47 protein-coding genes (1 of these 47 only partly in view) are annotated in these 42847 nt (G+C 38.7%); 16 read left to right on the plus strand and 31 right to left on the minus strand.

Annotated features, from left to right (window positions below; all coding sequences use genetic code 11):
- The 3 genes from treC to PZE06_RS03775 form a co-directional block, all read right to left on the minus strand.
- A protein-coding gene (treC, locus tag PZE06_RS03765) for an alpha,alpha-phosphotrehalase (protein WP_275791629.1) crosses the window boundary here: on the minus strand, window positions 1-1559 show its 5' portion. 160 nt of this gene lie to the left of the window's left edge; only the first 1559 of its 1719 coding nucleotides appear in the window; its start codon is at window positions 1557-1559; its stop codon lies off the left edge, out of view.
- Between the two features lie 125 nt (window positions 1560-1684).
- A complete protein-coding gene (gene treP, locus PZE06_RS03770; RefSeq protein ID WP_150915246.1) occupies window positions 1685-3112 on the minus strand; it encodes a PTS system trehalose-specific EIIBC component in 1428 nt (475 codons plus the stop codon).
- Between the two features lie 133 nt (window positions 3113-3245).
- Window positions 3246-4031, minus strand: coding sequence for an SDR family oxidoreductase (locus PZE06_RS03775; protein ID WP_225310646.1), 786 nt, complete (start codon window positions 4029-4031; stop codon window positions 3246-3248).
- A gap of 141 nt (window positions 4032-4172) precedes the next feature.
- On the opposite strand from PZE06_RS03775, the gene PZE06_RS03780 reads away from it, so the two are divergent.
- Window positions 4173-4643 carry a hypothetical protein gene (locus PZE06_RS03780; RefSeq protein WP_150915245.1) on the plus strand — a complete coding sequence of 157 codons (471 nt, stop codon included), beginning with the start codon at window positions 4173-4175 and terminating at the stop codon, window positions 4641-4643.
- A complete protein-coding gene (locus tag PZE06_RS03785) occupies window positions 4636-5148 on the plus strand; it encodes a hypothetical protein (protein ID WP_150915244.1) in 513 nt (170 codons plus the stop codon). Before PZE06_RS03780 ends, PZE06_RS03785 begins: the two co-directional genes overlap by 8 nt.
- A 545-nt stretch (window positions 5149-5693) precedes the next feature.
- Here the strand turns inward: PZE06_RS03785 and PZE06_RS03790 are convergent.
- Complete coding sequence (locus tag PZE06_RS03790) at window positions 5694-5876, minus strand: hypothetical protein (protein ID WP_150915243.1); 183 nt, start codon at window positions 5874-5876, stop codon at window positions 5694-5696.
- A 193-nt stretch (window positions 5877-6069) separates the two neighbouring features.
- Here PZE06_RS03790 and PZE06_RS03795 point away from each other — a divergent pair, with 193 nt between their 5' ends.
- From PZE06_RS03795 to PZE06_RS03810, 4 genes are all read left to right on the plus strand, one after another.
- Window positions 6070-6978, plus strand: coding sequence for an NERD domain-containing protein (locus tag PZE06_RS03795; RefSeq protein WP_191963184.1), 909 nt, complete (start codon window positions 6070-6072; stop codon window positions 6976-6978).
- 199 nt (window positions 6979-7177) lie between these two features.
- Window positions 7178-7570, plus strand: coding sequence for a winged helix-turn-helix domain-containing protein (locus PZE06_RS03800; RefSeq protein WP_150915242.1), 393 nt, complete (start codon window positions 7178-7180; stop codon window positions 7568-7570).
- Between the two features lie 230 nt (window positions 7571-7800).
- Window positions 7801-8559 carry a hypothetical protein gene (locus PZE06_RS03805; protein WP_150915241.1) on the plus strand — a complete coding sequence of 253 codons (759 nt, stop codon included), beginning with the start codon at window positions 7801-7803 and terminating at the stop codon, window positions 8557-8559.
- A 20-nt stretch (window positions 8560-8579) separates the two neighbouring features.
- Window positions 8580-9044 (plus strand): hypothetical protein, encoded by a 465-nt coding sequence (locus PZE06_RS03810; RefSeq protein ID WP_150915240.1) that lies wholly within the window; start codon window positions 8580-8582, stop codon window positions 9042-9044.
- Window positions 9045-9050: 6 nt separating this feature from the next.
- On the opposite strand, the gene PZE06_RS03815 is transcribed toward PZE06_RS03810, so the two are convergent.
- Window positions 9051-9956, minus strand: a complete 906-nt coding sequence (locus tag PZE06_RS03815) for a helix-turn-helix transcriptional regulator (RefSeq protein ID WP_150915239.1) — start codon at window positions 9954-9956, stop codon at window positions 9051-9053.
- 76 nt (window positions 9957-10032) lie between these two features.
- Here PZE06_RS03815 and PZE06_RS03820 point away from each other — a divergent pair, with 76 nt between their 5' ends.
- Window positions 10033-10488 (plus strand): VOC family protein, encoded by a 456-nt coding sequence (locus PZE06_RS03820; RefSeq protein WP_150915238.1) that lies wholly within the window; start codon window positions 10033-10035, stop codon window positions 10486-10488.
- Window positions 10489-10682: 194 nt separating this feature from the next.
- Here the strand turns inward: PZE06_RS03820 and rpmG are convergent, their stop codons facing one another.
- Window positions 10683-10832 (minus strand): 50S ribosomal protein L33, encoded by a 150-nt coding sequence (gene rpmG, locus PZE06_RS03825; RefSeq protein ID WP_095312352.1) that lies wholly within the window; start codon window positions 10830-10832, stop codon window positions 10683-10685.
- A gap of 16 nt (window positions 10833-10848) precedes the next feature.
- Complete coding sequence (locus PZE06_RS03830) at window positions 10849-12033, minus strand: GTP-binding protein (protein WP_150915237.1); 1185 nt, start codon at window positions 12031-12033, stop codon at window positions 10849-10851.
- A 317-nt stretch (window positions 12034-12350) separates the two neighbouring features.
- Here PZE06_RS03830 and PZE06_RS03835 point away from each other — a divergent pair, with 317 nt between their 5' ends.
- Complete coding sequence (locus PZE06_RS03835; RefSeq protein ID WP_095312348.1) at window positions 12351-13067, plus strand: 3-ketoacyl-ACP reductase; 717 nt, start codon at window positions 12351-12353, stop codon at window positions 13065-13067.
- A gap of 78 nt (window positions 13068-13145) precedes the next feature.
- Here the strand turns inward: PZE06_RS03835 and ytvI are convergent, their stop codons facing one another.
- The 7 genes from ytvI to PZE06_RS03870 form a co-directional block, all read right to left on the minus strand.
- The gene (gene ytvI / locus PZE06_RS03840; RefSeq protein WP_225310645.1) at window positions 13146-14225 is read right to left on the minus strand and encodes a sporulation integral membrane protein YtvI; all 1080 of its coding nucleotides are present in this window, start codon (window positions 14223-14225) and stop codon (window positions 13146-13148) included.
- Between the two features lie 616 nt (window positions 14226-14841).
- Entirely contained in the window at window positions 14842-16131 is a 1290-nt protein-coding gene (locus PZE06_RS03845) for an NCS2 family permease (RefSeq protein WP_150915236.1), read from the minus strand.
- Window positions 16132-16327: 196 nt separating this feature from the next.
- A complete protein-coding gene (locus tag PZE06_RS03850) occupies window positions 16328-16822 on the minus strand; it encodes a PTS sugar transporter subunit IIA (RefSeq protein WP_150915235.1) in 495 nt (164 codons plus the stop codon).
- 41 nt (window positions 16823-16863) lie between these two features.
- Window positions 16864-17316, minus strand: coding sequence for a hypothetical protein (locus PZE06_RS03855; protein ID WP_150915234.1), 453 nt, complete (start codon window positions 17314-17316; stop codon window positions 16864-16866).
- Window positions 17317-17393: 77 nt separating this feature from the next.
- Window positions 17394-17726, minus strand: coding sequence for a zinc ribbon domain-containing protein YjdM (locus PZE06_RS03860; protein WP_150915233.1), 333 nt, complete (start codon window positions 17724-17726; stop codon window positions 17394-17396).
- Between the two features lie 106 nt (window positions 17727-17832).
- Window positions 17833-19149, minus strand: coding sequence for a sensor histidine kinase (locus PZE06_RS03865; protein WP_150915232.1), 1317 nt, complete (start codon window positions 19147-19149; stop codon window positions 17833-17835).
- A gap of 1 nt (window position 19150) precedes the next feature.
- Complete coding sequence (locus PZE06_RS03870; RefSeq protein ID WP_150915231.1) at window positions 19151-19831, minus strand: response regulator transcription factor; 681 nt, start codon at window positions 19829-19831, stop codon at window positions 19151-19153.
- 176 nt (window positions 19832-20007) lie between these two features.
- Between PZE06_RS03870 and PZE06_RS03875 the strand changes: the two genes are divergently transcribed.
- From PZE06_RS03875 to PZE06_RS03885, 3 genes are read left to right on the plus strand one after another with little or no spacing between them, the layout of a single operon-like run.
- On the plus strand, window positions 20008-21012 hold the full coding sequence (locus PZE06_RS03875; RefSeq protein ID WP_191963183.1) for a DJ-1/PfpI family protein: 1005 nt from the start codon (window positions 20008-20010) through the stop codon (window positions 21010-21012).
- A 13-nt stretch (window positions 21013-21025) separates the two neighbouring features.
- Window positions 21026-21460, plus strand: coding sequence for a hypothetical protein (locus PZE06_RS03880; RefSeq protein ID WP_150915230.1), 435 nt, complete (start codon window positions 21026-21028; stop codon window positions 21458-21460).
- A gap of 21 nt (window positions 21461-21481) precedes the next feature.
- Window positions 21482-22096, plus strand: coding sequence for a DUF2306 domain-containing protein (locus tag PZE06_RS03885; protein WP_150915229.1), 615 nt, complete (start codon window positions 21482-21484; stop codon window positions 22094-22096).
- A 185-nt stretch (window positions 22097-22281) separates the two neighbouring features.
- Here PZE06_RS03885 and PZE06_RS03890 read toward each other — a convergent pair whose 3' ends face one another.
- Together PZE06_RS03890 and sda are read right to left on the minus strand one after the other, a co-directional pair.
- Window positions 22282-22410: a hypothetical protein gene (locus PZE06_RS03890; protein ID WP_263641555.1), complete on the minus strand. Its 129-nt coding sequence runs from the start codon at window positions 22408-22410 to the stop codon at window positions 22282-22284.
- Between the two features lie 227 nt (window positions 22411-22637).
- A complete protein-coding gene (gene sda, locus PZE06_RS03895) occupies window positions 22638-22784 on the minus strand; it encodes a sporulation histidine kinase inhibitor Sda (RefSeq protein WP_150915228.1) in 147 nt (48 codons plus the stop codon).
- 181 nt (window positions 22785-22965) lie between these two features.
- On the opposite strand from sda, the gene PZE06_RS03900 reads away from it, so the two are divergent.
- Entirely contained in the window at window positions 22966-23205 is a 240-nt protein-coding gene (locus PZE06_RS03900) for a helix-turn-helix domain-containing protein (protein ID WP_095312314.1), read from the plus strand.
- A gap of 76 nt (window positions 23206-23281) precedes the next feature.
- On the opposite strand, the gene PZE06_RS03905 is transcribed toward PZE06_RS03900, so the two are convergent.
- From PZE06_RS03905 to PZE06_RS03935, 7 genes are all read right to left on the minus strand, one after another.
- Window positions 23282-24067, minus strand: coding sequence for an HAD-IIA family hydrolase (locus PZE06_RS03905; protein WP_150915227.1), 786 nt, complete (start codon window positions 24065-24067; stop codon window positions 23282-23284).
- A gap of 18 nt (window positions 24068-24085) precedes the next feature.
- On the minus strand, window positions 24086-24883 hold the full coding sequence (locus PZE06_RS03910) for a sugar phosphate isomerase/epimerase family protein (protein WP_150915226.1): 798 nt from the start codon (window positions 24881-24883) through the stop codon (window positions 24086-24088).
- Window positions 24876-26006, minus strand: a complete 1131-nt coding sequence (locus tag PZE06_RS03915; RefSeq protein ID WP_150915225.1) for an ABC transporter ATP-binding protein — start codon at window positions 26004-26006, stop codon at window positions 24876-24878. The genes PZE06_RS03910 and PZE06_RS03915 overlap by 8 nt, the downstream gene beginning before the upstream one ends.
- A gap of 12 nt (window positions 26007-26018) precedes the next feature.
- Window positions 26019-26843: a carbohydrate ABC transporter permease gene (locus PZE06_RS03920; RefSeq protein WP_150915224.1), complete on the minus strand. Its 825-nt coding sequence runs from the start codon at window positions 26841-26843 to the stop codon at window positions 26019-26021.
- Window positions 26833-27741, minus strand: a complete 909-nt coding sequence (locus tag PZE06_RS03925) for a carbohydrate ABC transporter permease (protein WP_150915223.1) — start codon at window positions 27739-27741, stop codon at window positions 26833-26835. The genes PZE06_RS03920 and PZE06_RS03925 overlap by 11 nt, the downstream gene beginning before the upstream one ends.
- 64 nt (window positions 27742-27805) lie before the next feature.
- Window positions 27806-29107 (minus strand): ABC transporter substrate-binding protein, encoded by a 1302-nt coding sequence (locus PZE06_RS03930; protein WP_150915222.1) that lies wholly within the window; start codon window positions 29105-29107, stop codon window positions 27806-27808.
- Window positions 29108-29341: 234 nt separating this feature from the next.
- On the minus strand, window positions 29342-30010 hold the full coding sequence (locus tag PZE06_RS03935; protein ID WP_225310774.1) for a glycerol-3-phosphate responsive antiterminator: 669 nt from the start codon (window positions 30008-30010) through the stop codon (window positions 29342-29344).
- Window positions 30011-30189: 179 nt separating this feature from the next.
- Between PZE06_RS03935 and PZE06_RS03940 the strand changes: the two genes are divergently transcribed.
- Window positions 30190-31620, plus strand: coding sequence for a carbon starvation CstA family protein (locus PZE06_RS03940; protein ID WP_150915221.1), 1431 nt, complete (start codon window positions 30190-30192; stop codon window positions 31618-31620).
- Between the two features lie 84 nt (window positions 31621-31704).
- Here PZE06_RS03940 and PZE06_RS03945 read toward each other — a convergent pair whose 3' ends face one another.
- The 4 genes from PZE06_RS03945 to PZE06_RS03960 all read right to left on the minus strand — a co-directional run bounded on the left by PZE06_RS03945 (window position 31705) and on the right by PZE06_RS03960 (window position 34934).
- Window positions 31705-32436: an ABC transporter permease gene (locus tag PZE06_RS03945; RefSeq protein ID WP_150915220.1), complete on the minus strand. Its 732-nt coding sequence runs from the start codon at window positions 32434-32436 to the stop codon at window positions 31705-31707.
- On the minus strand, window positions 32433-33368 hold the full coding sequence (locus PZE06_RS03950; RefSeq protein ID WP_150915219.1) for an ABC transporter ATP-binding protein: 936 nt from the start codon (window positions 33366-33368) through the stop codon (window positions 32433-32435). Before PZE06_RS03950 ends, PZE06_RS03945 begins: the two co-directional genes overlap by 4 nt.
- Window positions 33358-34110 (minus strand): MerR family transcriptional regulator, encoded by a 753-nt coding sequence (locus PZE06_RS03955; RefSeq protein ID WP_150915218.1) that lies wholly within the window; start codon window positions 34108-34110, stop codon window positions 33358-33360. The genes PZE06_RS03950 and PZE06_RS03955 overlap by 11 nt, the downstream gene beginning before the upstream one ends.
- Before the next feature lie 218 nt (window positions 34111-34328).
- On the minus strand, window positions 34329-34934 hold the full coding sequence (locus PZE06_RS03960) for a LysE/ArgO family amino acid transporter (protein WP_150915217.1): 606 nt from the start codon (window positions 34932-34934) through the stop codon (window positions 34329-34331).
- 125 nt (window positions 34935-35059) lie between these two features.
- On the opposite strand from PZE06_RS03960, the gene pdxR reads away from it, so the two are divergent.
- Window positions 35060-36520, plus strand: coding sequence for a MocR-like pyridoxine biosynthesis transcription factor PdxR (gene pdxR, locus PZE06_RS03965; protein ID WP_150915216.1), 1461 nt, complete (start codon window positions 35060-35062; stop codon window positions 36518-36520).
- A gap of 92 nt (window positions 36521-36612) precedes the next feature.
- Here the strand turns inward: pdxR and PZE06_RS03970 are convergent, their stop codons facing one another.
- Genes PZE06_RS03970 through PZE06_RS03980 form a run of 3 tightly spaced genes read right to left on the minus strand, consistent with a single transcriptional unit; the run spans window position 36613 to window position 38540 of the window.
- Window positions 36613-37101, minus strand: a complete 489-nt coding sequence (locus PZE06_RS03970; RefSeq protein WP_150915215.1) for a methylated-DNA--[protein]-cysteine S-methyltransferase — start codon at window positions 37099-37101, stop codon at window positions 36613-36615.
- Window positions 37094-38002 carry a DNA-3-methyladenine glycosylase family protein gene (locus PZE06_RS03975; RefSeq protein WP_150915214.1) on the minus strand — a complete coding sequence of 303 codons (909 nt, stop codon included), beginning with the start codon at window positions 38000-38002 and terminating at the stop codon, window positions 37094-37096. The genes PZE06_RS03970 and PZE06_RS03975 overlap by 8 nt, the downstream gene beginning before the upstream one ends.
- A complete protein-coding gene (locus PZE06_RS03980) occupies window positions 37986-38540 on the minus strand; it encodes an Ada metal-binding domain-containing protein (RefSeq protein WP_191963190.1) in 555 nt (184 codons plus the stop codon). The genes PZE06_RS03975 and PZE06_RS03980 overlap by 17 nt, the downstream gene beginning before the upstream one ends.
- An 832-nt stretch (window positions 38541-39372) precedes the next feature.
- Here PZE06_RS03980 and PZE06_RS03985 point away from each other — a divergent pair.
- The gene (locus PZE06_RS03985) at window positions 39373-39783 is read left to right on the plus strand and encodes a hypothetical protein (RefSeq protein ID WP_095312269.1); all 411 of its coding nucleotides are present in this window, start codon (window positions 39373-39375) and stop codon (window positions 39781-39783) included.
- Between the two features lie 91 nt (window positions 39784-39874).
- Here the strand turns inward: PZE06_RS03985 and yeiL are convergent, their stop codons facing one another.
- Window positions 39875-40546 carry a transcriptional regulator YeiL gene (gene yeiL, locus PZE06_RS03990; protein WP_150915212.1) on the minus strand — a complete coding sequence of 224 codons (672 nt, stop codon included), beginning with the start codon at window positions 40544-40546 and terminating at the stop codon, window positions 39875-39877.
- A gap of 80 nt (window positions 40547-40626) precedes the next feature.
- Here yeiL and PZE06_RS03995 point away from each other — a divergent pair, with 80 nt between their 5' ends.
- Entirely contained in the window at window positions 40627-41799 is a 1173-nt protein-coding gene (locus PZE06_RS03995; protein WP_150915211.1) for an MFS transporter, read from the plus strand.
- The last annotated feature ends 1048 nt before the right edge of the window (window positions 41800-42847 follow it).

The raw sequence follows: 42847 nt of genomic DNA on the forward strand, positions 1-42847 counted from the left end.
TTGTTTACCACCAATAATTTTTCCGCAGCATTTTCCCGTATATAAGCAAAAATAGCATCATGCTCCGGTAAAATCAATTGATAATTGCCATCTGTCACAATATCATAATCTTTTCTTAGTTGGATTAATTTTTGATAATGATAGAAAATCGAATTATCGTCCGCTAAAGCATTTTTCGCATTGATCTCCTTGTAGTTGGCTGCCGTCCCTATCCACGGAGTGCCAGTTGTAAATCCAGCATATTCACTGTCATCCCATTGAACAGGCGTTCTTGAATTATCCCGGGACTTTTGTTTAAGAATATCATAAATCTCTTGTTCCGATTTTTCGCCAGCCTTTAAAATTTGAAACATGTTTAATGATTCAATATCGCGATAATCGTCAATCTTATCAAAATTTGGATTGGTCATTCCAAATTCTTCTCCTTGATAAATATAAGGAGTCCCTTGCATCATATGCATGGTTGTCGCCAGCATTTTTGCTGATTCACGATGATACTCCCCGTCATTGCCGAAGCGGGAAACGATTCTCGGTTGATCATGGTTGCACCAGAATAAGGCGTTCCAACCGCCTCCTTTATGCATTTCCACTTGCCATTCGGAGAGAATTTGCTTTAGCTTTAAAAAATCAAAATCAGCTTTTGTCCACTTTTCTCCATTCGGATAATCAACCTTCAGGTGATGGAAACTAAAGACCATGTCCAGTTCTTGACGCTCTGGATTTGTATACTTAATGCAATTTTCAATTGAGGTCGAAGACATTTCCCCGACCGTCATCATATCATATTTTGAAAATACCTCTTTATTCATTTCATGAAGATACTCATGAATTTTCGGTCCATCTGTGTAAAACTTTCGCCCATCTCCAGGTAGTTCATCGTTTAAAAATTGCTGATCCTTTGAAATGAGGTTAATCACATCCAAGCGGAAGCCATCAACCCCCTTATCAAGCCAGTACTTCATCATCTCGTAGACGGCACTTCGGACTTTATTATTTTCCCAATTCAAATCCGCTTGTGTTACATCAAACAAATGAAGATAATACTGGCCAGTTTGCTCATCATATTGCCACGCATTACCTCCAAACTTTGACTCCCAGTTTGTCGGAGGCTCCCCATCTTTACCATCCTTCCAAATATAAAAGTCGCGATATTCGTTCTCCTTGGAAGAACGGGATTCAACAAACCATTGATGCTCAGTAGATGTATGATTGACGACAATATCCATAATAATTTTAATATCGCGTTTATGCGCCTCTTCTAAAAGCTGCTCAAAATCCTCCATCGTTCCATACGGCTCATATATATTAAAGTAATCGCGAATATCGTAGCCATTATCATTTTGCGGTGAATCATAAATCGGAGTAATCCACACAACATCGACACCGAGGTTGGCTAGATAATCCAATTTATGTATTATTCCTTGTATATCACCGACACCATTGCCGGTCGTATCACAAAAACTTTTTGGATAAATTTGATAAACAACTGCTTTTTTCCACCAAGGTTGAGTCAACCTACTCACCTGCCCTTTACCTTTTTTATTTGGTTTTGAGATCATTTAGCTTATCTCAAATCAAGATGATTTTTTCTAGCGGTTATCCCAACAGCAAAGAGCTCCATTTCCACACATTTAATTTACCTGAATAGTAAAAGAGGAACAAGTGAATGTCCCTCTCCCTTATTTTATTTGCGATTAAAAGAAATTTTGCCTACATTAGCTCTTGCAAAGATAATGGTTAGAATGAATGGAATCACAATCGCTACAACCATCGCAATCGCAAATGTAGCCATATGCTGAGGTTGAATTGAAAGAATTCCTGGCAATCCGCCTACACCAATGGAGTTCGCCATTACATTGCTTCCTACTGAAATTACAGCCGCAACTGCTGAGCCAATCATCGCTGCTAAGAATGGGAAGCCATATTTCAAGTTAATCCCGAACATCGCCGGCTCCGTTACCCCAAGATAACAAGAGATTGTCGCTGGAATCGAAACTTGCTTTTCTTCTTCATTCTTGCGATTGATGTAAATCATTGCTAAAACAGCAGATCCTTGGGCAATGTTTGATAAGGCAATCATTGGCCAAAGATTTGTACCGTGGAACTCGCTCATCAATTGAAGATCAATGGCATTTGTCATATGGTGCAATCCTGTAATAACTAGCGGTGCATAGGCAAAGCCAAATACCGCTGCAAATAACCAACCAAATGCGGAAGTCAAACCAGAATAGACAATATCAGAAATAAAAGCTCCGATTTGCCACCCGATTGGTCCAAGAACAGTATGAGCAATTAATACAGTTGGAACTAATGCAAAGAATGGAACAACAATCATAGAAACTGCATTCGGTACAATTTTTCTTAATTGCAATTCAAGATATGAAAGAAGCAAGCCAGCAAAAATTGCCGGTATAACTTGAGCCTGATAACCAATCATATCAATTTGAGCAAATCCAAAATCCCAGAATGGAATTTCCGTTGCGTCTGCAACCCCGTAAGCATTTAAAAGTTGCGGTGACACGAGCGTAATTCCGAGGACAATACCGAGGATTGGAGTAGCTCCCATTTTCCTTGCTACAGCCCACGTAATACCCACAGGTAGGAAGTGGAAAATTGCTTCCCCGATAAGCCATAAAAAGGCATGCGTTCCAGCCCAAAATTGAGAAATCTCAACTAATGTCTTCGTTCCATCCTCAAACATTTTAATGTCACCGATTACATTTCGGAAACCAAGGATAAGACCCCCAACAACAATTGCTGGAATAAGTGGTGTGAAGATGTCTGCAAGATGAGCAATCATTCTTTGCAGGAAGTTCATATTTTGCTTAGCTGCTTCCTTTGCTTCATCTTTTGATGTATCACTTACTCCCGCTATTTTCGTAAATTCATTATAAAAAGATGAGACTTCATTCCCAACGATTACTTGAAACTGTCCCGCCTGTGTAAACGTTCCTTTCACAAGGCTAATGGCTTCTATCTTTTCAACATTTGCTTTTTTCGGATCTTTTAAGACAAAACGCATTCTTGTCGCACAATGTGTTACAACAGAAATATTATCGCTGCCGCCGATATGCTCAAGTAGCTCTTGTGCCGGTTGAGTGTATTTACTCATGTCTTTCCCCCACTCTCAAAAATTTATTTGGACAACTTGTATATACATGTTATATGATTGCGTTTTCATCGTAACTTGTATATACATGTTTTGTCAACTACTTTTTTAAAATTTGTGATTGCGAGCTTTCTACTTATAAAAGGGACTCCGCACCATCAATATAAATTTCACTCCCGGTTATATGACTCGATTGGCTCGAAGCGAGAAATAAGACCAGATCGGCAACCTGTTCAGGCCTTCCTGAGCGATGCTCAAGCGGCTGATTTCCCTCCGGATATTGAATAGGAATCTCCACCTTTTTTAAATTGTCTTCTTCTTTCCACGTATTTTCATTAATATTGGTTTCTATCGCACCTGGACAGATCATATTGACTCTGATTTGGTACTCTGCCAATTCAAGAGCAGCCATTTTCCCAAATCCCATTTGTCCGATTTTAGAGGTGCTGTAGGCAGACATCCCTATATTCCTATAAACGCGGTTTCCATTAATTGAACTTGTAATAATGATGCTTCCACCGGCTGATTTCATATGAGGGACTGCATATTTTACCGTAAAAAAAGTACTTGTTAAATTATTAGAGAGTGTAAGTTCCCATTCCTTTGGCTCCAAATCCTCTATCGGCGTTACTACCCCATTTATTCCAGCATTAGCAAAAACAATATCTACTCTTCCCCAACGGTGCATCATTTCTTTATAAGCATTCTCCACTTCCTTAGGAGAAGAAACATTTACCTCTAGAACGAGAGCGTCGCTTCCCAATTGTTCTATTTGGCTTTTTACTTCTTCTATGTTCTCCTTATGTAAATCGACTAAAGCAATTTTTGCTCCGTTCTCAGCTAACTTGAGCGCTGCCGCTCTCCCAATCCCAGAACCTGCCCCAGTAATAAAAGCAACCTGACCTTGAAGTAGTTTTTCCACGCAAGTTCCTCCTTTTACTTTGATACTTTTACTATCTCCATTCCTGTTCATTTTAAAAATTTGTTGCATTTTTTCGTTCAATAAAAGCGAACCTACGTGTAAATACTAAAATGAAATACTTAATCAAAGGTGTGTTGAAATTTGCTTACTTATTTATTTTTTCTTGTGTTTTGCTTATTCTTATTGTTCTTTAATAAACTCAATGCCCTTCCCTTAACAAAGCTAATCCCGATATGGCTTTTTCTCCTTCTTATTTCAGGCTTAATGATTAATGCGATTTTTACGAATCTCGAACTAATCGAAAAGCCTATGACTGTCGATCATTTTATTGCCTTTCATATTTTTCAAAAGTTGCTTTTGCCCGGTGTAATGATATTGCTGATGAGTCTATATAGCTTTTTAACATCTCCTCTCAAATGGGCTACAACCATTTTAGGAGCCCTAATTTTTATGCTCTTTGAGAAAATCGTCGAGCTAACTGGAATTATCGAATATAAGCATTGGAATATCGGCTTTTCCGCTCTTTTTTGGTTTACATTCACATTGCTTTCAATTGCTTTCTTTGCTTTCTTGAACTCAAAACGATGGAACGGAGATGGCCAACATGTTTAAGGCTCCCTCTAACTTTGATCACAATGAATGGTTTATATTAGTAAGCATGCTATTGTTACTCATTGCTTTCATTAAAATGCCTAAGAGCATGCCGAAAGATTTGACGCTGTCCATTTTTCTGTTCTTTGCTGTTATTGATCTTAATGCTGACGTTCTAATGGCAGCTAGCTATCCCTTTGATTTCTACACCATTACAGATTCTCCAAAGCTCGAAATATTCGACGTGTTGGTCTATATCGTAAACTATTCCATCTACGGCTACTTTTTTGCCTGGATTTTATCGAAATGGAAAATGGGGGCGGGTGTTTTTGGACTATTTATTATCTGTTGGAGCGGACTCACTACATTAATTGAGTGGACTTCGGTTAAATTTCGTGTATTTACTTATATCAACGGCTGGACGACAGCCTATTCTTCCCTCTGCTATTTATTTATTTTCTTTTTCAGCGCTGCGGTCATCAAGTCGCTCTTCTATATTTGGGACTATGATGCTAGGGCCGACTAGTTTCCCTTCTGATTTCCTCGTCGACATTGACTAAAGAGCCCGTTACTGGGGCCCGGAAACAACAGACATCGAAGTGGGAGGGCGATAGTTGCTTTATTGTTCCTTGACAGCAGCGGCTTTTATCAAGACTCCTCTCTTGTATTTGCACGATTCGGACTTTTATTCCTTACTCTCGCTTCCTTCACGGCTAATACGACTGCGATTCGGACTTTCTTTTCTTACTCTCACTTGCTTCACGTCCAATACGACTGCGATTCGGACTTTCTTTTCTTACTCTCGCTTCCTTCACGTCCAATACGACTGCGATTCGGACTTTCTTTCCTAATTCTCGCTTCCTTCACGTCCAATACGACTGCGATTCGGACTTTGATTCCTTACTCTCGCTTCCTTCACGTCCAATACGACTGCGATTCGGACTTTCTTTTCTAGCTCTCGCTTCCTTCACGTCCAATACGACTGCGATTCGGACTTTCTTTCCTAATTCTCACTTGCTTCACGTCCAATACGACTGCGATTCGGACTTTGATTCCTTACTCTCGCTTCCTTCACGTCCAATACGACTGCGATTCGGACTTTCTTTTCTTACTCTCGCTTCCTTCACGTCCAATACGACTGCGATTCGGACTTTCTTTCCTAATTCTCGCTTCCTTCACGTCCAATACGACTGCGATTCGGACTTTGATTCCATAGCCCTCTGCAAGTCCAATACGAACCCATTCGAACTCCAAATCCTAAACCCTCTGTGCTTCCAGTCGAAATTAAGCTTCATTCCAACTCAAGCAAGGAAATTGCTCGACTCTATTAGTCAACACACAATTCATTAAATCCCACTAGAGTTAACAAAATATTCCTAAAATCGTCTCCCATAGTTGCCAAACTTTTATAAACTAGAATGTAGAAAAATACGAAAGGATGTGGCTTATGCTACTTAAAGAACGAACGGAATCAGAGGAATTATTGATTCTGAGGTATTTACACAGGCGGATGGAGTTGAGCAAGAATGAGAAGCGTCACTATTTTAATCTCGAAAAAGGTTTTGAGGGTGAAAAGAAATTTGACTCATTACTCGATGATTTACAAGAGGAACGATATATTATTAATGATTTATTGCTTGAAGTTCACAATTCTTATTTCCAAATTGATACACTGATTATTTCACAGAGTACAATCTATCTTATCGACATTAAAAACTATGAAGGTGACTTTTATTTAAACTCGGACAAGCTTTATTCTGTCATCTCTGATAATGAATATAAAAACCCGATTGATCAATTAAGACGATGCACCACTCTCCTGCGGCAACTACTTCAAACCATTGACCAGCCTTTTCCCATTGAGTCGTATTTAATTTTTATCAATCCTGAATTCACCTTATATCAAGCCCAAGTGGACTCTCCCATTATTTTTCCAACGCAAATTACCCGTTTTTTAAAAGAACTAAATCATCCTCGTTCAAGATTGAACGAAAAGCATAAAAAATTGGCTGAAACTTTACTCTCTCTTCATCACAATAAAAATCCATTTCTAACTTTGCCAAAATTCCAGTTTGAACAATTGCAAAAAGGAATATATTGTAGTTATTGCCACTCCTTTTTAATCTCTTTATATCACCGTCATTTGGAATGCAAAAATTGTGGTCAAAAAGAAAAATTGGAATCCGCCATTTTAAGACAGACGCATGAATATATCTTGCTATTTCCAGACAAAAAACTCACTACACACAACATTTACGATTGGTGTAAAGCTGACATAAACAAACGGACAATTCGCCGCGTATTAGCAAAATATTTTACTAGGCACAGAAAAACAAATGGCGTCTATTATAAATAAACAATACCTTCTCCAAACTGCCCGCATGAGTCTTCACCTTGTCCAATGCTCATCTCAAGGCTTCGCACTAATCTACAATTTTATCTACTCTCCATCCCTTTTCTTTAACCACTAGCTCTAAAAGTTCATACGAATGACAATTTATGGTCTTTGCTCATGAAGAGGTCAGTGGTAGATTTATAGAGAAGGAGGAGTGGAAATGAATGATAAACAATCTCTCAAAGTAAAATCCAAAATTTGGATCGAACTTAACAACGAAGTGATTTTTGGACTTGGCCGCATTCGATTGTTTCGTGAAATTGAACGCACTGGTTCAATGAGTCAGGCTGCCGCTTTGTTAGGAATGTCATATCGAGCAGCTTGGGGAAAAGTAACGGCCACAGAAGAAAGATTAGCTATGCAGTTAGTGGAGCGTCAGCAAGGAAATAGGAAAAAGGGAACTACTTTAACTCCTGCTGGGAAAGAGTTACTCCTTCAATACGAAATTTTTCAGAAAAAAGCTCAAGAAGCCGTAGATAACTTGTTTGAAGACCATCTTGGTGGACTGTTAAACCACCTTAAGCAGCATACTAATACGGAAAAAAAGATGTAGGGATGCAAAAACAGTTGTTTCCCTACATCTTTTTCATTTTTCTGTCCCAAAACTCAACGAAAGGAAGAAGATAACAAAGGTATGAAGCACAAAGGCACTACTTAGTCTACTAATCATCCTTATTAAGCCAATGCTTCACTACCCATTAAAAAGGAAAACAATCTAATACGCATGAAATTTTACAGTTTATCCCATACTATGGTTAAAACTGGATAGAGAAGGTTTTATATATGGCAGCTCAGAATCGACATTCTCTTGCAAAAGTTACTATGTTTGGAGTATCTCAATTAAAACAGCAAAATCCGTATATGGTTGCCTGGTGGTCTGCTGTATTTCCAGGTTTTGGCCATTACTTGCTTTGCCAATATTTAAGAGGCACCTTTTTAACTTTAGCCGAGGTGATCCTTAATACATTGGCCCATATTAATGAAGCCATGGTCTATTCCTTCTGTGGTCAATTTGAACTTGCCAAAGTAGTAATCGAACCTAAATGGGCCTTTGGGTACTTGACCATTTATTTAATAGCAATCGCGGATAGCTATCGTTCAGCAATATATCAAAATAAGCTCCATCATCTTGCTGTTTTGGAATACAAAGGCAATCGTACATTGCATATTTCCCCAGTAGAAATTCAATACATCGAAAAGAAAAATCCAATCATTGGCGCTTTATACTCTTTCTTCTTGCCTGGGTTAGGCCAGTTATACAATCATCGTTTTGGACTAGCCTTCTATGCCATGTTTTGGTGGTGGATTTATGCATCGCTTTCTAACTTGCATCATTCCCTTTGTTTGCTCTTACAGGGTCATATTGAAGAATCGATTGCTATACTTCATCCCCATTGGCTTCTCTTTATGCCATCCGTGTTATTCGGCTCTATTTACTTCTCATATCGAACAAGCATTGAACACAACAAGCTTTTTCAAATAGAGCAGCGCTATTTTTTAGCAAATAAATACCAACAGGCTAGACTGCGACTATTTACGTAATCAGGTAGGTGCTTATTTTCATGTTGATCATCGGTCTATTTAAACAATCAATTGAGTTAGAGCAAGCACTTGCTGAACTGGAAAAAATCATATCAAGAAAACGTATACTGATTGTGTTTATGGACTCAGGTGAAAACAAAAATGATCTAAATAGTCCCCACGCTTTTGAAGTAGGGATTTCATTTGGGACTGCAGGCGCTGTAATTGGAGCTTCCAGCGGATTTGTCTTAACTCTAGGCCCCATTCTCTGGGGACTCTTCGGAACCGTCATTGGCTTTGCATTCGGATTACTTGCTTATTCTCTCGTTAAAAATAGAAAAAATAGAAAGAAACAAGCAGATAGAATGGATGAGGCGACCATTATTCTACAATGTGAAACAGAGCAAACGAGAAAAATAATTGAACTCTTACAAAAATATCAGGCCCTTTCGATTGGACAATTAGAACAGCCACGAGAAATGGAAAAAGAAAATAGCCATTCCTGATCCTTTTTATTTGTACAGCTTCACTGTTTCTTCCAAAAAACTTAAATATTTTGCGATAAAACTTTTTGGCTGCAATATTTTAATTTTATTTCCAAATCCAGCTAAAAACTGGTAGGCATATGGACTGTCAGGCAGTTCAATGGTCGTTATATAGCTTCTCTTATCCACTTTTGTAACTGTATTTTTTCCATATCTCTCGATGAATTGCTCTCTTACAGCAACATCGAGCAACAGTTGTACACTCACCAAGCTTTGCCGCTTACTGTCCTTTTCTTCTTTTGCCTTTGCAGTTGATCTTGGGACGAAAACGCCATCTTTTTTGAGATTTAAAATCCTCGTCAATTTAAATGTTCGATAGTCTTCACGTTCTAAACTATAAGCAAATAAGTACCAATGCATCTCGCTTAAATGAATTTTATACGGTTCTACAGCTCTACTTGTTGTGTTTCCATTTTGATCCACATAATCAAATTTTAATAACCAATGTTTCTCAATCGCTTGAGTAATAAAAGCAAGTTCTTCTTTGATTTCCTTTCGCCCTGGCCACTCGTAAAAAGTTAAATCAAGTTTTGGAGAGATTTTGACGTTAGTCATTCCTGCGATTTTTTGAATCGTTGCTTGAATTTCATTATTCGTGATTAACTGCTCAAACCCACCTAAAGCTACGAGTATATTTTCAATATCTTTGTGGTTTAATAATCGTTTATCGAACTTATATTCTTCCATAAGCGCATATCCCCCTCCAGTACCATATTCGGCATAAATGGGGATGTTGGCATAACTTAATGCCTCCATATCACGCTGAATCGTTCGCTTCGACACATTAAAAAGATGACTGAACTCTGATGCCGAAACCACTTCCTTCTGTAACAAGATCATCACGATCGAGATAAGTCTCTCAATTTTTTTCATATTATCCTCCCATATACGACATACATATGTCGCCTATCTCCTATTATACTTCAATCATGAAAGGAGGAAATACACGATGAACACTATAGCGTATCTACAATTTGATGGGAAGGCAGCAGAGGCTCTAACCTTTTACGAACAGGCACTACAAGTAACAAGCAGCAAAAAAGTGAGATTTGGTGCTTTTGGTCAAGATCCAAACTTTCCATTATCAGAAGAAGAACAAAACATGATTATGGAAGCTCGAATTGAGTTTTCAGGGAATATCTTAATGCTCTCTGATGTACTGCCTTCTATGCAAGCCGTGACCGGTGAGGTGCAAAAAGGAAATAACGTTTTAATTAGTATTATTGATGCTGAACCTGAAATGAATCAACACTATTTCGAAAATCTCTCCATAGATGGTACAGTGCTCATGCCGTTATCTTCAACACCGTGGTCAGCAAGTTTTGGTTTGTTAGTGGATAAATTCGGTATAACGTGGAAATTTAATAGTGATGCAAGTAAATTTTTAAATAGCTTCGTTAATTAAATTAGTAGAATGACCAGATAGATTGTTAAAAACCATCTTGAAATATTCTACCTTTTCGAATCATCATGAATACGCTGCCCAAAGAGCAAATGGAAAAGGCATAGCCTCTTAAGCCCACTACGCTATGCCTTTTCATCTCTATAGGGAAACTAGATCAGTCTTTGATACGTTTCCTAAATCTCGTGATTATGCTCTTATTTCGTTTCTCGATGCAAAGTATGTTTTTTTAATCTTGGCGAATATTTCATGAGTTCAATCCGATCAGGGTTATTTCTTTTGTTCTTCGTGGTAATGTAATTGCGATCTCCTGTTTCTGTGCATGCTAAAGTAATTTTGACTCTCATTTTTCTTCCTCCTTTATTAGTTAGCGATTGTGAATGCTGGAAGTGGATCGTCCAAATCGCTCCAATTCATGTTCATTTCTTCGTCAGTTAACAAGCAATCATCTAATGTCGATTCAATTTCTCTTTGGTTCATATCGATCCCGATCATGACGAGTTCGATGATCCGATCTCCAAATTTTTCATCCCATCTTTCCAATAGCTCAGGCTCCTCCTTGAGCATTTGTTCTCTTTCCGATTCAGAATAAGCCGCAATCCATTCACCTGCTCCCTGAATCATAATAGAAGGACCTGCTTGTGAAAGTAAGCCTGTTATATGATTGCGAGTGGCTAGCCAGAAAAAGCCCTTTGCCCGTACAATATCCTCTGGCCACTGTTCGAGCCATTTCATCCATCTTTCCGGATGAAAAGGTCTTTTTCTGCGATAAACGAAGGAAGAAATTCCATACTCTTCTGTCTCTGGAACATGTTCCTCATTCAATTCTTTTATCCAGCCTGCTCCTTGACTTGCTTCCTCAAAATCAAATAGATTAGTATCTAAAATTTCATGTAAAGGCACCTGTGCTTGAATACTTTCCACTATTTTTGCGCCTGGATTTAATTTTTGAAGGACAGCTTTCAATTCTTGAACATCCTCTTTATCGACTAAATCAATTTTATTTAAAAGAAGCACATTAGCAAATTCAATTTGATCGATTAATAAATCAACGACTTCGCGCGTGTCCAGTTCATCGTTGGCTTGATTTCGCTCAAGCAAAGTTTCCCCTGAAGCAAAATCATGCCAAAAACGATTCGCGTCGACAACCGTTACCATTGTATCCAACTTACATAATTCACTTAAATTGATCCCTAAGTTCTCATCAATATAAGTAAAGGTTTGAGCAACAGGAATTGGCTCTGAAATTCCAGAAGACTCGATTACAATGTAGTTAATATCACCTTGCTTCACAAGTTTTTCCACTTCAATGATCAAATCTTCCCTTAATGTACAGCAAATACAACCATTTTGAAGCTCCACTAACTTTTCATCGGTTCTAGAAAATCCTCCTTGCTTGATCATCGAGGCATCTATATTTACTTCACTCATATCATTGACGATAACGGCAATTTTTTTATTATCTCGATTAGCCAAAATATGATTTAGCAACGTTGTTTTTCCAGATCCTAAGTATCCGCTTAATACTGTTACTGGTATTTTTCCCATACTTTATTAGCACTCCTTTAGTTAATTCGTAATTATTACGATTTAAAATATAATGATAGCTCCTCCTTTTTACTTACTAAATCGTGAACATAAGTTTTCATAAAATGAGGGACAAAGCCAGATAGCAATCGTATTTAAATCGTAAAGATTACGATTTAAATAATAATACACCGATCTGTAAAGATCAAGTTTTTTCAATATATAGAGCGAATTAAAAAACTTATCACGACGCTGAGGTAAAAATTTTGCATTTTCATCCTCCTTCGTTTTTAATTACAAATGTAATGTTTTAAAAATCTTTGATAAGGGATGATGATATGATCTCACTAAAAGGAAAAACAGCTATCATTACCGGTGCAGGCAGAGGTATTGGACATGCAGTCGCCGTAGCATTAGCAAAAGAAGGTGTTAACTTAGGATTAATAGGCTTGACAATGTCCAATCTTGAGAAGGTTGCTGCCGAGCTTGAAACCTATGATATCAATATTTCCGCAGCAACAGCAGATGTTGCAGACCTTGAAGCGGTTAGCCATGCAGTTGAACATATCAAATCAGATCTTGGTCCCATTGATATCCTCATTAACAATGCTGGAACAGCTAAATTCGGAGGCTTCCTAGACTTGACACCAGAAGAATGGGAGAACATTATCCGCGTAAATGTAATGGGTGTCTACAATGTAACAAGAGCCGTTTTACCAGAGATGATCGAAAGAAAATCCGGTGATATCGTCAATATTTCTTCTACGGCTGGTCAAAAAGGTGCTCCTGTAACAAGTGCCTACAGCGCCTCTAAATTTGCTGTTTTAGGATTAAGCGAATCGCTAATGATGGAAGTGAGAAAGCATAATATCCGCGTCACAGCATTAACACCGAGCACCGTGGCCACTGATTTAGCAATTGAAACAAATCTCATTTCTGGAAACACTGAAAATGTGATGCAACCGGAGGATTTAGCTGATCTCCTTGTCGCAGGTTTAAAACTAAACCCAAGAGTATTCATCAAAACAGCAGGCTTATGGTCGACAAATCCGTAAATCATATAATCCCAACGTTAAAAGGGGCGATTCTTTACGAATGCCCCTTTTTTGTTATAAAGTTTGCCCATACATACCTCAAGTTTTTTCCTGTGTTTTCTTTAATGCAAAATCAAACAATCCTGAATCCTTTGCTGAACGGATGGCAATGTAAACAAAAGGGCCCAATATCAATCCCATGACACCAAAAAACACAAAACCGAAGTACATTGTTAGTACCGTTGGCAATGCATTAAGACCTATTGAATCACCCAGCACTTTCGGTTCAATGGCACGCCTTAGGATAAGAAGGATAACAGCAAGAACAATAAGTTGAATACCTGTATTCATATCTCCAATTATGGCAGCCAAGATCCCCCATGGAACAAGGATAAGTGCAGGACCAACGTAAAGTGGAATAATATCAACCACCCAAATTATAATTGACATAATCAGGGCAGCCCGCGGTGAAATAAATAGAAGACTAATATAGGTAATAAGGAAAACCCCAATACTAAGAACAAATTGTGCTTTCCAATACCCTAAAAAGACTTTGTTCATCTGCTGAGAAACAAAACGCAATTTGTCCGATGTCTCTGTTTTAAATAAGTTGTAAAATATGGTGACTAATTTCGGTAGATCTAAACTGATTAAGAAAAAAGTAATCAAATAAACAAGTGTCACAAATAACATATTAGGGATAGACTGTAGCCATATACCAAGAGAATTAATTAATTGTGTAGTAATTTGCGTTACGGTATTAATGAGGGCATCTGACTGTTTTTCTAACTCAATAATAATCAGGTGACCTTGTGGAATTTCTTCAACAAACTGATTAAATCGAACAATTAGATTATTAGTAAATTGTTGTATTTCTACTGCATATTCGGGTATATTAATGGACCACTCATATATGGAGCTTGCAACCTTAGTTAAGATAATGTACAAGCTAGCACCACATATGATAATAAAAGTTGAAAAAACAATTATAACCGGTAGCAATCTTTTTTCTGCCTTTAACTTTTGCTGAAGCCATTTAACAAAAGGCTCAAAAACAATGGCTGTTAAAAGAGCTAATAACACAGGTAAAAATGCAGAAAAATAAATATAAATAAAAACTCCTACTATCAATATAAATACTGTCATTAAAATTCGTTTAATAAGACTTTGTTTTGACAATCGTCAATCTTCCTCCCAATTCCCTTACTAAGCAGGTTAAGTTTTTCTTCCCTTATCCTCATCCTAATCTGTGTACAGACGAATGTAAATTTTAAGAATCCTTACTTACTCTAATTATATTACTATAAAAAGTTTTACTTTAACTAAAGTATTCCTTAACAAATTCAATATATTGATTATTGTGAAAAGAAATACAATTTTGTATATTTTTCATGGTATATTCTCCACAAGCAATGATTGTTTATTGCTTATTGACCTATTGAAGTACTGACTGCCTATTTCCTCAACACAAGGAGCATCAATTTCCTTTAGTTGAAAAATTGCCCATCATTCTTCCATTTCCTTGTCTCCTTCTATTTTCCCATTTTCTATTGCGTTCTTCAACTCTGGAAAGATTTTTTTCATGCTCTCGGAATTACAGGCGAACATGTCCCCTTTTATTGATGGCTGGATTGCGTGAAAATTCATCTTTAATTTGCAAGATATACGAATTCATTGAAGGGTTTTTGAGGTTGATCTGTGGATCTCTCTTTTAATGATCGAAGCTTAAAAAGCAAGTGAAGAATAACGAGGTATTTAGCTTCACTTGCTTTAGTGTTTTGGAATTTTTCAGTCATTAACCAAATATATGAAATACAAAGTTAAAAAGAAATAGGCTAGCAATGACGTATAACGTAACGGAGACTTCTTTTGCTTTTCCAATTGCAATCTTTAAGATCGGATACAAAATAAAGCCAACAGCGATTCCATCTGCAATACTATAAGTGAAAGGAATCATCGCGATAATAAAAATCGCAGGAAAGCTTTCACTCAAATCTCCTAAATTCAGATTACGGATGTTTTGCAGCATTAATCCTCCAATAATAATTAGGATTGGTGCAACGGCACTATTCGGGATCAGCTTAATGACCGGAATAAAAAATGCTGAAAGAAGAAACAAAGCACCTGTTGTCACAGTTGTTAAGCCTGTTCTCCCGCCTGCAGCCATCCCTGCTGTACTTTCAACCGTTGCGACAGTTGGACTTGATCCAAACAAACCAGATAGAAAGACTGATATCGAATTAGCCTGAAATGCACGTGAAAATCGATCTGAACGGTTTATGAAAGAAACATGACCATGCACCAGTCCGATGTTTTCAAAGACGAGCACCATCGTTAAGGAAAAAACAGCAATCCAAAAGCCAAATGACAGGACATTATCAAAGGAAAAAGCTCCAACTACGGCGGTATAATCAGACAGTGAAAAAGTTTCTGATTGCCCCTCTTCAAAATGAATTCCGCCAAATGCCCATGCCGATGCGGTTCCTACAACAACTGTAATTAAGAAGTTCCCAGGAACATTGCGTAAAAACAATACAATCGCAATGAGGAACGTTAACATTGTTGCAAGTACCTGCGGTTCACCCAAATTACCTAATGCGATGATCGAGTTCGTCCCCTTTTCAACAATGCCACCTTTTTCAAGTCCGATGAGCATAAGAAAAAATCCAAGCCCAATCGTAATAGCTTCTTTCAATGGCTGAGGTATAGAGTCACTCAACGTTTTCGAGAACCTCGAGAAGGCCACGATCATAAAAATCATTCCTGATACTAACACGACAGCTAGCGCTTCTTGCCATGACATGCCCATCGATTGGACGATTGTGTAAGAAAATAAAGCATTGACGCCCATTCCAGGAACGAGAAGAATCGGGACATTTCCCCAAAACCCCATTAAGAAACAACCTGCAAAGGAGGTCACAATCGTTGCCATTATCGCTGCTTCCAGCGGAATCCCAGCTTCTGATAGAATAAGTGAATTGACCGCAATAATATAAACGATCGTAAAAAAGCTCACTATCCCCGCTAACAACTCTCGCTTAATCGTTGTCTCATTCTTTTCCAGCTGAAAAAGTCGATTAAACATCTATCATACCTAACTATTCAATTAGCCCTCTCCCTACCCGCTCTCCCTAAAAATTAGGTGAGCCACAAACAGATATTGTAACAGAACTTACTGTTCCTGCCAACACTCACGCTTAAAGCAAAAAAACACTTCAACAGTAAAGGACATCCCATTGTTAAACATACAGCTAACAATGAGATGTCCTGGTTTTTAATTATTATTTACTTACTTCTACGACTAATAATTCATCTTGTCCTGCGCGAACAGATGGTTTATCATTTTTCGTAATCGACTGCATTTGATCTGTATTTGTGATTACAATCGGAATGATATCACTTGCCGCCTTTTCCCTTACTAATTCAGGATCAAAGGTGATTAGCTTGTCGCCTGGTTTTACAGAATCCCCTGTAGCAACATGCGCTTCAAACCCTTCCCCATTCATCCCGACCGTTTCTAGTCCAATATGGATTAAAATTTCAACACCGTTCTTCGTTTGCAGTCCAACAGCATGCTTTGTCGGAAAAACTTGCACAATTTTTCCTTCAATTGGAGAAACCACTGTTCCATTCAAAGGCTTAATCGCTGCACCATCACCCATCATTTTTTGCGAAAACACCGGATCAGGCACGTCTGATAACGGGATAATTTCCCCATCAACTGGTGAATAAATTGTTACTTTCGTTTCTTTTTTACCAAATAATTTTGACAACATAGCATAGAACCACCTTTCTGATAAGTGCTACTAAACGATTGCTATACAAAGAATATGAATCTTAATAAAAGATATCCTGCAAATAGTGATAATGCGAGTAAAGCCAAGGAGACCATTTTCTCAAGGATTGTTAATGGCTGTGGCTCTGAAGCTCGCGGGAGCCTCCTTTTTGCTAATAAAGCAAGGACAAGCATGACAATATTCCCTACGGCAATTTGGGAAACTAGCAAATACGTAAGGAAGCGATCACCTCTTCCTTCTTTAACCCGCTCTCCCTTTGGAATATGCTTAAGGAAATGGCCCCATATCGGATTAATAAAAGCAACCAACATAAGTACACCATAGATAGGCTGTGATTTCAATAACCCTTCAATGGACTGTCCGTTTTCTTGTAAGATCATCAATAAATATATGACGTAAAGAACAGGAATAAGAATCGATAAAACGAGGATTGCTGTATACCATTCATTTGTTCTAGCTTGCTGTAACTCCACTGTTGTCTCGCTCCTTCTTCAAGTGCAACCTTAAGGGCATTTCTAGTAGGAGCACAGTTGCCACTATGCTCCTTATATTAGTTCTTCTTCACAAATTCAGTTTTTAATTTCATTGCACCAAAACCATCAATCTTACAATCAATATCATGATCTCCATCGACTAAACGAATATTTTTTACTTTCGTTCCTTGTTTTAAAACGGATGAACTTCCTTTGATTTTTAAATCTTTTATCACTGTCACCGTGTCCCCATCACGTAATACGTTGCCATTTGCATCCTTGTAAATTTTCTCTTCTTCTACTTCACTGTTTAACGACCATTCATGGGCGCACTCTGGACATACGAGCAAAGCGCCATCCTCATACGTGTACTCTGAACTACATTTTGGACAATTTGGTAAATGGCTCATCAATTCTCCCCCGTTATTAAAATTTTTCACATATGATTACTATAACAAAAAAGCCCTATTATTGGGCTGCACTTTTTACATTCAAGCAAGTGTTAAGGGAAAAGTTTTAATCATTAAGAGGAAGCCAACCTCTTATTATCGCTCCGCCGCTCTCACAATTTGCTGCAACTAAATCCCCGTCATGCTGCCTCATAATTCGTCTAGCAATAGCTAGCCCTAACCCAGTTCCTCCGGTAGCACGGTTTCTTGATGCTTCACCACGATAAAACGGTTCAAACGCGCGTGCCAAATCGTCCGAAGTAAATCCTCCCCCTGTATCTTGAATAGTAAAAATCAAGTTAGCGTTATCTTTTTCGCAGGTAACAATGATTTTCCCATCCATGGGGGAATATCGCACCGCATTTTCTAATAAATTGTTCAGCGCACGTTCTAACAGATGGGCGTCTGCCTTCACAAAGCAAGTCTCTTCCAAATGAGCTAAGTCAAATGAAATAGATTTGTTTTGCGCCTGCAGAGCTACACTATTAATAGCTCTCTGCAAAAGCTGATTAAAATCAAACTCTTTCTTATTCAGCTTTACGTCATGGTACTCAGACTTTGAAAATGCAAACAACTCCTCCACAAGCTGGTCGAGCTGAGCTGATTTTTCCTTACAAACAGCTAGATACTTCGCCCGTTTTTCTGTAGTATCCGCAATTCCGCGCTCGAGGCCATCTAAATAACCTCGCAAGGCAAACAATGGGGTCCGCAAATCATGGGCTAATGCTGCAAGCATAAAACGCCTTTCATCCTCGAACTCCATTTGCTTTTGAAAGGAATCCTTCAACCCCCTTACCATCACATTAAAGCCTTCATGTACCTCCCTAATTTCGGCAATTCGGGACGTTGGCAATTGCACATCTAAATCACCTTCCGCAATTTTCCGTGCACCTTTGCTCATACTTTCTAACGGTTTAAGAATATATTTTCGCAGAAGAACGCCAACAAGCATAAAAGCAGTAAGTAAACCGACAAAAGCTGCGATGATCTGCACGGTTCTTGAATCCGTTTGGGAAATCGCAACCCGGCCTAGAACTTTCCCTTCCTCAAGGATAGAAAATTGTTCTGTTCTTAAAAAAGCTCGTTCTCGTTCCGTTCCTGTATGAAAAACTAATTGACCTGACCCCGACCATATAGAAACGTCCAATTGGGATGCCTCCACCTGCTCACTTAATTGCTCCTGCCATGAGGGCACTGTCCACATATCTACATTTTCTTCAATCATGTCCACGGCTGCTTCGATTTGCTCCAGCTGAGCATCGTCGAATCTGAAAGTAAGTGTACTCGTTACGAGAAAATGAGCAGCGACGTAAAACAGCCACGGAAGAGTGAGGATGAGTGCGAAGCAAAGCACTGTAAATTTTCGAATACGAATTTTTTTCATTTTATTCCCCTTTAAAACGGTAGCCTATTCCCCAAACATTCATTATAAATTGTGGCTCATTCGGATTAGGCTCAATTTTTTCACGAAGACGACTAAGCTGGACGCGGACGGTGTGTTTATCGCCAATTCCCTCCCAAAATCGCTCTAATAATTGCTCATAAGTAAAAACATGCTTAGGACGTTCGGCAAATAATCGCAGCAAATCGTACTCTTTTGGCGTTAAAGAAACAGACTGTCCATCTAGCCATACTTCTCTTGTCGATAAATCCAATGTGAGCCGATCATGATCGATAATTTTTCTTTTAGACTGAGAATGGGAACGCCTCAATACAGCCTTCACTCTCGCGACAATTTCTCCGGGTGAAGCTGTTTTAACAATGTAATCATCTCCTCCAAGCGCTAATCCGCGGATTTTATCCACATCATCGCTGCGAGCACTCAAAAAAAGAATGGGAATATCACTTTCTGCACGAATTTGTCTACAAAGTTCAAACCCATTTTGTCCCGGCATCATAATATCAAGGATAAGTGCGTGAACGATATTTTCCTCTAAAACAACTAATGCTCGATCGCCATCATGAGCAGTTTTTACAGAGAATCCCTCATTTTCCAAAAAGTCTCTCAAAAGTTCCACAATGCTTTTATCATCATCCACTACTAAAATAGTTTGTTTGGCCTCCACGCTTCCACCTTGCTTTCACTACAACTGAAATTCACCTTTAGTTTACCATTTTACCCCTACAGAACAAGTACGGCCGATATGTTGTGATCGTTTTGTGACTCTTTTGTCCATTTATTTGTGACATCTTATCGCTATGCTAATTTATAACAGCCTAACAAAAAATGGAGGTAAAGATTATGAACGTGCAAATTGTCTTATTTGATGGTTTTGATTTACTCGATGCTGTTGCTCCTTTTGAAGTATTCACTGCCGCTGCCATGTACAGCAGTGAAGATATCGTAGTCAAGCTCGTATCAGCGGAAGGAAAAAGACTGGTCACAAGCGGTGTTAATGATGTACAGCTTCAAGCCGTTGATAAACTGAATATACATGATCGAGGTATTATTATCGTCCCAGGAGCCTCTGGTTCTATTCATGGTCATGGCCCTGACGCCATCCCCATAAAATTAAAAGAAGCAGCCGAAACCGCGTTAGGAAGCATGCTCAAAAAAGCAATGGACAGCACGGAAATCCTTCTTTCTACTGTTTGTGGCGGCTCTCTTATTTTAGCCATGGCCGATTTAATAGAAGGCCGCCATGCGGTTACACATCATCTAGGAATGGAACTTTTAAAGGCCACCAATGCCATCGTTGTCAACGCACGGGTTGTAGACGACGGAGATCTGGTTACAAGCGGCGGCGTGACCTCTGGACTCGATCTTGCTCTCTATTTAGTTGAGCGCCAATGGGGACCTCGCATCGCACATGCAGTCGAGCAATTATTCGAATATGAACGCAGAGGAATCGTTTGGAAAAATGATGGAATCACCCCTCAAGAAGTTCATGATGAACATGTGATAGAAGCAGCCAGTCCCCACAATCTCACTTCCATAAAAGATAGCATCGATTTTGTGGGAAAATGGAATGCCACGATTACGACGCCTATTGGCAAGCTAACGGTCCTATTCGATATAAAAAATAGGGATGGTAAACTGTCCGGTACGGGCCAACACGGGGAAGACATCGTTCCCTTGGACGACGTTTCCATAGAAGGAAATATACTAAAATGGGCCATGAAAGTGTCCAAGCCGATGCGCCTTACACTAAAGTTCGCAGTCTCCGTTGAGGGTGATATTATATCTGGTGAGGCGAAAGCAGGTATGCTTCCTTCATCGAAATTAATCGGAACGAGAATTTCATAAAGGTGGTCATTTCATGTATTCAATTCTAGTATTCTTTCATGTAATAAGCGCATTATTTTTAGGTGTATTTCTTGCTTTTCCTTTTATTATGAAGCGTCTCTTCTCCCAGGCGGGCCATGAATTAAAAACTATCATTACGACTTTTTTAACCTTTACCCGCGGTGGCCATTATGCCTTAATCCTCCTCCTCATTACCGGAGGATGGATGACTATGGGCTATTCAACCTATCCTTCCATTGAATGGGTCGTCATTGCCACATTGCTACTTGTCCTCATTGGCGCCATGATTGGTATGATCAACACTCTTTTGAAAAAAATACTTTCATCAGAACAGCCTGAGGTAAATTTAATAAATAATCGCACAAAGCTGAAATGGTATGGGTGGTGTCTCTTTTTATTCATCATAGCAGCAAGCTTCATTATGACAAATCGAGGTTTATTTGCGTAAAGCCCATCGGAGGAATCGTTTATGAAAAAAACTATTAAAATTGCCGTCGTTATCATCCCGATCTTATGGATTTTCCATACTTTATCGAAGAACTTTATCGTTGATCCAAATTTCGAGACGTTTATATCTAGAAAAGAGGAAATATTAACAAACCGAGACTTATGGACATTCATGATACGAATCCATATTCTCCTGGCAGTGCTTTCTCTTCTTACAGGACCATTGGGAGTTCTCAAAAAAATAAGGATAAAGTCGTTGTCCTTCCACCGTTGGAATGGTCGGCTTTACGTCATTTCTATCATCCTTAACTTCATTCCAGGCGTCTACGTTTCATTTTTTGCAACCGGTGGATGGCTAAGCATCCTAGGGTTTCTTATCTTGAATATATTATGGCTCGGTACAACTGTCTTAGGCTATTGGTATATTAAAGGCAGAAAAGTCACCCTTCATCGACAATGGATGCTGCGAAGCTTCTTTCTTTCATTTGCCAATATGACGATCTATATAGTGGTCGCAATTGCACATCATGTCATCCACATTCCTTATGGAACTTCATATACTTTAGCCGTATGGCTATGTTGGCTCCTTAATCTTATCGCCGCAGAGCTTGTTATAAGAAAGAACGTTTTTCATTAACAACTGCTGCTCATTTTTATAGATTCGACAAACGCAGCGAGACCAAAAAAGCAAAATGCCTGCGGAGCCATTGTTGATTCCTGCACAGCTACAACTCAAAGGAGCTGTCCTTCACGTTCAGCTCCTCCCTTTCAGGCAAATTTTCCATTTCCATGACCGGATTTGATTTCAGTCTAATAGCCGTTCTATTCGGACATTTCTCTCGTTTTTCCTGCTCGTTCCAGTCCAAAAGAACCTCGTTTCGTACTTTCTCTTCGTACTCTCTGCTCATCCCGGTTCAATGAGGACACTTCCTCTAAATCCACTCTCTTCACAAACACTTCCTAGAGAGCTCGTTCACCCCCCGCCGTTCCATCTGAAACCAAATAAACCGGTTCGGCAATCTTTCGGTGTTTCTCTCATTAGCCGCATCATGTTCTCTTCAATCCAGTGAACTATCGGTTCCATCACTGAGGAAAAAAGAGACCACCGCCTTAGCGGTGGACAAATTTTCAAATAAAGTTTTTTCTTAATTAACGAGCGCACAGCTCAAATATTGACTTTATTTCTTATTCAAATTTTCCTCAATCATAATGCCTCTTTGAACCATTTCTTTTCTTAAAATTTCTATAAATTCTTGATCGAGCTTTAGCTTTACTGCATGCTGATATGTTTGCATAATGTCCTCATTCTTTAACTCTGTAAACATATTCCCCTCCTAATCTATTATTTTTACAACATAATAATCCGGCGGATGTGGAAGAAAGAATAAATTCATCAAGTTTAATAAACTATATGTACGCTTATGCGTACATGATGTACCTTTATTATATTGTACGCTTAAGTGTACAGTCAACTTATGAATGAAATGAGTGGAAGGGTGGAAAATAGTGAAGAAAGTAGTCGTCCGCGTTAATGATTTGCTCCATAAATACAATATGTCCATCAGCGAACTACATATTCGCACGGGGATTCGCAGAGCAGCCTTGAGTGAGCTCGCTAACGGGAAACGTGAACGGATTCAATTTGAACATATTGAAAAAATTGCGAATACACTTTCCATAGAAGATATTCGAGATATCATCACATTAGTTGAAGTTCCTGGTGACTTTGAAGAATTGGAAAACTAAACAAGCAGTACACTTTATTAAAAAGCATAGTGAAGCGCAATTCACTCGGAATTGCGCTTGTTTAATACGAACAGATCTATTCTTTTAAAAAAAATTGGAGATTTTCTACTATATAATCAGGATAAATTTGTTCCTTCTTTATATCTGCCAATGTGGAGGTACCTGTTAAAACTAAACAGGTTCGGATATCATTCTCTTTTCCAAGCAGAATATCTGTTTCAAGGCGGTCACCGATAATTAGGCAACGATTCGTATTGATCTGCAATTTTTCAAGCACCTTTTCTGCATAAAATGAGGACGGTTTGCCCACAATTTGCTCATTCGACTTCCCAGAAGCCACCTTTATCGCACTGGCAATGGCCATTGTATCTGAAATAAAGCCTCCTGGAACTGGACATGCCGGATCAGGATTGGTCAAAACAAGTTTCGCTCCATTTCTCAATGCATTCATCGCTAAGTTAAGCTTTTGATAGGAAAAGGAGCGATCGAGCCCTACTAAAACATGTGTGGCTTCAAGCGGATTGTTCGTCGTTTTCAATTTGAACAGCTTAAACTCCTCTTCTATGGCTTTTTCGCCAACTATGTAAACAAGTGCATCAGGATCCTGCTCTGTAAAATAAACCGCTGATAAAAAGGTCGCCGTGATCACCTCTTCAAGCTCGGCAGCCACCCCCATTTTTTTTAATCGCCTACAACACTCTGCTCTTGTCAGTGTTGGTGAATTCGTAATAAACATTATTTTTTTATTCGCTTTTCTTAATTGAGAAATTACGTTCTCTACCCCGGGAAGAAGTTCTTCACCAAGATAGATCGTCCCATCTAAATCAAAGCAAAATGCGTCAAATTCATCAATGTTAATCAACCTGCTACTCCACCTTTATTAAAGCAAAACCTCTTTTTGTAAAATTTCTTTTCCCATGCGTAATTTATCTAATGATGTCATCGGGGCATACTCTAAAATTAATTGGCAATCATTCGTTACCTCTCGCATTGCAGAGAAGACTTCTTTCCATTGAATCGTCCCTTTTCCAATAGGCAGATGATCATCGCCTGTGCCATGATTATCATGAATGTGAATAGCAAGTAATCTATCTTTTATATCTCTGATCAACTTTGGTATGTCCCATTGATTTAAGTGGGCATGACCAATATCGATTAAATATCCGGCCGTTTCATCGATTGAATCTAAAAATCTCGTAAACTCTTCTTGAGTAAATAGCGAGCTGCCGTTATAACCAACATTTTCGACGACAATCTTCACATTTAAAGGCTTAGCAATTTGACAAAGGCTTCGAATATATTCCGCTGCTCGAGCTTGTGCTTTCTTTTTATTGAATACTGGCGAAAAACAAAAACCTGGATGGATCACAACATGGTCCGCTTCGATCATACCGGCGAACTCAATCGCCTTTTTATATTCTAAAAATGAAGCTTCTCGAACGGCCTGATTTTCACTTGTTAGATTAATATCCCAAGCAGGGGGATGAATCGTATAACCAACTGGCAATGCCTTTAATTGTGGTGCTAGCTCTAAAAAGAGAGTCTCCATGTCATCCCATTTCTCTCCATCCATTAACAGCTCGATCTTATCTGCACCATTCTCAATTAATCCCTCCACATTTTTAATTATGTCGTTTGTAATTAACGGTAAATCGGAATAACAAATTTCCTTATTCATGAATCAACACCCTTTCTAATGTCGTTTCTTCTTGATCTAGTTCAGCCGGATAACCAATTGAATTCGTCGTTTCGCAATTAAAAAGATGAATATGGTTCATTAAAGGCTTTAAATACACCGTTTCACCTTTAGACCAATATTTACTCTCGCTTAGAGCGATCACTTCATCCCCTTGAAGGTCGACATACACACCGTAGCTATTGCCTTGATTTTCAACATATTTAACAGTACCTTTAAGCGCATTTTTATCGGCCGTTTTATCGATTTCCAGATGTTCCGGTCGAATTCCAAAGGCAATTTTGCTTGTTTTGCTTTGTTCAACTTGCTTGACCCACATCGGTGACAATTGGAAAGACTGATTACCGAACATTATTTTCCCATCCAAATAGATCACTTCTACCACGTTAGTCGGTGGTGAACCAATAAATTTAGCCGTAAAGATATTGGCCGGTCGATGATAAACGTTTTCCGGAGTATCCAGCATTTGCAATTTACCCTCGTTCATTAAGGCAATCCGATCGCCCACTGTCATCGCTTCAATTTGGTCATGGGTAACATAGACAATCGTTTGTCTATATAACTCGTGAATTTTAACCAATTCTTTTCTTGCTGAAACACGTAATTGTGCATCTAAATTCGATAATGGCTCGTCTAATAAAAAATAGTTCGATTTTTTTACAACAGCTCTGGCTAAAGCGACACGTTGTCTTTGCCCGCCTGACAAATCTTTAGGCAACCGGTTTTCATAGCCTTCGAGCTTTAACATTTTTAACGCTGCATCCAAACGATCCTTGATTTCGCTCTTGGGAACTTTTTGAACCCTTAATCCATAAGTAATGTTATCAACGACATTCATATGAAGATATAATGCATAATTCTGAAAGACCATTGCAACATCCCGCTTTCCACTTGGAACGTCATTTACTACTCTGCCATTCATATATAATACTCCAGAAGTAACCTCTTCCAGACCTGCAATCATTCGTAATGTGGTTGACTTCCCACAGCCGGAAGGGCCTAAAAGAATTAATCTTTCCCCTTCCTTTATGGTAAAATCTAAGCCTTTTACCACTTCTGTTTTTCCATATGATTTCCATACATTTACAAAGCGAATTTCCTTCATCTTCATCCCCCGCTATTTTATTCCTGAAGAAGTAAACGTCCCGACAATATATCTTTGAAAAGCCAAATACAATGCTAACGGAATGATCATTGTGATGACGGACACCGCCATCGCTACAGTAAAGTTCGTTCCTCCCTCTGAACTGATATACATTTGCAATGCTAAAGGTAGCGTGAAGTTGTCTGTCGTCTTTAAAATCAACACTGGCCAAACGTATTCATTCCACGAACTAATAAAGAACCAAATCCCTGTTGAAGTTACCGCAGGTTTAATGAGAGGAAGGACAATATCTCTCATAATTTGAACATGACTTAAATTGTCTAGCCGGGCCACCTCGATTAATGACATGGGGATTGTTTTCATCGACTGCCTCATTAAAAAAATCCCGAGTGCATCAGCAAGCTGCGGTAAAATGACTCCCCAGATACTATCCGTTAAACCAATCTTAGAAATAATTAAATAGTTTGGAATCATTGTCACTGTAAATGGGATAAAGATCGTACTAATTAACACAAAGTACAAAACCGTTTTGCCTCTAAATTGAAAATAAACAAAGGCATACGCTGCTAAAAACGATGTAATGACTTTAAAAATTGTGACAACTGCAGCAATGATAAAAGTGTTTACCGTGATCTGAATCGCTGGTAAGCTATCAAAAAAGGTTTGATAGTTTTCTAATGTAGGTTGAATAGGAATGATATTTAAAACGTTATTATAAGCATCCTGTAATGATTTAAATGAGGAGCCCACGGCAAAAATAATCGGGAATATCAAAATAAAAATCGTTGCGATAAAAATGAGATGCCAAGGTATCGACACGAAGCGTTTAATTTTCATAATAGATACCTCTTTCAACAAACTTAATTTCGATGAGTAAAAGAACAAGAAAGATCACCATTGTTAAAATAGACAATGCGGCTGAATGACCTGTGCGATACAGTACGAATGCTTCATGATAAGCATGGTAAATAGCATTTGAACTGGCATAATTCGGGCCGCCTTGGGTAATGACCTTTATCGGTGTAAATACATACTGGAGTCCTTGTACAATCGTAATAATAAACACATAAATCCCTGTTGCACTGCTCATTGGAAGCACGATTTGAAAAAAGATTCTCCATAAAGGCACCTGGTCCAAACGGGCCGCCTCAATTAACTCTCGGGAAATTCCATTGATGGAGGCGTATAGAACGATGAAATTGTAGCCAAATACCTTCCATGAAGTGATCAAGCTTAATACGAATATGACCCAGCCGTCCATCTTGCTCCAAATCGGCATTTCTAGCCCAAACCAGCCTAGAATAATAGCAACTGGCCCTGAAACAGGATTCAAAATCCATGTAAATAAAATCGAGCCTACTACCAATGAAATAAAAGCGGGCATAAACAGAGCCCCTTTATAGAAGCCTTTAAATCGCTTCAAAACCATATCAATAACAAAGGCAAAAACGTATGGGACGACACAATTTAAAACAAGCAAGATAGCAATGTAGATAAATGTGTTGCCAAAAATTTTATAAGACTTCGGATCAGTTAAGATATCTATATAGTTCTGAAAACCGACAAATTCTTTTGTAGGACTGATCATATTCCAATCAAAGAAGCTTAAATAAATCGTGTAAATAAAAGGCCAAAACATAAAGAAAGCAAATATTAGTAGGGACGGAAATAATAAAAAATAAGCTTTCCAATTCTCTTTATTGAATCTTTTGACACCTGCTGTAAGAGCACTCATTTTTCCTATCCTCCAACCTTTCATGATAAAGGAGCCCGAATAGGCCCCCTTACCATAACCTCAATCACTGTAATAATTTGTTGATTTGTTGTTCTGTTGCTTTTAAACCATCTTCAACTGAAATACTTCCCCCTAGAATCTGGTCGCGAACATCGAGCAACAGTTGTTCTGCTTGCAAGCCTGCATCCCCAGGGAATGATGTCCATGGAACAACGCCATCCATCTGTTCAATGGCTGCATTCATCATTTCATTTTCAGCCAAGAAGTCTTTCAATCCGTTTTCTGCTTCGGCAACATCTTTACGCGGTGGCACGTATCCCGTACCCTCAGTCCATTTAGCCACCGATTCTATACTGTAAAGAAACTTCATAAACTCCCAGCCAGCTTTCTTCTGCTCCTCATCCTTTGCCGTAATAGCTAACATCGCACCACCTGCTGGAAGTTTTGGAGATTTCCCTTCCCACGCCGGCGATTTTATCGCTGCCACATCAAATTGAGAGTTCGATTGGACATTTGAGCGCTGTGCAATAGTGGTATATAACATCGCTACATTTCCATCAATAAAGCTTTGAATTCCTTGATCCCATGGCAAGTTTGGTGCTGACTGATCCTCTAATACCATATCAGCCCATAATTGATAAGCCTTTATCCCTTCTTCAGAAGCGAACGTTGCCTTGCCATCTGTGATCATTTTTGCTCCATTACTTTCTAGCAAAGCCTGCGTAGCCCAGTTGTCTGCAGGCTGTTGGATGTATACTCCAAATTTTCCGGTTTGCTCTTTAATCGTTTTGGAGAACTCCTTCACTTCTTCCCACGTCTTTGGACCGTTCTCGTCCAATCCTGCTTCTTTTAAAAGATCCCTGTTGATGTAAAGGACCGGTGTGCTTAATGAATAAGGAATTCCTATTTGTTCACCATCTGGACCCTGTGCTAAAGCTAAAACATTACTCAAGAAATAATCTTCTAAAAACGTTTTGTCCTCCGGGAAATACTGATCAATAATCGCTTGAGGTGATGAATATTCAAAATTGTTGGCAAAGTAATTTAAAAATGACCATCCCACCTGAATGATAGCTGGCGCTTTTCCAGCAGCAGCTTCTGCCTGAAGATTTTGCATCAATCCCTTATACATATCTGGATTAAATTTAGCGATTACTTCCGTTGTCTCGCTTTGCGCATTGAACTCTTTTACCAATTCATCTACTGTTTTTCCACCTTGTGTCTCCGCATTAACATGCCAATACTCAATAACTGTTTTCCCACTTTCATTTGAAGTCGTGTTAGTTGTTGCTTCTTCCTTTTTTCCACAAGCGGAAACAGCAAGCAGTAAAGTCACAAAGGTGAATAAAATAACGAGTTTTTTCATCTTTTCCTTCTCCCTTTCATCTTGTCGATTTTTTATTCATTCAAACTAAAAGCTTGTTTACAACCACCTCACAAAAACGCACGCAAAAAAGACCTCAAATAAAATGTATATATGAATCTATACATTTTATAAGAGGTCTCTCTGTTCGCACCGATTATCTATTCACTTGATATATTCACTATAGAAAGAATTTATTAATAAAGTATTTATTAATCGTAAACTTTTTGTAAAATACTAAAATGATTTATCTTTAAAATTAAATTCCCACATTTCCGCATTAGAGGTTGTAATCGCCAAGGCTCCATTATTTAACGCCTCCTCTGCATGTTCAAACTGATTTAATAGACCACCTGTAATAATGGGCACAGGTGATACTTTTGCTAGTCTTCTTAAAAAATCCGGCGCCCTGCATGGCATAATCTCAATCATATCCGAAATGATTTGCTTTTGATTGGCGTCCTCTTCCAAATTTTTAAAAACTTCTGTATCGATCAGAAAGACTCGTTGAATCACGAATAGTCCACTCAACTTTGCTTTTTTAATGACTGCTGATTTAGTTGTCACAATAGCAGTCGGCTTTACGTTTCTCTTAATGAACTCAATACCATCTCGATCCATTTGTAATCCTCCAATTTTGTCTACATGGAGAATGACTGGAAGACCATGGGATTGAATAAAATCGACATATCTTTTTACCGTTAATATCGTCCCCGTCATTAACAGAACTGCGCTTAAATGCTCCTTGTTTGCTAGCGCTCGCTCGATGAATTTTGGTTCCTTGACAGCAGCCACCATTTTGTATTCTTCTAGTCTGCTTCGTAATACCGTTCCTTCTCTTTTCTCTCCCATTCTTCCCCTGTTCCTTTCTTCTTTTACTAAACCTACTTGAACCAATGGTAGCATAAATTTCAGCTGCGACACATAGTAAGAGACTGGAGAAAGGCCAGTCTCCTCACGAAAAATTCATACAAATGCGTTTTGTTTTATTTTTCTGAAAAAATAATTGATGCTTCTAGCTTTTTTTGATAGTATAGGATATATTTTCTGACAATTTGAAAAATATTCATCAGGAGGATTCTCACATGCTTACATTTCTTTCATCCATCGCACTCTTAATTTTAGGCTATATTGTCTATGCAAAGGTCGTTGAACGGATCTTTAGCATTGATCCCAGTCAAAAAACTCCCGCCTATACGAAAGAGGATGGTCTTGACTATGTTCCCATGCCATGGTGGAAAGGCTGGCTCATCCAATTATTGAATATCGCTGGTCTTGGGCCAATATTTGGAGCGCTAATGGGGGCTTTATATGGACCCGTTGCTTTCATTTGGATTGTGATCGGTTGCATTTTTGCTGGGGCAGTGCATGACTACTTTTCAGGAATGATGTCCCTTCGCCATAACGGTGCCCAATACCCAGAACTTGTTGGCCGGTATTTAGGGAAAAATATGAAATTTATCATTAATATTGTCTCACTCGTTTTAATGATTCTTGTAGCGGCTGCTTTCACAGCCGGGCCTGCTCAATTGATTGCCCAGCTAACTCCACTTTCATTCAGTACAGTATTAATCCTAATTTTTACTTACTTTTTAATCGCAACAATACTACCGGTAAATCAGGTGATTGGTAAAATTTATCCCCTTTTTGGAGCGATACTGATTTTCATGGCTGTAGCTATCGGTGGGGCCTTACTATTTATCGATACACCTATTCCAAATCTGACATTCGCTAATCTACATCCACAAGAGCTGCCGATTTGGCCGTTGTTAATGGTGACTGTATCATGCGGGGCGATTTCTGGATTCCATTGTACCCAAAGCCCCATTGTTGCTCGAACGCTAAAAAATGAGCGTGACGGCCGCAAAGTGTTTTACGGAGCCATGATTGGTGAGGGTGTGATTGCGCTAATCTGGGCGGCAGCGGGGATGACGTTCTTTAACGGAACAGAGGGCTTGCAAGCAGCCATTGCCGCAGGTGGACCAGCCGGTGCTGTAAATGAAATATCCACTTCCCTTTTAGGCACATTAGGTGGTATTTTAGCTGTGCTCGGTGTGATTATCCTGCCGATCACAACAGGTGATACAGCCCTTCGTTCATCGAGGATGATTTTAAAAGAGATGGTTCACATTAAAGGCACTAAGCAGACAGATTGGAAACAAGCGCTTGCCTTTTCTATTCCTGTTGCACTTCCAGCATTCTATTTATCGACCATTGACTATTCCTTCCTATGGAGGTATGTCGGCTGGTCCAATCAACTGGTTGCAACCGTAACCCTTTGGGCAGCAACGATCTACTGCTTACGCCATGGCAAATTCCATTGGATTTGCGGAATCCCTGCGCTCTTCATGACAGGAGTTGTTGGAAGCTATATATTTTATGCCCCAGAAGGATTCAATCTTAATTATCAGTTATCCATGATGATTGGAGCGTTCATCACCATCGCCGTTACGATCTGGTATATATACAAAATTCGCAGTAAAATTACAAAACAGTTAACTGAAACTGCAGCATAATCATTAAAACAAGGCAGAGTCCTAATGAAACTGGACTCTGCCTTTCTTTTTAAAAGCTACACTATCATCGGTTTCATTTTGCTATTAGCGTTTATTTAAAATAAATATGGCTCCTCCATATCCTAAAATACACCATATTAATAAATTAATGTAATTACCTAAACTTGCATCAAAAGTAGAAGCTGCCAAGGATGCCCGCATCACTTCTGCCATTGAGTAAATCGGCAAAAACTCATGCAGCACTTGAAGCCATTCTGGAAGTCTATCCATCGGATAATTAACCGGGGAGAACATCAATGAAAAAAATACAACGATTTGCGACACACTCAGCGACGCTACCGGCGATAACAAATATGAAAACCCATAGCCAACACCAATGGAGGTTAAAGCAATCATTAATAAAGCGGGAACAACTGTCCAAGAAAGATCGTATCCTGGATTAAACATAAGATGAGCAACAATCGTCGAAACAACAATGCCTGGAATGGTTATCAATAATCCGAGAATCGTATCAGCCCCAAGAATAACAGAGCGGTTCACTGGCCACGTGCGCATAAAGTTCAAGTATCCATCAGATTTAGCAGTGCCAACTTGCTGAGGTAAAATAACTAATCCTGAAAAGATAAGAATAATGGTTGGAGCTCCTGTTGTGAGAAAAAGAATGGTATCTGTATCGGGGCTTGGAATCATGTAAGTGAAGCCAATCACGATCCCTATTGAGATTAGTATTTGAATTAATGTCATAAAGATGAGAAAGCCAGCATTTCTGAAGAACTGAATTTGAAAGACGTACTTGTAGGCACTTAATACACTCATGACGCTCCCTCCGTCTTTTTGGAGTTTAAAGCTATATAAGCATCCTCAATCGTTGTTGGTGAGATTGAATAATCCACAACACGCCCCCCGGCCACCTGTTCAGTGATCCAATCAATCGTTGGCGATATACTGGATGGATCCATCGAAAACAGTAAACGTGAACCATTTCGGCGTAAAGAATGAGCCCCATCTGGGACGCTAACTTCTTCTATTTCATCAACTAAACTTAACTCGATCCGCACTTTATTACTTACGGCCCCTTTTACCTCTCTCGGAGTTCCCTGCGCTAGAAACTTTCCGTTACTTATAATCGCTAAACGATCAACTGCTTTTTCTGCCTCAAGGACATTATGAGTTACGAGAATAACTGACGCTCCTTGATCAGCTATACTGCGTACCACTTGCCATAGATAACGTCTGCGTACAGGATCCACATCATTCGTCGGTTCATCCAATATGACTAATCTTCCTGGAACAACAACCGCCATGCAAAAAGCTGTAAGTCTTTGGGCGCCTCCTGATAGTTTCGTTCCTTCTACATTTGCCCAATCCGCCATATCTAACGCTTCGAATAATTCATCGACTCGTTTCGGATTGAAACCTTTTCCCGCTCTCATTTTCCCCATTAAAGTAACAGCCTGCTTTGGCGTTAATGAACCAAGAGGAACTTGGGATTGCGGCTGTACTGAACAAATAGAACGAGCAAGAGCCGGTGCTTTTAGTACAGATTTCCCTAAAAGGAGTATCTCTCCATGATCCGGGGTTAATAAACCAAGAATTTGATTGACTAATGTCGTTTTCCCGGCCCCATTTTGTCCAAGAAGCCCAAACACTTCGCCCTCACTGATCGTAAAAGACAAGTGATCATTTGCTATTTTCTCCTTGCCTCTACTAGAGAAAACTTTAGTTACGTTCTCCACATTAAGAATCATCGTTTCTCTCCCTTTGCTGATTGTTGATGGTAAAAACACGTTCGATAAAGTGGACCACATCTTTATCCATAGGATAAAACACAATCCCCTCTCCCATGTTTTGCAACGCTTCCCACATACTCCCAAGCAAATTTTCATCACAATCAAACATTTTTTCTGCTTGATTTAGCCATCTTTCAGCTAATACCCGTGCTTTATCTGAAGTTGGGTCAAGATCAAGATGATTCTTAATATCCTTGATGCACTCAACCCACTCTTGAATATCTGCTTTGCTCATATTCGTTGCATTCATTTTCATCACTTTTTCCATTTCTTCTATATTTAAATATTCCTTATACTGCTCTAATGCCTTTTCCGGGTCTTGTTGGTACAGTTGAATAATACTAAAAACAATGGGCCAGCTAACTTCCCCTTCGAGTTCAATAGAATACAATATGCCATTAAGAGTATGCTCTAACATCTTTAATCGCTCTTGTTCCTTTTTCACCAAATCTAATTGCTGTTGGATTGATTGTTCCCAAGTCGGATTTGAATTCTCCATAATGACTTTGATTTTATCTAGCGAAAATCCCATGTATTTTAGTGCTAAAACACGTTCTAGTTTCATTAAATCATCGTCATTATATAGGCGATGACCCCCACTCGTTTTAGCTGATGGTTTGATCAGACCAATTTCATCATAATAATCAAGCGTTCTCACCGTCACCCCCGTGTTCTTTGACAATTTTCCTATCGTATACATGATCCCCACCTCCAATTGTTTCCTTAAGTATAAAACCACACGTAACGTTGTGTTCAAGTGTAAATTTTAAAAAATGACTTTGTTATATGTCAGTGTTGATTTTTAGCTTATTTTCCCTCTGATTCATGAAATAAAAAACTTTCAGCATAACTGAAAGTCGTGTGAACCAAAGTTTCACACGACAAGATCCTTTTGAGATTCAATATATTAGCAATCAATTAAAATAAATTTAATATCAAATACGCAGCCATCATCCAAATAATAATTGCAGAAACTTGATTCATGCGCTTTAAAAGCACTTTATTATTCCTTAGTTGTCCAATCCCTCGACCTAATAAAGCCAAGGAAAAAAACCAAGCCCAAGATACAAAAATACAAGCCATCGTAAAAAGCCACTTGTCCTGACCTGAATAAGCAAGAGAACTCGTACCAATCACCCCGATCGTATCCATAATCGCATGGGGATTGAGCAATGAAACGGATGCTGCAAAAGCAATTTGCCTTCGGGCGGAGAACTGTTTTTGACTGTCCCCCTTCTCTTCAGGAGCACTTCTCCACATAACAAATCCCATATATATTAAAAAGAAGAAGCCAATAATAAACAGTAAACTTCTTAACCACTCAAAATTTAGCACAACCACCGAAACACCTTGCACGGCTAAAAGAATAAGAATAGAATCACAGATTCCAGCTGTTATGATGGCTGGAGAAGCATGGATCAGTTTCTTATGAGCAGCCCCTTGATTAAATATAAAAATATTTTGAACTCCTAAAGGTAAAATTAGCCCGAACGCTAAAAGAGTACCGTGAATAATTGCTTGCACGCTATCGTTACCTCCTCTTTTTTCTCTAGAGTACTTCAACAATAGCTTTCTGTCTGCAACCAATTGGATGGTCTATAACCCAACCAATTTGTTAAAATGAAAGAAAGCAAGAGCGGAGGTTGCGTATGCGGGACATTCATTGGAAGCCAGACAAAAACTCTATTATACCGTTGCATCAGCAAATCTATGATTATTTAAAAGGAAAAATTATAAATGGGGAATGGACAGTCGGTACAAAAATCCCAACCCAAAGAAGCTTGGCACAACAGTTCGAAGTGAATCGAAGTACGATCGTTTACGTGCTTGAGGGATTGATTGCTGATGGTCTGTTGCAATCAAAGGTAGGAAGTGGAACGGAGGTCATTAATAACACTTGGAGTCTCCTTACTTCAATGCCGCCTCCCGATTGGAAAAGCTATGTTAATTCAGGAATCTACAAGCCGAATATTGATATTATCCAAGAGATTAATCGCTCTGAGGCTGATCCAGCTGTCATCCGATTAGGAACTGGCGAGCTGTCTCCTGAGCTATTACCGAATGGGCAAATGCTAAAAATATTTCAAGATGCCCAAAATGACAATCTATCACTTGGCTATGTTGAACCTAAAGGCCGCTTTCCATTACGGCAAAAAGTGAGTGAATATTTAAGAACTAAAGGAATTATCGCCTCCCCTGAATCCATTCTGATCGTTTCAGGTGGGCTACAAGCATTGCAATTAATCTCAATCGGGCTGCTAGAAAGGGGCGCTACGATTCTGCACGAGTCCCCCTCCTATTTAAACTCCGTGCACTTATTCCAATCGGCGGGAATGAATTTGCTAGGAGTACCGTTAGACCAAGAAGGGGTAAAATTTGAGAAAATTGATCAGCTGAAACGACAGCATCGCGCTGCTCTCTTATATACCATCCCAACCTTCCACAATCCAACAGGTATTGTTATGTCTGAACAAAGGCGGCAGGAATTATTAAAGGTCTGCCAAAAAGCAGCTCTTCCCATCATTGAGGATGACGTGTACAGTGATTTATGGTTCGATAGCCCGCCGCCACTGCCTTTAAAGTCACAGGATACTCAAGGAAATGTTTTATATATTGGTAGTGTCTCAAAGATATTGAGCCCTGGGCTGCGAATAGGCTGGATCGTCGGACCTGAACCTGTTATCGACCGTTTGGCTGATATTAAAATGCAAACTGATTACGGCTCAAGCTCCCTTTCCCAATACGCAGTAGAAAAATGGCTAAGCAATGGTTTGTTTACTGATTATGCAAAAAGAATAAGAACAGAGCTAAGAAAAAGAAGAGACTTTACTGTACAGATTCTAGAAAAATATTTTTCGAATTTCGCAACCTGGTCTATTCCAAAAGGGGGTTTTTACATCTGGCTCAAACTGACAACAAACTCATCCACTCGAAAACTATTCGAACTAGCACTTCAAGAGAAAATATTACTGAATCCCGGACTAATCTACGATAAACATGACGATGATCATCTGCGCATATCCTACTCATATGCTTCCTTTGAACAACTTGAAAGAGGACTCATTCGTTTATCAGAGCTTATTGCTCATGACACTCCAAATTTACGGTAACTTCAGTAACTTTGGAGTGTTTCATCCTGCATCGCCGCAGTGCAAAGGAGAAATCGCCTTTTTAATAAGGTTGGACAATGTCCTACTTCAAACTAAGTTGAGTAAACTTTATCCCCCTTCTCATGCTTGAGAAGCCACTCTTTTCTCCATAAACCACCAGCGTAACCAGTCAAGTTGCCATTTGAACCAACAATACGATGACAAGGGACGACAATGCTTAATTTATTTTGTCCGTTGGCATGTCCAATGGCTCTAACAGCGGTTTCCTTTCCAATTGAAACTGCGATATCTTTATAGGAAGCCGTTTCTCCGTATGGAATTTTCGTCAAAGCGGTCCACACTGTTTTTTGAAAATCAGTCCCTTTGCAAAGATAGGGAAAGGTAAAGTCTTGCCGGCTTCCGCTAAAATATTGCTCAAGCTGGTGAAAACAATCAATGAAAGGATTTGGAAGGTTACCGTCGACAAAATGTTCAGGTGTATCTTTTTCAGAAAACAAGATCGAGTAAATTCCTTCTTCATTGCCAAAAATCTCAATAATTCCAATTGGTGATTCGTAATCTAATTGATATCGTTTACTCATATAAGGACCTCCACAAATAAAAAGTTGCATAGGCTTGCCAACCTTTCCAGTTCATTGCCATTTCCTCTATTTCCTCTATCGTCGGTTTTCTCTCCAGCGCCAATTGTTTCTTTAATGCTTGATGAAGACCCACATCAGCAAGAGGAAAAGCAGATGAATGATGAAAACACTTCATCATGACATAGTCTGCTGTCCATGCTCCCACACCGCGAATATCCAACAAACGCTCATAAATTTCTTGGGAATCCTCCGTCTGAAGCAAACTTTCTTTTGACAATTGACCCGCTGCTATCAATTTCGCAATCCCAATGACATATTCAGCTTTCCTAGCTGTAAATTGAAGAGCTCTCAAATCTTCCACTTGCAATAATGCGACCGCCGAAACGTCAGGAAAAAGCCAGTACGTATATCCATTGATCTCATAGCTTTCTCCAAAATGTTCAACGAAACGTTTCTTTAATGTGTAAGCAAAGGTTAAGTTAATCTGTTGACCAATAATTGCCCAAGTCAATGCCTCAAATAGCTCTGGAATCCCTATGATTCGCAAACCATTATATCTATCAATGAGCGGCAGCAAAATTTTATCCGTTCTTGCCATTTTATAAAATTCCTCTAGCGGTTTATCCAAATCAAACCACTCCCATATATATGAGACTGCGCCTTTAAGCTTACTGTTCGAAGGTGTCCCCATAGGGAACTCAACTTTAATGACATGCGGAAAATAGCTGATGTTTAACAAAATGACCTCTTCATCCACTTTTATCAGCTTATACAGATGATCATCTTTTATTTGATGCGTCACTTCTTTATCCGATCTCCCTAGGAAAAGCAAACACTCCTGAAAGTTAAAATTAGATGGTGGATAAATCTCTATAAATGAGCCTTTAACGATCCAGTTCATGATGACCATCCATAACTGCGAGTGTTCGAAATTCACTTGGCGAAAATTTCTTTAAACTGCGAAATGCTTTATAAAATGATGAAGAGCTTTGGAAGCCAACTTCATAGCAAATTTCAAGATTTGTTCGATCGGTTGTGGCGAGAAGATAAGCCGCCTTATCCACCCTAATTTTTTCTAAATAAGTTCTCGGAGTTTCCTGCGTTTCCTGTTTAAACACTCTTTCAAGATAATAAGCACTTAAGCCAACATGCGCCGCTATATCTTGCAGCTCTAACTTTTGCTTATAATGATTAAGTAAAAACGCTTTAACGTTTTTTACTAATTCCACTTGTGGAGAATGGGCTGCTTCAGGCTGACATCTCTTACATGGCCGATAACCCGCCTTTTCTGCTTCCTTCATATCGTAAAAAAACTCCACATTTATTTTTTTCGGTTTTCTGGAACGGCAGGATGGACGACAATAGATTTTCGTCGTTTTTACCGCCGTAAAAAAGAGACCATCATATTTCCGATCACACGCCATGATCTTTTCCCACATCTCTTCAAAAGTAAGGTTGAGGCCTGACGTCAATATTTACACCACCTTTTAAGTACGATCTAAGAAAAGAACGGACTATTGTCCTTTTCACTTTTGTGTGAAGCTTGCATGCTCGAACTGTTGAACTTTATTTTAACAAGAGCAGACGCATCTTCTCGTCCTTATTCTTGCTCTTATGGTCTGAAAATGAGCCATTATTTTCATTTCTTAACTTAAGTCAATGAACTAAAATCACTCCTCATGATATACTCTCTTCAGCATCTACAGGAGAGTGATACAATAACAAAAAAATGTCCCTTCGGAAGCAACAAAGTAATTTCTAACACAGCCTTGTAGGACAGAATAACATTTATTCGCAACTTCTCCTTGCTTCAGAAGGATTGTATTTTTCTCATATGTCACTATAACCAGTTCCTGCAAGATCGCCTGTATTTCTTCCTCGTTTAAGGAGCAACTTACTCATTTTCATTACCTGACTCTAGTTTATCCTAGTCAATAAATAGATGAAATCAATTTCATACCAACGCACCTTTATTTGTAAGAATATGTTAAAATAAAGATTATTGGTTTAGGAGTGCTGGTCCATGTTGAGACGTATCATTGAATTACTTTTAACCTGCCTTATATTCTATCTCTATTTCAAAATTTTAGGCTTCATTTTTAATAGTTTTGTACCCTTTACCCCCAACTACAGATTTCATTGCTCTCGTTTTAATCATTCTCCTTTTTCCTTTGTCCATTCTAACGGTATATGGAATGGCAAGAGTACTTCAAAAAAATAAATTGGCACCTATACAAACTCTGCCATTTTTAAGAAAGCGAGATGAGAGAGATGCTTAAAAATCTTCTATTTGCGCCAATTATTTTAGTTATTCTATTATCGGGCTGCGGGAGTAATGAAACGGTTCAAACTGAGAATCGAGAGGCTTTTTCAAATCACATTGAGACCAATACGGTCGAGGAAAGAAAGCTTGAGGGGTTGAAGAATGTAGAAAGAAAACTAGTAAACTTTCTCGTTGAACAATTAGATACGACAACAGATTCAGTTTCATTAGTCGCCTCTGAACTAGGTGAGGGAAAGTTATCTCTCTCTATCATTTTGGATTTAGAACAAAATGTTGATGAAGCGTCGATGCAAACATTACAAGAAATGATGATCAATATCATTGAAGAGGAGAAAAATGTAACTATTAATCAAAACGATATTGTCATTGTGGACGGTAATAACCAACCACTTAATTAGAAGGAGACACTATATTTCAATAATTTTCTGTATCGGTGATGACAAGCTGAGGACTGGGATCAGTGTGTAGGCTGATAAACTATGCACTCCTTTACCTATTTCCCAGCACATCAGCAAGCGCATGTAAGGAGGCATAGTCTTTAATATGATAAACCCTTCCATCCTTTTGCATGTAACCTTTCTCACAAAATTGCGTGAGGACATGCAATAAATGACGGTAAGAAACACCTAAATAATCACAGACGGCTACATGCTTTTCTTTATATACTCCTTCATCAGCTGTTTGCAGGATAAAATCAGCAAGTCGGTTCTCAAGTGGAAAAGCGAGGCTTTGCGAATACTTCGCAGCCATTATCGAGGCCTTGACACTGAGAAACTTCGTTAATTCACGTAAAAATTTTGCATCCTCCAACAATTGCCCCCGATAACGATGGATCGGAAGCGCAAAACAAATGGTCTTCGTTGAGGCCTGAATCCCCTTTGTATAATAAACATCATTCAGTAATTCCATTTCGCCAATATACTCATTGGCATTGATAAAATTAATCAATGATACCTTTCCATTTTGATGGGTGATATATATTTTCGCCTTTCCTTCCATAACATAAAAAAGAAAATCCGGTCTCATTCCTTCTTGAATGATCCATTCGTCCCGCTTATACTCACGTATTTCGATAAACTCTTCAACAGGAAAAGAGAATAAATGAGCGATAGAGTGTTGTTCCATAAAGTTGTGTTTTTTCTTCCCTTTGTATATTTCCATTTTCCACCTCAAAAATATGAGATATCTCATATTATTACATCTTTATTCCATGATATCATGCAATCATGAGGAGGATATACATGAATACACAACGCTGGATGAGTACACAATTTTTTACCTTTTTTATGACTTGGGGAGTTTTTCTACCCTACTGGTCAGGATGGATGATTTATACAAAAGGAATTACTGTTTCCGAGGCAAGCTTAATCATGAGCTTTGGATTGCTGGCAAGAGGCCTTTCTACCTTATTTGCGTTCCCTTATTTATCAGAAAGAGTTAGCAGCAAAACTTTATTGAATATCGCTGGTATTGGTACGTTTGTAGCGATACTCTGTTATATTCCGGCAGACTCCTTCACAAGCTTGCTTATGATAACAATTATTTTGCATGTTTTTTATCCAACATTGATGCCTGCCCTAGATACAGCTGCTGGAATTCTTGTTCAAAGTAAACAGTTGAAACATTACGGCAGAAGTCGCCAGTGGGGCTCGATCGGGTTTATCTCCATCGGAATGGTATTAACGATATTTACAGGAATTCTTGGCGATGAAGTGATTTATTGGGCATTATTGCTTGGAATAATGGGATTTGTCGCTCTCGGTTTTTTGAATGCACCCGTCATTTTAACCTCAAAGCCTAAAATCGAGCAGTCGCAAAAAGTTGGCCTGATCCAACTATTTCGGATTAAACACTTTAGCTTAGTTCTCACGATTGTGATTTTATTACAGGCCGCCCATGCTACCTATTACAACTATGGCTATATTTTCCTTCAAGACATTCAGGCGCCTGTATACTTAATTGGCCTTATTCTAAATATTGCCGTCATTGCGGAAATCATCTTTTTTTCTATGGCAGACCGAAGCTTTGAAAAGTTTTCAGTCGGCTCCTTACTAACTCTTTCAGCCATCGGTTCAACCTTGCGCTGGATATTAGTCTTTACATTTCCAAATGTCCTTGTCTTCTGTCTCGCCCAAACTTTGCATGCCTTCTCATTTGCAATGGGACATTATGCCTTTATGAAATACCTAATCAAGAATATTCCCCATGCTCAGATTCCAAAAGCACAGGGTGTCTATTCCGCGCTTGCTCTAAGCTGGAGTACAGCTGTTTTCACTGTATTCGGCGGCTTTTTATACGAGATCGAACCACGATATGCTTTTATCGGAATGATTGCTTGTACCATACCTGGACTGCTCATTGCACTTGTGTACAGGAAGTTGGAGCATAAAAAAGAAGTATTAGCATCCACATAATATTAAACAATACAGTTGATTATGCATTTGAGGCTTATTTTGGCTCTGACTCGACGAAACGAGGGAGAGGACAAGCTTTCTCCCAGCATTTCATCAAAGTCAGAGCTATCTTTTTTGCATAGCTTTAATGACGTGAGAAACTAAGATTCTTACGAAAAGAGCCAAAAATCAACAGAATCAAGAAGCATAGCATACTTTAGAAACTGAAGATTCCTTTCTTTAAACAAAGAAATAGCCATAACCTCATAATCCAATCTCAAGACCACCTTGAATATTCTTATAAATTATATACCCTCTCATTATTACAGCAATTCTTTGATATATTATAAAAAATAATAACATCCAAGTTTATGAAGATTTCGTAATAATTTTAGATATTACTGGAAATTAATTGACAATCGTCTAAATATAATGGTAAAAATAACTAAACATACCAAATAAAAGAAGTGTTATAATGCTTTAGAAAACCTATCTTTTTTTAATTTCTCTCACCCTCATAATTAGCTTACTGGCCCTTACAGCAAGTTTTGCTTACTATTAACATATTAACACTCAAAAAAACAAATTTAATGCCCATATCAAACCAATACTGAAGGCATCCAAATTATGGATATTGTTAAAAAAATTTTGATTGGGAATTTACATGGTAAGTCCTTAAGGTATATTGCTCACATACCTTTGTACAAAAACTAAAAAGGAATCTAGCTATCCATGGTGATAGAGTAGTTGCTTTAAATGCGACTGTAGCATACTTTTTGAGTCCTCCCAGATGGGTAACTAGCTTATTGCTGCAGTAACTGGAATTGGTGTTTGGATTTTCGTTAGTAGAGATAAAAACAGAGGCATGATTTTAACTATTAACTATTTGTTCCGACTGCATGGTATTCTGCATGCTAAACAAAATTAAAAACAGAGGTCTTTTTAATATGGTACCTGTAGTTAAGACACTCAAAAAAAGAGTGTTTTATCTACAGGTATTTTTTAATATACTTGAATTTCAAGATATGGGGATTAGGTGAGACAACATGAGTAAGATTACATTTTCAGC

It is taken from the genome of Robertmurraya sp. DFI.2.37, from assembly GCF_029211245.1.
Taxonomy (GTDB): Bacteria; Bacillota; Bacilli; order Bacillales; family Cytobacillaceae; genus Robertmurraya; species Robertmurraya methanolica_A.

Excerpts from the sequence above, each read along its gene's own strand:
- treP (WP_150915246.1), bottom strand. The coding sequence starts at position 3,112 with ATGAGTAAATACACTCAACCGGCACAAGAGCTACTTGAGCATATCGGC.
- PZE06_RS03785 (WP_150915244.1), top strand. The coding sequence starts at position 4,636 with ATGTTTAAGGCTCCCTCTAACTTTGATCACAATGAATGGTTTATATTA.
- PZE06_RS03795 (WP_191963184.1), top strand. The coding sequence starts at position 6,070 with ATGCTACTTAAAGAACGAACGGAATCAGAGGAATTATTGATTCTGAGG.
- PZE06_RS03800 (WP_150915242.1), top strand. The coding sequence starts at position 7,178 with ATGAATGATAAACAATCTCTCAAAGTAAAATCCAAAATTTGGATCGAA.
- PZE06_RS03805 (WP_150915241.1), top strand. The coding sequence starts at position 7,801 with ATGGCAGCTCAGAATCGACATTCTCTTGCAAAAGTTACTATGTTTGGA.
- PZE06_RS03810 (WP_150915240.1), top strand. The coding sequence starts at position 8,580 with ATGTTGATCATCGGTCTATTTAAACAATCAATTGAGTTAGAGCAAGCA.
- PZE06_RS03815 (WP_150915239.1), bottom strand. The coding sequence starts at position 9,956 with ATGAAAAAAATTGAGAGACTTATCTCGATCGTGATGATCTTGTTACAG.
- PZE06_RS03820 (WP_150915238.1), top strand. The coding sequence starts at position 10,033 with ATGAACACTATAGCGTATCTACAATTTGATGGGAAGGCAGCAGAGGCT.
- rpmG (WP_095312352.1), bottom strand. The coding sequence starts at position 10,832 with ATGAGAGTCAAAATTACTTTAGCATGCACAGAAACAGGAGATCGCAAT.
- PZE06_RS03830 (WP_150915237.1), bottom strand. The coding sequence starts at position 12,033 with ATGGGAAAAATACCAGTAACAGTATTAAGCGGATACTTAGGATCTGGA.
- PZE06_RS03835 (WP_095312348.1), top strand. The coding sequence starts at position 12,351 with ATGATCTCACTAAAAGGAAAAACAGCTATCATTACCGGTGCAGGCAGA.
- PZE06_RS03845 (WP_150915236.1), bottom strand. The coding sequence starts at position 16,131 with ATGTTTAATCGACTTTTTCAGCTGGAAAAGAATGAGACAACGATTAAG.
- PZE06_RS03850 (WP_150915235.1), bottom strand. The coding sequence starts at position 16,822 with ATGTTGTCAAAATTATTTGGTAAAAAAGAAACGAAAGTAACAATTTAT.
- PZE06_RS03860 (WP_150915233.1), bottom strand. The coding sequence starts at position 17,726 with ATGAGCCATTTACCAAATTGTCCAAAATGTAGTTCAGAGTACACGTAT.
- PZE06_RS03865 (WP_150915232.1), bottom strand. The coding sequence starts at position 19,149 with ATGAAAAAAATTCGTATTCGAAAATTTACAGTGCTTTGCTTCGCACTC.
- PZE06_RS03875 (WP_191963183.1), top strand. The coding sequence starts at position 20,008 with ATGAACGTGCAAATTGTCTTATTTGATGGTTTTGATTTACTCGATGCT.
- PZE06_RS03880 (WP_150915230.1), top strand. The coding sequence starts at position 21,026 with ATGTATTCAATTCTAGTATTCTTTCATGTAATAAGCGCATTATTTTTA.
- PZE06_RS03885 (WP_150915229.1), top strand. The coding sequence starts at position 21,482 with ATGAAAAAAACTATTAAAATTGCCGTCGTTATCATCCCGATCTTATGG.
- sda (WP_150915228.1), bottom strand. The coding sequence starts at position 22,784 with ATGTTTACAGAGTTAAAGAATGAGGACATTATGCAAACATATCAGCAT.
- PZE06_RS03910 (WP_150915226.1), bottom strand. The coding sequence starts at position 24,883 with ATGAATAAGGAAATTTGTTATTCCGATTTACCGTTAATTACAAACGAC.
- PZE06_RS03915 (WP_150915225.1), bottom strand. The coding sequence starts at position 26,006 with ATGAAGGAAATTCGCTTTGTAAATGTATGGAAATCATATGGAAAAACA.
- PZE06_RS03920 (WP_150915224.1), bottom strand. The coding sequence starts at position 26,843 with ATGAAAATTAAACGCTTCGTGTCGATACCTTGGCATCTCATTTTTATC.
- PZE06_RS03925 (WP_150915223.1), bottom strand. The coding sequence starts at position 27,741 with ATGAGTGCTCTTACAGCAGGTGTCAAAAGATTCAATAAAGAGAATTGG.
- PZE06_RS03930 (WP_150915222.1), bottom strand. The coding sequence starts at position 29,107 with ATGAAAAAACTCGTTATTTTATTCACCTTTGTGACTTTACTGCTTGCT.
- PZE06_RS03935 (WP_225310774.1), bottom strand. The coding sequence starts at position 30,010 with ATGCTACCATTGGTTCAAGTAGGTTTAGTAAAAGAAGAAAGGAACAGG.
- PZE06_RS03940 (WP_150915221.1), top strand. The coding sequence starts at position 30,190 with ATGCTTACATTTCTTTCATCCATCGCACTCTTAATTTTAGGCTATATT.
- PZE06_RS03945 (WP_150915220.1), bottom strand. The coding sequence starts at position 32,436 with ATGAGTGTATTAAGTGCCTACAAGTACGTCTTTCAAATTCAGTTCTTC.
- PZE06_RS03950 (WP_150915219.1), bottom strand. The coding sequence starts at position 33,368 with ATGATTCTTAATGTGGAGAACGTAACTAAAGTTTTCTCTAGTAGAGGC.
- PZE06_RS03955 (WP_150915218.1), bottom strand. The coding sequence starts at position 34,110 with ATGTATACGATAGGAAAATTGTCAAAGAACACGGGGGTGACGGTGAGA.
- pdxR (WP_150915216.1), top strand. The coding sequence starts at position 35,060 with ATGCGGGACATTCATTGGAAGCCAGACAAAAACTCTATTATACCGTTG.
- PZE06_RS03970 (WP_150915215.1), bottom strand. The coding sequence starts at position 37,101 with ATGAGTAAACGATATCAATTAGATTACGAATCACCAATTGGAATTATT.
- PZE06_RS03975 (WP_150915214.1), bottom strand. The coding sequence starts at position 38,002 with ATGAACTGGATCGTTAAAGGCTCATTTATAGAGATTTATCCACCATCT.
- PZE06_RS03980 (WP_191963190.1), bottom strand. The coding sequence starts at position 38,540 with ATGTGGGAAAAGATCATGGCGTGTGATCGGAAATATGATGGTCTCTTT.
- PZE06_RS03985 (WP_095312269.1), top strand. The coding sequence starts at position 39,373 with ATGCTTAAAAATCTTCTATTTGCGCCAATTATTTTAGTTATTCTATTA.
- yeiL (WP_150915212.1), bottom strand. The coding sequence starts at position 40,546 with ATGGAAATATACAAAGGGAAGAAAAAACACAACTTTATGGAACAACAC.
- PZE06_RS03995 (WP_150915211.1), top strand. The coding sequence starts at position 40,627 with ATGAATACACAACGCTGGATGAGTACACAATTTTTTACCTTTTTTATG.